A 57,671-nucleotide genomic window follows, 5' to 3' on the forward strand; every position below is an offset into this window, starting at 1 on the left:
CAACTCTATTTTCAGCGAGGTTTCTATGCTCTATCCCTGATGCAGCAAGCTCTCTAGGTACGTTGTCACCCGTTAAGATCGGCATCATACTGGGCAATTTCAGTGCGTCTGGCCGCATCATTGCCGCGTAGCTTTCCCAGGTCGTCGGGTGCGATCGCAGTACCGATAGGTTCAAGCCGATGAAAGATCTCAGGGGCAGCGACGACATAGCCATACCCCGCCAGCCGATCCGCCAGTAGCGTAATGGGCCTGCCTAGCTGGTAGATGTCGGAGTAGAAGAGGATGCCAGGGTACTGCCCTTCGGGTTCTGGGGATGCGACGTACACCCGCATCAGACTGTCATCAACTGTCAATCCAATATTCTGGTGCTTGACTTGCATGGGCTAACTCCTTAGGGGGGGCCACGCAGGCATTATATTACTGGGATTGGGCCTGGATGGCGGTGATCGCCACGGTATTGACAATGTCCTCCACGGTGCAGCCTCGACTGAGGTCGTTGACCGGCTTTTTCAGCCCTTGTAGTACGGGGCCAATGGCGATCGCCCCCGTTTCCCGCTGCACCGCCTTATAGGTATTGTTGCCCGTGTTCAAATCCGGAAAAATCAGCACTGTGGCCTGGCCCGCCACCACTGATCCCTGCATCTTCTGAGCCCCCACCTCTAAATCTACGGCAGCGTCATATTGGATCGGCCCTTCGATGGGCAGGTCAGGGCGGCGATCGCGGGCCAACTGCGTTGCTGCTCGCACCTTCTCCACCTCGGCCCCCTGGCCAGAATCCCCAGAAGAGTAAGACAACAGCGCCACCTTCGGTTCTAGGCCAAAGGTGCGGGCCGTATCGGCGGAGGCAATGGCAATTTCTGCCAGCTGTGCGGCGGTGGGGTTGGGGTTAATGGCACAGTCACCGTACACCAGCACCCGATGGTCAAGACACATAAAAAATACCGACGACACCACCGAAAACCCCGGTTTAGTTTTGACAAACTGTAGAGCGGGGCGGATGGTGTGCTGGGTGGTATGTACGGCCCCAGAGACCATGCCGTCGGCATCTCCTAAATACACCATCATGGTGCCGAAATAGGACATATCCATCATCACATCCAGAGCATTGTCTAGGGTGACCCCCTTGGACTGGCGCAGCTCAAAAAAGGTCTGGGCATAGGACTGGAGGCGATTGCTGTGGGCTGGGTCCACAATCGTCAGCCGGTCTAGATCCAGGGCAATGCTGTGTTTGTTCAACACCTGTTGGATGTCGGGGCGGTTGCCCAGCAGGGTGAGATCGACAATGTCTCGGTTGAGTAGGATGGTGGCAGCTCGCAGAATGCGGGGGTCATAGGCCTCGGGTAGCACAATCTGCTGACGTTTGGCCTTGGCCTGGTCTAACAGGTTGTGGATAAACAGTTTGGGGGTAATGCCCCGCACCCGCACGGTGCTAATCCGCTGCTCCAGAATGTCGAGGTCCACATGGGTGTCAAAGGCCTGGATGCACAGGTTAATTTTTTCGCTGTCATCGGCCCACAGAGCGCTGTGCACCTCATTCACCTGGGCGGCGGTAGTGAAGGTGTCAGTCTTGACCGACAGGATGGGCAAGGGATCGGGGATTCCCTCAATTAGCTTGGCGATCGCGGGATCCGGCTTTAAACCGGTCGATAGCAGCAGCCCTGCCAGGGGCGGGTAGCTACTGGACTGGTGGGCTTGCAACATACCGGCAATGATGTCGCCGCGATCGCCGGGGGTAATCACCAAACAGTTGGGCTGGATAAAGTGCAGGCTGTTTTGCAGTTGCATCGCCGCCACAATCCGGTTGGTGGCCAGATTTTTCAGGCGGCGATGACCATACAGCACCTCTGCCCCCAACTGGGTGGCGATGTCCCGCATCCGAGGACTGCCCAGGCGCGGCAGGTGGGGCATCACCGCCAGCAGCCAGTCATGATGGCCAAACTGCTGGTGTAGCTCGGCCTTGAGGTCGGCCACCTGGTCAGCGGCGGCCTGGTTAATGATGATGCCAACGATGTCGCAACTGTCGCTCCGGTAAGCTTCTACCGCCTGTTGCACCGGGCTGAGGGTATCTTCGATGGAGCGATCGCGGGCGTTGGCCAGGATTAAGATCGGGGCACCGAGGTTCTTGGCAATTTCCTGGTTAAAGTTAAACTCAAAGGCCGAGCTTTCCCCCAGATAATCCGAACCTTCGCACAGTAAAAAGTCGCCGCGCGCCTCTAGAATCTTGAACTTGCTGATAATAATATCAATGGCGTCGTCGAGGCGGTGCTGACTAATCAGGTCGTTAGCTTGGCGCGATCGCAACCCATAGGACTCTGCATAGGTCTGGTTTAGGTTAAAGTGGCGCAGCATCAAATCAATGTCTTCATCCCCTTGGGGGCCCAGGGGCAATATGTCCCCTTTGCTTGGGGGCTGGTGCTCGGGACTGCGCACCAGGGGCCGGAAAAAGTGTACTTTCGTCGTGCGGCGCAGTAGCAACTCAAGAATTCCTAAAGACACCAGAGCCTTGCCGCTGCCTGACTCGGTAGTGCTAATAAAGATGGAATGGGTCATGGCATCGCCTGTCGGTCTACACCCAGGTAACCCACCCATCTGCTGAGGATGGGCACCATACAGGACTTTAGTACACCTGGGTCCGATCGGTCTGTGTCCCTGGCAGCAACCACTAGAGCAGCGCCACCTAAGATAGCACCGACACCGTAGTTAAGCTTAGCCCGATGGCAATGACCACAGCGGCGCTAACCACTGACAGCCGTTGTACCAGGCCGTCGGCCACAGTGAGCCGATCGAGCCAGCGACTGGCATAAACAGCCATCAACCCCAATCCGGTTAGCACCGAGGCCAACCCCAGGCTAAAGCCACTGACCAGCACTAACCCGAAAGCAATGTGGTGTAGCGCAATGGCGCTGAGCAGCAGCACCAGGGCCGATGGACAAGGCACTAACCCCCCAGAAACGCCCAGGGCAATCAGGGCCGGTAAATCTCGTTGGGGCTGCGGCGAATGGTGATGGCCGTGGCTGTGCCCGTGCCCGTGGCTATGCCCGTGGCTGTGATCGTGGCCATGGCCCTGCCCCAGGCGACTATAGAGTAGCCTGGCCCCCACCCCACACACCGCTAACCCACTGATCAACTCCAACACTGGATACAGCTGATCGAGATCCACATACTGAGCCGCAAACAGGGCCACAAGCCCCAATACGAAAACCCCCAGGGTATGGGTGACGGTGGTGGTGATGCCCAATAGCAGGGCTTGCTGGGGGGTACCCTTCGCCCCCACCAGATAGGCCCCCACCAGGGTTTTGCCATGGCCAGGGGAGAGTGCATGGAAGGCGCCCAACCCAAAGGCGATCGCCACCCCAGCCAGAACCGCCCCCAGATTGAGCGGAGTGTTTAACAGCTCTAATAACTGCGGTGCCGGTTCCAAATGGGCCAGTACTTGGGTCGTTGCCATGGCCTTTAGTCCTCCTTCCTGTACTAGCCCCAATGCTGGATGGTAATGGCATGGGAGCTGACATTGGTGTCCATAATGTATCCAATTTTGGCGGCAGTGTACCCCTGGTGGCACAAACGTTCAAGACAGGCCTCGGCGGTAGCCGCTGGCACCGCCGCCAGTAACCCCCCTGCCGTTTGCGGATCAAACAGCAGGGGATAGTCGGGATGCTGAGCATGGCGGGCCGCATCCGCTAAGGCTCTGGCGGCCGCCAAGTTTTGGGCATATAAGGAACTGACGAATTCCTGGGCTAAGGTTTCCCTGGCCCCCGGCAAAATGGGCAGGGTATCCAATTCCAGAGCCACGGCCACCCCAGCGGCTTGCGCCATTTCCAGCAGGTGGCCCAACAGCCCAAAGCCAGTGATATCAGTACAGGCGGTGGCCTGGTAAGTCCGAAAGGTGTCCGCTGCCCCCTGGTTGGGCGTCAGCATGGCTGCGATCGCCGCCTCTATCCACCGTCCCTTGGCCCGGTACTGCATGTCAGCAGCAAACAGGGTACCGGTACCCAAAGGTTGGGTGAGAATCAGCACATCTCCCGGTTGCATGCCCCCTTTGCGCCAGAGCCTGGCCGGATCGGCCAGCCCATTACAGGCAAACCCTAGGGCTAACTGAGGGCCGACAATGGTGTGCCCTCCGGCCAACGTCGCCCCCGTGGCCAGCAGCCCTGTTTGTATCCCTGCCAGTAGGGGATACAGGGTGTCAGCTTGTTTGGTGGCCGTGGCATAGGGAATTTGGACAATGGCCAACACCGTTTGTGGCTTGGCCCCCATGGCATAGAGATCCCCCAGGCAGTGCTTCAGGCAGATCTGGGCAAACACAAATTGGTCATTGATCAGGGCCGGGAAAAAGTCCACCGTGTGCACCATGGCCACCCCTGGCGGTACCGTCACCACCGCCGCATCATCGGCAGGATCCAGCCCAATCAGCAAATTGTTATCAGGGGTTTGTCGTTCAGGAAAGTCCTGCTTGACCTGCTGCAGGGCTGCGGTCAGGGCATCGCTGCCGACCTTGGAGCCGCAACCAGCACAGGGGGGAGTGGGGGAGTGGGGGAGGGGGCTTGTAGTGAGCGAAGTCGAACTAGGAGTGGGGGCGGAGGACATGGGGCCTGCTGGCGGCAAATCGCGAAATTTGTCCATAAAAGACTGATCGATCCGGTCTTTCCACCAGCGGGCAAGGCGGGTTTCGACGGCGAAAGGGCCCCGGCAGGCGATGGTTTTGCCGTAGCCCACATCGATCAAGGTTAAGAACTCCCGTTGGGGGTAAAAGGGCTTTAGGGGTTCCCCGCGCAAATGGCGTAGCAGGTTGCGGCAGAGGGGCTTGGCCTGGCGCACGGCAAACACCCCGGCTTTGGGGCGAGGATGGTTGACCATGGTGGCCACATCCCCAGCCGCAAACACATTGGGGTGGGATAGGGTTTGCAGGGTATCCCCCACTTGAATGAAACCCTGGTCATCCAGGGAGAGGCCAGATCCCTGGAGCCATTCAGGGGCAGTGGCGCTGGTTACCCAAAACACGCGATCGCCCCTGACGCTGAGTCCCGATTCCCCCCGTATCACTCGCTGCCCCGTTTCAGGGTCTTGGGTAATGGCCGTCACCGCTTCATTCAGATGCAGTTGAATGCCCCGTTCTGCCATAATCTGCCCCAGGCGGCGGCGGGTCCAGCGGTTGCGCCCGGGGGCCAGGGCGGCGCCGCGATGAAACAGGTGAATCGTCAGATTCTCAGCTGCCACCCCCAGTTGCTGGAGCAGCCGATGCAGCCGTTCCTCCATCGCCAGGGTAAGCTCTACGCCGCCCACACCACCGCCGACCACTGCCAAAGTGATGGGAGTGGTCGGCGACTGCCGTACCTGGTCCAGCACCTGTTGCCAGTGACGCAATAGGTGCGGCACTGGCTTGGCCGCAATCGCATACTCCGCCGCCCCTGGTACCGCCACAGTCTTGGGTGTACTGCCCGTATCGATAGACAGCAGATCAAAGCTTACCGGTGGATGGTGACCGCACAGCACCCGCTGATTGGCCATATCTAGCCCCACTGCCCGATCGATCAGCAAACGACAGCGGGCGAACTGGGTCAGGGGGCGCAAATCAATATGGGATTCATCGAAACCGTAGCGCCCCGACACATGACAGGGCAGCATACCTGAGTAAGGGGTATCCACCAGGTCGGTAATCAGGGTCAGTCGCACCCCTGGCAGAGGTACCATGGCTAACTGACGCAGCACCAGGGCATGGGTATGACCGCCCCCCACCAGCACCACATCGGTTGAAATGGGAACTTCAGCCTGCATCATTGGTACGATTTATCTGATTAATCCTAACGGAGACACCCTATGACAACCGAAACGTCTAGTCACCAACTGACGATTATCTTCAATGATGGTACGGTGCAAACCTATGCCCTGATGGCAACCCAGGGAGATGGCACCCAAATGGTCAGCCGACTTAAGAGCATCATGGACTCCACCCTTTTGACCCTAGAGGTGGAGAATCGACTGATGATGTTCCCCATCGCCAATATTCGATCGCTTGAATTGACCCCCTCTCTTCCCAAGCTGCCTGACACCGTGATCAGACATGTGCAGCTTGTGCCCTGATTGGGCGGCAGGTCGAAACCTTTACTTTAGGCTAACCATTCTTTCACCCGGGCCAGGCTTTTCCAGTCAGGCTTACGGGTCAGGCCATCGTCGATGTTTTGCATTACTTCGGTGCGCAGGTCTTCGGCTACCCCCATCACCTGGCTGGCCACTTCCACATGCTGACGCACCCCTGGTTTACCAGCATCTAGCATGGCTACGGCCAAATTGACCCGCCCCTGGGGGTCTTGGGGGTTCAGCTTCACGGCTTTCTGGGCCGCTTTGACGGCCGGGGCAGGTTTGTCACTTAGCAGATAGAGCCACGCTAAACAGGCCCAGGCGGCACTGCTTTTGGGGGCGCGATCGCAAATGTCCTTAAACACAGGGATCAGCTCTGCCGGCTCTTCCCCGGCCTTATAGCGTTCTATGCCTTGATCAAAAAGTGCTTCAACCGTCTGAGTCATGACAGGTAGGTCTTACAATCAACCCTACAACAATAGGCCAAAAGCAACGCAGCAGACCAGGTGATGGGCTCACTCCAATCTGCTGCTCGAAAAGCGCTTTACAGTAAGCTGGCCCAAAGGACCAACTGGCTATGGTCAGAAACCCGATTACGCAGACAGTCGCCCAACCGCATAACCAGCTTTCTGACCTAGAAACCGGGTTGCGAAGCCAGCAGCCTAAACGCTGACCTCGCTCAGTTCCCGGGTGATGTAATCAAAGGGTGCATCTACCACAGCTGGGTCAGTCCCAGCCTCTTGGACCTTGGCTTTGACGATGGCCTTCATAATTTGTACCCCAGCTACGGTGGGGGCAATGGGCACTCCCAAAGAATTGTAAGTTTCCCGTAACCCCGTCAACACCCGTTCGTCCAACACGTCAGAATTACCTGCAACCAAAGCATAGCTGCTATAGCGCAGGTAATAGTCCATGTCTCGCAAGCAGGCGGCATAGCGACGGGTGGTGTAGGCATTGCCCCCGGGCCGAATTAGCTCGGGCACTTGCTCAAACAACTTAGATCCGGCTTCTTTGACGATGCCCGAGGCGTTAGCGCTAATCACCGTCGCCGCCTTAATGCGGTCCACACCGCTATCAAAGTAGGACTTAATAGAATCAAGGGCGCTCTGATCCAGGTAACGTCCAGTGTTGTCGTAGGTCCTGATCAGCGTTGTCACAGCATCCCGCATGAATGGTATCTCCCAACTCTCAATTGGCCAACAGCAAATGGGTGATTCAGTCTGGCCCTTTCCCCGGCATTCCGGCAAACTCAGGGCACAGACCAGCCTGATTCTCGTGAAAGTTTACCATGCAGGTTGATCCCTATGCCCCCTAGCAGCGGCTTCCCCCCAATCTTTATGAGTGAATCTTTACAAAAGATCATGGTCTGACATGTTCAGATACCATCTCGCTGTCATTACTGGGGAATCGTCATCTTCCCGGCGTTTTGTCGTCAAACCCTGACAAAAAGTAGTAACTGATACAAAACAAGCGAACCCCTGTTCCTAGGATTAATCAGATGAGCCGGTGCCTGTGAAACGGTCTTCAACGTTTGAACGCTATAGAGGTTTAAGGAGTAGTTCATGGCAACCCCAGCAGACATCCTGAAAAAAATTGAGGATGAAGGCATTGAGTTAATTGACCTGAAATTTATTGATTTGCCCGGCATCTGGCAACACCTGACGGTGCACAAAAGCCAGATTGATGAGAGCAGCTTTAGCGACGGGGTGGCCTTTGACGGCTCCAGTATCCGGGGCTGGAAGGCCATTAACGAGTCGGATATGATGATGGTTCCGGATCCCAATACCGCCTGGGTTGATCCCTTCATGAAAGAGCCGACCTTAAGCATGGTCTGTACCATTAAGGAACCTCGGACTGGGGAACTTTATGCCCGCTGTCCCCGGGCCATTGCCACTAAAGCTGTAGACTATCTGAGATCCACTGGCCTAGGCGATACCGCTTACTTTGGCCCTGAAGCAGAATTCTTCATCTTCGACGATGTTCGTTTTGATCAAAATGAGCATTCAGCCTATTACTACGTGGATAGTGTTGAAGGCCGTTGGAACACTGGCAAGGAGTATCCCGATGGCAACTTGGGGTATAAGCCCCGCTACAAAGAGGGCTACTTCCCCGTATCTCCCACCGATACTTCCCAGGACATGCGCAGCGAAATGCTATTGACCATGGCCAGCCTGGGCGTTCCCATCGAAAAGCACCACCACGAGGTCGCCACGGGCGGCCAGTGTGAGCTAGGCTTCCGCTTTGGGGAACTGGTACAAGCCGCCGACTGGCTGATGATCTATAAGTATTGCATCAAGAACGTCGCCAAAAAGTACGGTAAGACCGTTACCTTCATGCCCAAGCCTCTGTTTAACGACAATGGCTCAGGGATGCATACCCACCAATCCATCTGGAGCGGCGGTCAGCCTACCTTTGCCGGCGATAAGTACGCGGGGCTGAGCCAAACCGCCCTGTGGTACATCGGTGGTATTCTGAAGCACGCTCCAGCCCTGCTGGCTTTCACCAACCCCACCACCAACTCCTACAAACGCTTGGTGCCTGGGTTTGAAGCACCGGTAAACCTGGCTTACTCCCAGGGTAACCGCTCCGCTTCGGTGCGGATTCCCTTGTCTGGGGATAGCCCCAAGGCCAAGCGTCTGGAGTTCCGCTGCCCCGATGCCACCTCTAACCCCTACCTGGCCTTTGCGGCGATGCTCTGCGCCGGTATTGACGGTATCAAGAACCAGATTGACCCCGGTGATCCTCTGGATGTGGACATCTATGACCTCAGCCCTGAGGAGCTGGCGAAGATCCCCTCTACCCCTGGCTCTCTGCTGGATGCCCTGAAGGCTCTGGAAGCGGATCAGGCGTTCCTCACCTCCACTGGGGTATTTACTGAAGACTTCATCAGCAACTGGATCGAGTACAAGCTGGATAACGAAGTTAACCCGATGCGGCTGCGGCCCCACCCCTACGAGTTAGCCCTGTACTACGATTGCTAAACGCGATCGCCTGGGCTGCTTAGGCCGGCAATAGCCACCATAAAGGTCAGGGCTCAGAACCCTGGCCTTTATGCTTGGTGAGGAGGCAGCAGTCATATAGGACTAGACCAGTCGGCCCTGTCAAGGTGGTTTGAAAGGGTTGATTTTTGCGTCGTTGAAGCGCTGAAAGCTTAATTATGCGTAGGGTGTGTTCCCGGCCTCAGGTCAACCTAAATGGTGGCGTAAAACCCTTTGTCCTGGCCGGGCCTCTCGCTTGCGTCAAGCGAGAGGCCCGGTATCTTAAGCGGTGCATTGCGGCCTAAAGGCAGGTTTACCCCCGCCGACGAATAACGAATACCGGCTAGGCATGTGTAAAGCCCACCCACACTGGCCTAACCACTGTCGCGCTAATTGTTAGCCGTTGCCTATCTCCGAGTCGTACCGCTTTACCGGATTCCCCTTTAACTCCTGGGACAGCACAACCAAAGTGGCGATAGATGAGACCCCTAGCATTAGCAGGGCGGCCTGGGCGGCGTCGGCAAAGGCGGCATCTTCGGCGGTGGCTTGCCAAATTTGGGTAGCCAGGGTGCGAAAGCCAATGGGAGCTAGCAGTAGGGTTGCTGGGAGTTCTTTAATGGCGGTCAGGAAAATCAGCATAGTGCCACTAATGATGCCGGGACGTACCAAGGGGATAGTGACCTGGCGCATTACCTGCCAGGGGGTGCGCCCTAGGGAGCGAGCCGCCTCCTCCAGGGATGGATTAACCTGCAACAGGGAGCCCCGGACCGCCCCTACCGCTAGCGGCAAAAACAAAATTAGGTAGGCAAACACCAGCATGGGTAGCCTCTGGTAGATAAAGGGGACATAGTTGGCCCCAAAATAGACTAGAGACAGGGCCGCGACAATGCCAGGGGTACCAAATCCGACGTAGGAACAGCGCTCTAGCAAGGTCGTCAAACGGCTGGGAAACCGCACCGACAAAATAGCCACAGGCAGAGAAAACAGGACTGATACCAGGGCCGCCAGCCCAGCGGCATAGAAAGAGTTAAAAGCTACGGTCCAAATTGATACGGCGCGATAGGCCGTATAGCCTACCCCGCCAAACAGGGTGCTGCGGAACATCCAAAACAGCGTCACCCCAATCGGCATCACCAGGCTAACGAGAAAAATAAGGCTACAGAATATTAGTGCTGGCCACTTCCAAGGTCCTAGGGGAATCAGATTAGGCGTACGATTGACCGCTGATCCCCGAGTGTAGTAAGCAACTCGGGCCTGACGAAACCGGTATTCTAGCCACAGGAAAAACATCACCATGGCGACCAAAATCAGCGACAGGGCAGCCGCCAGGTGGCGATTAAAGCTACTGCGGTACTGGGTAAAAATCACCCGGGTAAAGGTGTCAAACTGCATCAGGGCCGGGGTGCCAAAGTCTTGAATGGTGTAAAGAAACACCAGTAATGCCCCCGCCGCGATCGCGGGTCGCAGTTGAGATAAAGTCACCCGAAAAAAGGTCTGCCGCTGGTTGCAGCCCAGGCTGCGGGCTGCTTCCTCCAGAGCTGGGTCCATTCCCTGTAAACCAGCTCGTATACTCAGTAATAGATACGGGTAACTAAACAGAGTCGTCGCCACAACCGCCCCAAACAGCCCATAAATTGAGGGCAGACGATTTACCCCTAGGGGAGCCAACAGCAACTGCAAAATACTGCCCCGGGGGCCAAACGCTGCAATCAGAGTAAAACTACCCACATAGGTGGGAATGGCCAGGGGGAGTGCTGTCACCACCGTCCAAAATCGTCGTCCTGGTAGATCAGTACGAATGGTCAAAAAAGCCAGGGGGATAGCAATTAGCGCCGAGAAGAAAACCACTAAGGCCCCCATGCTCAGGGTATTGAGTATCACCTCTAAAGTGCGAGGCCGGGTGACAATCGCCCACAGCTCTGGCACTCCGGCCCCCGCTGCCCGCACCACAAGGTAAGCCAGGGGTAGCACCATGGCCACAGCAGTAATCGCCGCCATGATGACTAAAAACCAGGGGGGACGCGCCAGACGGTTATCACCGCCAGCCCAGCCTAACCACGTATGGAGAGGACGCTTGTGAATGGAACGACGGGATACAGAGTCAGCCACAATAATATATAGACAAAATAATCAGCACGGGGCAGGGGGAGGGGGCGTGGTGTATGGTGCAAGCTGCTAAATCACAGGTCTAACGGCTGAAGGACCAGCGACACCTTACGAACCGCCAAACCACAAGTATCGCCTGGGAACAGTTACCCAGCCCTACGGCCTCTATACCCTGCCCCCTCTAGACTCTAGACTTAAAGCACTCCTGCTGATTCTAGCAAGGCTAAGGTGCCTTCCAAATCGGCTAGGTCACTGAGATCAATCCGTGGTGGGTTAATCTCGTCGATAGAGAGCTGCTCTGCGGGGGCATCCATACCGGAGATCAACGGATATTCTTTCGTTTCCTCGGCAAAAAACGCCTGGGACTCAGGCCGCAGCAAGTACTCCACAAACCGCTCAGCGTCAGAGAGTTGATCCGTGGTATCGACGATCGCCACCCCGGCCACATTGATCATCGAAGCAACATCACCACGGGTATAGTGGTGCGCCACTGGGAAATTAGGATCTTCTGCCAGGAAGCGGTAGAGGTAGTAGTTGTTGACCAGGCCCGCATCAATTTCACCCCGGCCCACAGCCTCCACAATGGTGGTGTTGTTGCGGTAGACCTGAGCATCGTTAGCTTTCATGGCTTCCAGCCATTCTTGGGTCCGTTCATCCCCTTCCACTAGGCGCATGGCGGTGATAAAAGACTGGAACGAGCCGTTGGTGGGCGCCCAAGCCACCCGCCCCCGCCACTGGGGTTCCGTTAGTTCCCACACGGAATCGGGAAGTTCAGCCGCAGTGACCATATCGGTGTTGTAGGCCAGTACCCGAGCCCGACCGGTAATGCCCACCCACTGCCCCTCCGGAGAACGGAAGCGCTCGTCCACCTGGGACAATAGGCTTTCTGGGATAGTGTTTGTGCGCCCAGCTTTCGCCAGGGCACCCAAGGCACCAGCATCTTGGCCAAAGTAGATATCAGCCGGACTGTTATTTCCTTCTTCAAGAATGGCGATCGCCAGTTCTGCCGTATCGCCATAGCGCACTTCAATGTCTAGCCCCAGATCGGTCTGGGCTTGCTCAATTAAGGGACCAATCAGCGACTCGCCCCGACCCGAATAAATGGTCAGGGTTGAATCTTGAGCCAAGCTGGGCTGACCGATACCACCACTTAACGTCGCCAGGCCCAAGCTCAGGGCCAGAGTAGACAGACCAGTCAGTACATGTCTGCGTTTAACCATTGCAAAACCTCTTGTATTACGAGCGGACGCAGTTAGGTATGCTTGTCAAGAACAATTCTCAACATTACAGTAAAAAACTATAACATTGATGGGAGGCACAATCTACAATCGGTCTCAACAATAAAATATACTTATGGCTTAAATCCCTTTTTAGGTCAGTGTTTTTTTACCAAAATGGGAGAGATTCTGGTTAATGATCCACCTTGAATAGGGTCAATCAGGTCCTTCCCAATGAGATAAATTTTCAGTTGCTAGTTCCCTAGTCCTTTAGATTTTGCCCGTGCTGCCGTCGCCCCTGATGCCCAAACCCCATCCCCAGTCCGCGCCGCTTCCCTTAGATAGGCTAGCCGCTGATACCAATCCAGTCGCCCAGAGCGACTCCCTTGAGACTGTTGCGGCTAGGTCTCGTCCAGGGCGTCGCCTGTGGCAGGGGGGAGGCCTCCTGTTGCTATTGTCCTTAGGTTTCCATGGGGTGCTGCTGGGTTTGCCAGTGCCCCAACCTGAACATGACCGGGACGGTGATGCCGCCACCAGCGACCCACTTGATTCAGAGGCTATTGTCACGATTTCAGCTTTACCTTCCTCAGAAGACGCCGCTGCTCCAGCAGATTCCCCTACCCCACCCGCACCAGAGTCAGCGCCGCCCATACCCCCTGCGGCAGTCCCCTCTTCACCCCCTGCGGTACCAGTCCCCACGGTTACCCCAGAGGCCGCTACTACGTCGCCAACCTCCGCCAAAACTGACAATACACCTGCCTTCACACCGACGGAGACGGCTACCAATTCCTCGGCTACAGAGACAGAGGCGCAGGAACCAGCGGCAACTAATTTGTTTGGTGTGCCTGCACCCCCCGGTAGTCAGCCGATTGCCGATCCTACTGATTGGTTGCCAGGGGATCGCTTAGCCCTGCACCAGCAGGATGGAGCCCTGCACGCCGATATTGTCGGGCAGTTCGTGGTGGAGGTAGCGCCGGGTGAGGATGCTGAAGCCTGGTTTAGACGCCACTACCAACCGTTGTTGCAAGAACACTATGGTGTGCGCGGGGAAGGGGCCTTCGTCAGGGCCCCCAAATACAGCCTCAGCGGAGATAACCGCCAACGGGCGGCATTCATTACCCTAGAGGCACTCCCCCATACCCCCCACATGTTGATTACGGTATGGCGCCGCAACCCTACCTAGTACTGGCTGGTAGAACCCCAATACCCCGTACTCTATCAAGTTAAAGATGATGGGCTGACAGGGTTTACGGTTCACGGTTTACGGTCTGCGGTTCAAGGCTAGCCGTAGACCGTCAACCCCAGGTCGCAGATCCCGTCATGATCTGATTGACTGAGCACTAACTGAGGGTTTCAGGTTCTAGAGTATCGGTACAGGATGTCAAGAGCCCAGGGGTCTTGGGTTTATTAGCCAGTAACTTTGGGGTATCCCCCAGGGTTCTGCCCTGGGGTTTGTACCGGCGTTCTAGGTGTCAGGAAGATTTGACTGGCTAGTGCCCAACTGTATTAGGCGGTGTCAACCCATCGGGCCAGCCAAAATGACTTTGGCCAGGGCGTTGATCACGGCCTCGGGGGATTCCTGTTTTAGGTCTTCGTACCACTGTTGAGTGACCTCCGGGTGATAGCCATAGATGGTGCTCGTCCGCTTACGGGCCTTTAGCACCAGCTTTGAGGTGCGCTCTTTACGAATGGCTTCGTAACGCTTTAGGGCATCTTCAACGCTAAGGTTGGTGGTTACCAAATAGCGGGTTAGCACCTCAGCATCTTCTATCGCCTGGCAGCCCCCCTGTCCTAGGGTAGGGGTGGTGGCGTGGGCCGAGTCTCCTAGCAGGGCAATCCTGCCGCGCACCAGCCGTTCTAGGGGATCTAGATCACCAATTTCTAAACGATTCGTGTCTTCTGGATCTAGGGTCTGAATCAGCTGTTGCACCGGTTCTGGCCAACCCTGAAAGATTTTTTCCAATTCACCTTGGCGATGGCTGGGGGCTACCTGGGTGCCTGCTTCCATGGGGGCACCGAAGAAGTAGTAAAAGCGATCGCCCCCTACAGGCATCATCGAAGCCCGCTTGTTGTCCCCCACATAGATCACCCACAGGTCGTTACGGCAGAGAGCGGGATCGGCTTTGACCAGACCGTTCCAGTTGACATAATTGGCGTAGCGCCGCTCGACCCTGTGATTCAGCACATGGGCTCGCACGGCAGAGTGAATGCCATCGGCACCGACCACTAAGTCTGCCGTTTTGCGATCGCCGTTTTCAAAGATAGCCGTAGCACTGTGTTGATCTTGCTCGGCGGCGACACAACACATGCCTAGATGTACCTTTTCTGGCCCAAAGGCTTCCAGCAACATGGTCTGCAGGTCAGTGCGAGAGACCGGGTAAGGCCGTTGTCCAACCCGTTCAAACAGAGGCTTTAAATCGACATAGCTGAGCCTTTCGTCAGTATGACTGCGATATTCCATCGCGTTCATCTCGCCGCCAATGGCCGCTAACTTTTCCCCTAACCCCAGACGGTTCAGCACCTTCACCCCATTTGACCAGAGGGAGATCCCCGCCCCCGCCGGGCGTAGTTCTGTGGCGCGATCATAAATTTCCACCTGGTAACCGGCTTGCTGCATGGCAATGCCCGTGGTTAGCCCACCAATACCAGCCCCAATAATCACCACTTTTAGGTTGTACATCCGCCTCTCCTAACCATTGCGTCCTAGCCGTTGCCTATGATTGGGGCGCACCTGAGCTCTCCAGTATCGGTGCCTGTATTTCCCCCTCATCTACTTATTATCCCAGGATAAATCCTCTGGTGAAGCTCACCGATGCCTTGGGGTGTCAGGTGGACGGGTAAACAGGTTAACGTCAGCCCCAAGTCGCTAGGCGGGCGCAGTAAGTAGGTGGGCAAAAATAAAGGGCTTAACGTGGCTGGTTTCGACTCCGCTCAACCAGCGACGAGGCCTGAGCGGAGTTGAAGGCCGAATCAAGGATTAGTCAGTCATGGTGTCCATGGACTTATTTTGCCAATCTTTAACGGCCAACAAGCTTATTTATCGAATCATCATGAACTTGCTGGTTGATATGTCTGGATTCTGAGTCGCTTCCTAGAAAAAGGGACTGTCTAACCTAACTGAGATCATCGGGCAATGCTCCGCGTTAGAGCCCCCTTGGTATCTGAGTTCGGGAGACGTGTTCCATTCAAGGTCTATGATCCATGCTATATCGACTTTCTTTGGTGCTGACCATCGCTATGGCCAGCGCTATATCCGGTTTTGCCTTTCTGCCTGGGCACAGCAACTCAGTGGCTACCCCTGCAACCCAGGAGACCATAGAAGCTGAGCTCATCAGCCGAACTGGCACCTTTGTTCGTAGCACCCAACGATCAGGAGGAGGACGGCGCGGTACGCGGGGCTAAATCTGATCGGAATCGAGCTGCCGTAGTTTTTGCAGTTGATACTGGGCATCGTCGAAACACCCTGTCCGGCTGACGTCGAGACAGACCCTAGCACCAATTTCTAGATCGGCGATCGCCTGGTCAATCTCACCCATTTCGGCGTAGAGTAACCCACGGTCATAGTAGGCAAAGGGATGATCAGGATTGAGGTTAATGGCCTGGGTAAAGTCATCCATAGCCCCCAAAAAGTCCCCTAAATCTTGCCGAGCTAGTCCACGATTGTAGTACGGCTCAGCACTACTGGAACTCATTTGAATCGCAATCGTAAAGTCCTGAATTGCCCCTTGATAGTCATTCAGGCGACGTTTCACTAACCCACGATTTTCATAGGCCAGACTATTATTGGGGCGCAAGTTTACCGCTGCCACACAATCGTCTAGGGCGGCTTTATGATCGCCCAAATTAGATTTGGATAGACAGCGGTTGAGATAGGCATCGGCCTGTACCTCAGCTTCTTGGGTGGTACCTAAGGCAGCGGTATAGTCCTGAATCGCTCCAGCCTCATCGCCTAATTCGGCCCGGGCATTACCCCGGTTGATGTAGGCATCACTGTAGGTTTCATCAAGCTCCAGGGCGTGGGTGTAATCGGCGATCGCCCCTTGGAAATCCCCTATCCGCAGTCGTAGATTCCCCCGTTGATAATGCCATAAGGGCACATTGGGATTGGCTTCAATGGCATTGGTCAGATCTTGCAACGCTTTATCCGACTGACCATTTTCCAGAAATAGAGAAGACCGACGGGCTAGAGCTTCTCCATGGTTAGGAGAACGTTGCAATAGCTGGTCAAGATGACTAATGGCGTCAGCGGTACGGCCAGCTTGGTAAGCTTGCTCCGCCTGGGCCAACTGCCGCCGAGTAGCTAGCCGCTGGGGGAGTCCCAATCCCCAAATTCCCACCCCTAACAACGCCAGGGCTAACCCCAGACCAATCCCCAGCTTAGGGGTTAACCATCGGGGGGATAGTGACTGGGCCAAAGGATGCGGTGCTGTTAGATCATGGGTTGCTGTCCCAGAAACATCCTTGTCTAGGGAATGGTCTGGATGGGTAACGGTCCCCGCAGCCGCAGGGGCAGGGAGATCTACCAACCCAGATAACGCCGCTACAATATCCTTGGCTTGCTGGAACTGCATCGCTGGATTGGGGGAAACCATCTTCAGCAATATAGTTTTTAGGCCTTCGCCCAGGGTAGAACATTCATCGAGCTGCAACTTGACTTGGGCTAAAAAATCAGCTTGATGGAGTTGGGGCAATGCTTCTGTCGATAGTCCTGTAGCTAACTTTAAAGCCATTATTCCCAGGGCGAAGTGATCTGCTGCGAACCGTGGATAGTCTCGGCTTTGAAGTTGAGGTAAATAGGCGGCGGAGTCTTCTAAGGTGGGGCTGCTGCCGTTAGCCCCGTCAATGGGTTTAGGGGTTTCAGTTTCATGGATAAGCGAGAAATCTACTATGACTAAATGTCCCCCACCTTTGTGACGAATCAAGTTGCTGGGGTGAAGATTTTGGTGAACAACCCCATGTTTCTGGATCAGAGTTAAGATGCCCAAGGTTTCCGCTAGAAAAGCTTGTACTGCCACTTCTGGCCTAGGCTTATCCTCAGCAAGTTCTGCCTGAAGCGAATGCCCTGGAATAAAGTCGCGCACCCAATAGAAGTCATTATCTTCTTGAATAACTGCTATATTTTTGGCGATCGCCCCGTGATCCCCCATACGCTTTAGCAATTTAACCCGCTTACCCAACAAATCATTCAAAAACTTTAGGGTGATCGGGTTATCTACCGGTAGCTGCAAATGTTTGACAATACATTTTGGCTTATCAGGATGACCATGATCTGTCATCAGGTAAGTTTTACTGTAGCTCTTAGTACTTAAGACGCGATTGAACTGAAATCGTCCATCGATCAACCGTTTTACAGCCATAGTATTGCCCGCGGTAAATGCCCCTAGTTAGGCTGTAGGCTGAGCTACCTCCTAACCACTCGAATTCTAAGCTAGACTCAAGCGAGGAAATCTGTTTTTTCGTTAACGTTTGAGCCATGTAGCGATCCTGCATGAATCGTAAAAATGCACAGGGCAGGCGTTTCACCTGCACGGGCACGATACCAGTCCTACTACCATGAATCAATTTAGATTGCGATAGAGCTGCACCGACTGGCTCAATCGAGGCCTTGGGAAGGCAGGCTAAGCCCACTGATTGCCCTTGGCCACAGTCAGTACTAGGGTGGGATCTCAGGAACTCTACCCAGTCCAGCTCAGGAGCTGAAGTTGCCCATGGGCAAAGCTTCAGGTCTGGACTTGAGTCTGGTTGAGTACAGTAATAACCTCAGGTTGTTTATCCTGAAAGCTAGATTAAAAGTAGTTTCTCGGTAGCCATCCTACTATGTACTGCGTCATTTATGACGGCAACTGTAACCTGTGTACTAACCTGGTGCGTTCCCTCGAGGCATTAGATCAGGGCCGTCAGTTTCATTATGTGCCCATGCAAGATCAAGAAACTCTGACTCACTACGGGATTACCCCTACAGATTGCGAAGCGGGCATGATTTTACTAGATCTCGATCACCCCAAGCGGCGTTGGCAAGGCAGTGATGCCGCAGAAGAAATTGGCCGCCTGCTACCGATGGGCCAACCCCTGGTGCAGGCCTATCGAGGGCTGCCGGGTGCCAAACAGCTGGGGGACCAGATCTATGCCTATGTGCGCGATCGTCGTTACGAGCTGTTTGGCAAGCGTACCCAGACCTATACCTCTGCTTACCCCCATTGTTCTGACCAGTCTTGCCAATCCTACGGTGACATCTCTAGCCCATAGAGGTCACAACCGGTACATTCACAGATGACGCCACCCGGCGATCGCCAGATAGATTAGGGATCCCAGCCATTGTCATACCTAACCATCGTGACTATGGCTGTAGTTCTCGTTTTCTAGCTAAGGACGGTCCTATGAAACTATCTTCCTATCTGGCTCGGGTGATGCTCGGGGCGTTGGTGCTCAGTACCCTGGTGATGGCCAGTGCTGAGGCCCGCCCGGGTGGTGGGCGCGGTCAGCGGCCCCAGGGGCGAGCACCCCGGCCCGAGGTCATGCCTGAAGTCGTGGTGGATGCCGAGACCCCTGACACCTCGGAGGCGACTGGGCCCGAGGGGGAACCTGACACGGCGGCGGTGGTGGTAGATCCGGCAGAACCAACATCTGAGGCCCAGGGGCTACCCCCAGGTCTGCAACGGCGAGTTGATAGCGGCCGTGGCTTACCCCCAGGTCTGCAACGGCGAGTTGAAAGTGGCCGTGGTTTACCCCCGGGTCTGCAACGCTAACAGCAATCCAGCAAGGACTGGCCTCAAGCATTGGTTTAGGCTGTCAAGTTCCCAGGGTTCTGCCCTGGGATGGCCCAATCTACATGACCCATCAGCCCAAGAACCCTGGGAGCTGTACCGGCGTTCTAATACCGAATCCGATCTGCATAGCCCCGATTCCCAAGCGGCCAATCCGTAGGGGCGAACCCAAGTGTTCGCCCGATCAAATCGGGGGTAGTCCAGCAGGATTTAGTCTAAGGGGGCTATCAACCAACCAACCAACCATCCCAGATGCCTGACACCCAAAGCCTGACACCCTCTGTACAGGTAGTTATATGTCTGTTGATCGATACAAATGTACTTTGTCCTGATCAGTCAGGTGATGCCGCCAGCACCGGTACCCGAGCAAACTTGAGACCACTCACCCCCTGCAGGGGTTCTACAGCACCATGTTCAATCGGGTTAGAGACAAGTCCTTCTCGATGTAAATAGCGAAAATAGCGCTGGTACTCTTGCCATTCCTCTACGGTGGAGTACACCACCGTTAGCTTGCCAGGTTGGGTAATGCGATCGCCGGTTTCAGCATCACAGGCCTTATCGATCCGTTTTTTGACAATTTCATAACGGGTATCCCGGGTACCGCGCACATCAAACAGGCGTTCAGTGGTTTCATCGTGGCAGATATCTACCGTAAAGCCCTGGACCAGCACCAGGTGAGTAATGTCCATCGTGGTGTGGTAAGTGGCCTTCAGGTCAAATCCTTTTCGGGCACAGTCACACACCGCCCGTAGCTGTTCATAGCGCAAGGATTTCAACTGAAATTCTGTAAAGCCGGGATCAATCGAACGACCCGCATAGATCATGTGATCGATCCCATCGGTGGCTTCCACATCGCAATAGTGGGGGGTAATGGCCTGCATGGTCTGTTGCCACTGGTTCCAGGTGTCTCGCAAGCAGCCGTTGATCTGGTTGATGGTCTGGTCATACATCGCTCGGGCTCTGTAGACACAGGCATGATCGGGGTCGATGGCCGCCTGGTATGTGTCAATGGCCTGGTGGATCGCCGGACTCAGGTCCGCAAAGTAAGCAAAGTGGCGCTCCACCTCCGCCTGTAAGTAGCGGAGTAGACTCACTTCTGAGTCAACACTGATCCCTTCTTCCAGGTTGGTCAGGTGGTCAGCCAAGTCCAGGCTAAGTTGCTGAATTAGGGCGTTGTTGAGCACCTGCTGCACCGTTTTAACCACAGCTAGGGCCAGATTAAACTGGGTCAACAAATCCTGCTGAATGGCGCGGTTCCGCTCATCTGACGAACCCCGAATATCGGAAATGCCGTACAACGGGTAAACATTTTCAAACACAATTGGAGCGGGGGGCAGCCCCAAGCTAAGCCGTTCGGCCTCCTGCTCAAACCGCCACCGCACAGAGGGATGAATGTTGGTGAAGCGCTCTCGCACACTATGGCGCATGGTAGCTGTTAGGGCTGGAATCAGAGTGGTGGCATTACTACAGTCAGCGGTATCGAAAGCATAGGGCTGAGTACTAGTTAGCCCCACTAAGCCAATCATCTGGGTGGGGCTGTTGCCCAATAGGCCTGAGCGCATTGCTAAGGGAATCAACAGCAGCGATCGCGCCCCGGTTTTTAACACATCTTGCTCACAGGGAGTAGCGCAGTGCAAGCTTAAATCAGGTACATTTAGGACGTCTCCCCGCTGGGTCGCCCGGAAGAACACAGAGGCTTGCAGATCATCAACGGCATAGGACTTGGTGGTCCATTCCGGTTGGTCGAGGTCTAAAAACAACTGGGCCTGACTGTGCTCAGCACTTAACAACAGGCTGTCGTCAGCTTTAAACAAGTGTTTTAGGAGCTGATTCGCCCGACCAAACTGATCGGAGCCCAATACTGGCTCACGCCCAACCAGCAGATGGGTTAACGCCTTAGAGGTTTCCCGCTGGGTGACATCGACCCCTTCCACCAACACATAGCCTTCAGCGCTGTAATTACTTGGGTTTAACCCCCTTAGAATCAAACTTAGATCTGAGTCCTGGGTAAGAAGTTGGGCTGTCACCTGGTCATGGCTAGGGGGTGTCGACCAGCAGGCGGTCAACCGATCCCTGAGAATCGGCGCGATATCGGTGACCCTCAGGCCAGACGTTGTGGTGCGCAGGTGCAGCTCAATCTGGCGAGCTTCCCCATGACTATCTCCCACTGATACCACCAGAGGTGCGTGGCAGAGGCGGGGGGCCACCAGGTTAGCGACCCCATAGTGATAGTGCAATAGAGCATTTAAGACGTGACGCCGAAATCGCTGCCGCAGGCGAGCCTGATCGGTGGGACTCAAAGCCGCAAGCAGTTCCCCCTGGGCGAGCGATTTTGGTTGCCCTGGCGGTGATAGGTGCCGTTGGGTCAGTTGGCAAAAGGACTGATTGGCAAATAAAAGTTGTTGGGCCGTGGTGCTCACCCCCAAAGTAGTTTGGAGATGGATCACCGCGATCGCCACATGGCTGTCGCGCCGAATCAGATCTAACCAGTCAGCTGCTCCAGGACTGGCTGGCCTGATGTCGAAATAAGGGGTGTCACCCCCCTGCCCCGCAGTTGGGCGATCATCCACACTAGAATTATCCGGATTGGGCGCTAAGTCTTGATGCGGCATAGCTGCGATCGCCGTTTCTTGACCATCTATTTCTTGATTTAGCAGATGCGACGTGTTGTTAGCCATAGTGGTTGGTGTTTGCCCTTCAAAACTTCATACACCTAAACCTGATGGCATTCCGTAAACGTTAGCTTACTTCATTAATACTAACGCTCTGAATCAGGTTACTAGTCAACTCTGGGGAGAAAGGCCTTCACCCTTTAGAATAGAAGTCCTGCCGACTGTCTGGCAGGTTAACGTTATCTTTCTAGCCTAGCTATGTTTGAAGCCCTGTCTGAGCGTTTTGAGTCTGCCTGGAAAAGCCTGCGCGGTCAGGACAAAATTAGCGAGTCTAACGTCAACGATGCTCTGCGGGAAGTCCGCCGGGCACTTCTAGAAGCCGACGTTAACTTGCAGGTGATCAAAAGCTTTATCGCCCAAGTCAAAGAAGCGGCCCTAGGCGCTGAAGTGGTCAAAGGGGTCAGCCCCGATCAGCAATTCATCAAAATTGTCCACGATGAGCTGATTAAACTGATGGGGGAGACTAACGCCCCCTTGGCCAATCAGGCCGAAAAGCCGACTGTGGTGCTGATGGCTGGGCTGCAAGGGACCGGTAAAACCACCGCTACCGCCAAGCTGGCCCTGCACCTGCGCAAAGAAAACCGCAGCACCATGCTGGTCGCCACCGATGTTTACCGCCCAGCGGCGGTGGATCAGTTGATCACTCTGGGTAAGCAGATTGATGTCCCTGTGTTTGAACTCGGCACAGACGCCAACCCGGTGGACATTGCTCGTCAGGGGGTAGCACAAGCCCGAGCCGACGGCATCGACACAGTGATTGTCGACACGGCAGGGCGCTTACAAATTGACCCCAAAATGATGGCCGAATTGGCCGATATCAAGACCGCCATACAGCCCGATGAAGTGCTGCTGGTGGTGGATGCCATGACTGGCCAAGAAGCCGCCAACCTAACCCGCACCTTCCACGAGCAAATCGGGATTACTGGAGCCATTCTGACCAAAATGGATGGTGACGCCCGGGGGGGGGCAGCCCTATCGGTACGACAAATTTCAAGCCAACCGATCAAGTTTGTCGGGGTGGGCGAAAAGGTGGAGGCCTTGCAGCCTTTCTATCCCGATCGCATGGCCTCCCGTATTTTGGGCATGGGGGATGTACTCACCCTAGTGGAAAAGGCCCAGGAAGCGGTTGATATTGCCGATGCCGAAAAGCTGCAAAAGAAAATTCTGGAAGCCGAATTCGACTTCGATGACTTCCTGAAACAGATGCGGATCATGAAAAACATGGGGTCCCTGGGGGGGATCATGAAGCTAATCCCTGGGTTGGGTAAGCAAATTACCGGGGATATGCTGGAACAGGGGGAAGTGCAGCTTAAACGCTGCGAGGCCATGATCAATTCCATGACCCGGCAGGAACGCAAACAACCTAACTTGCTAGCCGGATCCCCCAGTCGACGGCGACGAATTGCCGCTGGCTCAGGTCATAAAGAAAAAGATGTGGGTAAGTTGGTGAGTGACTTCACCAAAATGCGATCGATGATGCAGCAGATGGGACAAGGAGGTGGCTTTCCTGGCATGGGCGGCGGTATGCCCGGCATGGGCGGCGGCTTGCCCGGTATGGGGGGTGGTATGCCAGGACTCCCCGGTATGGGGGGCGGTGCCCCTCCTGGATTTCGAGCCCCTAGCCAGAAAAAGCAGAAAAAGCAAAAGAAGAAAAAAGGCTTTGGCGATCTTTAGGCGATAGTCCTAAGAAACAGCGCTCCACTAACTCCTTGGGGTAAGTACACCCTAGAAGAAGCGCCTCGAGGGCCTGGTATTCACCGGGCCTGTAGCTTTCAGTGCACCAGCTTTGCCTCCGTTCTACCGAATCCAGTCAGTGGTGGTCATCAGATTGCAGTACCATTAAGCCCGTTGTATCGCGTCTATCCATGAACGAGGGCGATTACCAACGCCGCATTAGCTATCGCCTGCTGCTAACCACCCTATGGGCCACGTTGCTATTACTGGCGGTAGAAGCCATTGGTGGCTGGGCCTGTCACTCACTCACCCTGATGGCTGAGTCTCTGCATACCCTGGTAGATGGGTTTAGCACCGTGCTGAGCTTAGTGGCGGTCACCTCTCCCCAACGACAAATGGGCCGAGAGGTGTGGGGCCATGGACGAGCTGAGGTGGCAGCTACCCTGGTACTCTGTGCGTTTTTGGGGTTTACAGGGATAAGCTTAGGGCTGATTGCCCTAGGGCAAGTGGGCCAGGCCCTGACCGGTGCTTCAGATGCCTTTCGGGTGGTGATGGATCCTCAGGTGCTGCGATTTACGGCAGCGATGGTGATTATCAATATCGCCTTGGGCATTTACTCCGGCTATCAAGCCCGCAGCCTGCGCAGCTTGACCCTAAAACTGAATACTCAACACTTCTTAACCGATGCCTGGCTGACCATTTTAATGGTGGTGGTGCTGCTAGCCATCTGGCAAAACCAACGCTGGCTAGACCCCGCTTTTGCCCTGGTGCTGCTGCCCTTGGTGGCGCGCAGTCTGTGGCGAGTGCTAAATGAGCAATTACCCATGCTGATTAAACCTACCGCCATTGCCCCCGAGGCGATCGCCCATGTGGTGAACCAGGTAGAAGGGGTGACCCGTTGTACCCGGATTCGCTCCCGAGGGATGGTGGGTCGCCAGGTGTGGATTGAAATTTACCTGACCCTACATCCAGAATTTATCGAGGCCGCAGAGGCGATCGGCGAGCAGATCGACGCCCTGCTGCGGCAGCAGTACGGTCCCCTGCGTACCCAAATTTGGTACGAGTCCGCCCGCACCCATCAGGATACATTTTCTGATCCTGATATCACCTCGTATCCTCCGCCCTCCGGTGGACCTGATTGGCACTGAGTTAGTCTTTCCCTAACGATTGGGTCCCCCCTGCATTGGCCCCAAGTACCGCGTCAGGTACGGAGAAAACACCTCGTAGATCAACGTCAGCGGCTTGCCTCGGTGCCAAAACAGATAATGGCGTCCCCAAAAAGGTCCCTGCTGGTCGAATGCCTGCTCTAGGGCAGCAGATTCTCCATAGTACAGCCCTTGAATATCCCGATAAAGCTCTGTGCGTAGCTGGGCCAGACTAGCCCAAATCGGCAAAGATTTGTTCTTTAAATAGTCATCCACATGGCTGGCTTCCCACCAGGAGGTGGCATAGGCTAACCGCTGCCCTGAGGCGGTACGCAGCCACACTTGCCGACGCAGACGCGGACCGGGCACTACCTGAATAATATCCGGGGCACCATCTGGATTCATGCCAACCGGCGCCATATCAATCACGTCTACTTCGGTGCGATCGCGCGTCAGCAGCTGTAAATGGCGGGTGGGAGACCCATCCCCTAGCAATAAAATTTGCCAGGCGGGAGCCAGCTGTTCATGAGGCAAACCGGCCTGTACAGTAGGCTGCTCAGCTTGCCAGAGAGGTCGCAGAGCATGCCAGCCGTAAGGCACAGCCGGATTTTGTATGGGCTGGGTTACGGAGGTCAAAGCACGTTACAAAAGTTCATCTAGTTCCTATAGTATCGTGCTTTCCAGAACAGCGCCGACACCCATCAGGTTGAGGCCAGAAACAAATCCGCTACCCTCAAGGCATCAGCAATAGCCGTCAGGGTAGGATTGGCATAGCCAACGCTGTTGGGAAATACTGAGCAGCCAATCAGGGTGAGGTTTTCAACCCCATGGACTCGGTTTTCGGCGTTGACTACCCCCTCCGCAGGATCCTGACTTTGACGAGTGCCCCCCATGTGGTGGAAGCCACTACCAGCCCTTGGTATTTCTCCTTGGCCCAGGTCACGCATTGACACAAAGGGAGCCACACCGGCCTTATCAAAGGCTTCAGCCATTAATTCCCTTGAACGATTGATCGCATCCACCTCCTTACGGCTCCAAGACCACTGGAGAACGGGTCGTGGTAGACCCAGGCGATTGCGCTGTTTACTCAAACGAATTCGATTATCCGGGGATGGGCGTTGCTCAAACATCGCCTCGACCGCCAGGATTTCAACCCCGTGTTGACGGGTTGATGGGTCACTCCACCCGCCCAGGTGAGTACCATGCACCGATGTCTTCCAGACTAGATGGGCCAGTCTCAGGGTACGCATTGGGGATGAGGCCAGCCCCGGGACCGATGCAAGTAACGTCTTAAAATCCTTTTGCTTCAGAGCATCTATGGCCTTAGTACAGGCGATGCCGCTCCTTGAGCAATAGTCCCCGGGTCGACCCACCAAGTCAACGGAAAACCTCAACATCTCCCGATCTCGGGCTGCTGCAGGGGTCAGTTCATGCCCCCGCAATACAGGCACGCCCTGAACATCTTGGAAGTCGTACCAGGCCGCTGCCCTAGCTAGAGCATCATCCCCTGCCCCAGTTAGGTAACCCAGCCGAACATGGGGGTGATCGCAAAACCAACGACCAAATACATCATGGGGATCTGCCAAAGCCCCCTCATCTTTGGCTATTAACAGTTGCCGAGCATTTTTGATGCCGCCCAGGGCCAAGACATAGTGTTTGGCTGCGAGGCGCACTTCATTACCCTGTCGATCGCAAGCAATCAAAGCCGTTACCCGCTCTTGTTTATCAGTCTCGATGCGGAGTAGGTGTAAACCAGAACGGACATCAATCCCTGGATGGTTAAGTACGTCTTGCAGGCGCTGGTGGCGAATGACGTCAGCCCGGGCAAAGTGAAATAGCTTTGTGGGCAAAAGCTGGCTGGGCAGAGGAAAAGGATCTAAAGCATCCTGGTAATCCGCAATTTTAAAGGTCTGACTACCTAGGCCCAAAAATGTCAATGCGTCTGGATAGCGATCGTATATGTCAGTCGCTGATGCGGCCCAGCCAGGGATATCCAGTTCAGGACGTGCTTCAAAATCAGCCAGGGCGCCAGGCACAATGCGCACATGTTGCTGGGCGGTAGGACGCGATCGCACCCCCCACCGCCAGGCACTCCCCCCCGATCCCAGATAACGGGAAAACGACAAATAGTCATGATTTAAATACTGTTGAATGATGCCGTCCTCTAGCAAAGTTGGGTCAGATCTGTCTTTGGCTTTAGCAGCGCCAACCACAGTGCCAAAGTTCAATTCATGGCCTTGATCACGCTCTGCAAATTTGCCGCTATCGATTAAGGTTACAGACTGTCCACCATTCGCTAAACGCAAGGCAAAGGCTAGACCAATAGGTCCACTACCTACTATACAGATTGATGTTGGATCAATCGCCCGCTCAGCTTTACTTGTAGGTTCTTCGGGTGTTTTCATAACGAAAACCTCCATAATCAGTAGTGCAACAAATGTTTCAAGTAGGCATTAACTACAATTCACTCCGAATAATTCACTCCGAATAATTCGCTCCGAATATCTGGTTCCGAATATCTAATACAGTTATGAACAAAATTAGGTGAATTCGATGTTCATTTTGATCACTGTAACTTAGCCCAAGTATATATGGTTGCCAGGACCTCAGGAAAAGGTGAACTTTATCCAGGTATCCTAGCGATTTGCTCCTCCCCAAGCTCCTTGAATATTTAAGAGTCCAGATAAGGTGCCAAACCCTTTACACATATACATCAAGGCATTAGCCCGATGATAGCCCCCTTTCAATAAGCTAATAGGAAGTGTAGACAGGCCAATTGCGATCAACGCAATGCCCTTGAGTAAGCGTACCGCCTGTAAGCTTAGAGAAGGAAATATCTTTTTCTCTAGTAAGCTATGAGAGCTCCAACCATAATAACTTCTAGCTAGCAACCACCTTAACGTAGTTCGTTCAGGCGGTATTATCTCATGAACGACAGCATCGCTAGCCCACACAATTTTAGCCCCTGCCTTGTGCAGCCTCATAAATAGGTGAACATCTTCAGAGCCTTTGAATGCAAAATCATTGTCAAAAAGTGTATCCAGCTTACTAAGGCACTCTCGCTTAATCAACACATTATGGGTATAAGCTATATGAATACAGTCTCCATTTTTACGGTTAGGAGGATTGAAAAACCCACCGTTTTTAACCCAATCAGGGGTTTCTTGCTGTGCTTCGAAAATAGGATAAACTGGACCTGTGACAATATCGGCCTGATAGCTTTCCTGCATATGTAGTAAGGAATCTAACCAGAGCCTGTCTGGAACCTCATCATCGTCAATAAAAGCGATAAAATCTGTATCGGAGGAGGTATTTTGAATGGCTCTATTTCTGGCAAAGGTTACCCCTTGCTGTGGCTCAATGTGGTAAGAAATAGGCCACTTTGATTGACTGGTCATCTGTTCACAATACTGCCGAGCTGAACCAGAGGCATCGTTATCAACCACCACCACCTCAATGACTGGCAGCTCTACATTTTTAAATTCCAGTTGAGCAATTCCTGCCAAGAGGGTAGCTAAACCTTCAGGCCTCTTGTAAGTTGCTATACATATTGATACAGAAGCAGCCATAGTTAGTTAGGGTGCACGGTGGGGTATACTGCGTGACTATCAGTAAGCCAGTCAAAGCCAATATAAACAATAAAATTATCGAATGCTAGAGTAATAACTGCCATTCCTTGGCAATATCTTGTATGTCTACTAGACTTCTTGATTAAGTTGGGCGTAAATTTTTTGCCTGTGGGCTTCTCCTGAACCAGTTAAGCCTTCAAGAGTTCGTTTAAAGCCCCAATCCATAAGATGAGCAAAACACTGAGCTCGCTCCCCCCCTGGCATCGAGTATTTCAGCAAAGATGAAAAATATTCCCTGAATCGAATAGCCGATGTCTGAACCCCGGACATGTTAACACCTGAAGCATGAGCTTCCTGACGTTGGGAAAAATTGTGCTCAACCTTGGACTCTAAATGCATGGCTGTTAAAGAACCGGCATGGTCACGACGAGCAAATAAGGCTTGGTCTAAATAGCCAATATTACCTTGTAGTAGAACTTCTGCTAAAATGTTGCGCTCAGAACCAAAATAGCTACCTGCTAGCTTAGTTTTGGCCACGCATTGCGATCGCATCACCCCATATATTTCGTATATGTTGACTGTCCATAGCACTCGCCAGAAGCGCTCGTTAATGTGTTCGCTGGCTAAGCCTATATCCTGATAAGTACCTACCTCATTACTTTGATCATCAATACATAGGGTTGGACAATGGGCCATCGCTAAACTTGAATCATTATCAAGCCAATCTATACATCGCCTCAAATAATTGGGCTTAATAATATCGTCGTGGGCGGCCCATTTAAAGTAAGGTGTCTCTCCTGGAGAGAAAACATAGTTGAAATTAGGCGCCATGCCAAGATTCTGAGGCTGCCGATAATAGTTTACTCGGGAATCTTGTTGAGCATAGGAGCGGCAAATTTCTTCGGTATTGTCAGTTGAAGCATTATCACTAATGAGCAAGCGAAAGTCGCCGAAGGTTTGACCCAAAATTGACTCTATGGTTTCCCCTATGTGTTTGTCACCATTGTACACAGGCATACCAATCAAAATGCGAGCATTTTTTTCTAGCATAGTCAAATTCATCCTAACTAAAAAACGATAAGCTATCTAACTTTAGTCTATATATCGCCTGCAACAAACTTAGATAGTAGCTTGATATAGCTGCTTTGATAAGCAATAGAAGGCTCAGTAATTTCCCACATCCTTAAATCACCTCCCTGATTACTATCCAGATAAGCTTTCATAGGGGGATATTCAGCTAGAGGAGCCGAACCAGTGTAGTTCCTATTAGGTCCACCAGTCAGGTAGCCGGGCGCTGGACCACTGGGTGAAGTTAGCGCGTTACTATAAATACCTCGACCAAACCACTCGTGGTACATCTCATTGGCAGAAAAAGTTACCCCATAGTCATACATATTAGTCAAATAGACCATGCCAAAAGGATTCACTCCATGTAGGTAATGAATCATACTAAGGGCAGCAGCGCTATATGATTCGGGAGAGCTGTTTTCACTATCGTTGTGAACTATCAAGTTATAGAACTCGTTACCAAAATTAGCCTTAATATTGTTGCTGCCCCAGTGATACTGGGCGTCCGGCATATAAGCTCGGTACGGATCAAGTTCCTCCAGGTTAGCTTGATCGGCTAAAAGCGGCTCAAGGGAGTTGACAAATGCTTGAAGTATATCATCTTGAGTTTCTGGACGACCAGACTCTAGCTGCGTATAGGCCAGCAAAGCGTCTCCCACATGAGATTCATAGATAGCCCAGCCAAAGCTTTCAAACGGGCGGGTATCTTGGAAGTACTGGACAATGTAACTGTCATAGATAGGATTTTCAGTCAGTGCAAATAGATAAACAGCGGCACTGACAGCTAACCCAATTTGTTCTGCTTCAGATCGATCAGCATCACCAGCTTTAATTTCCTGGGTGTCACAGTCAGTTTGTATTGGATGAGTCATAAACCAATCCCAGGCCAAAATAGCCTTGTCTTGCAACGTTTTAGCACTGAATTCTAAGGCAGGAATATCCCTGAAAACTAGGGCAGCATGGGCAAACATACCCGCATTGGCAATGGACGACGATGAGCACTTAGGTCCATAGAAGCGAGGGCGACGATCAAGACTGGGCTTTTCTGCCCGATCAAAATCAAGCGTCCCAAGTTTGATAAAGACACCCCCGTCATCATCCTGCATCCGCTCCAACCAGTCCAACTCGAATTGGAGTTCATCTAAAAGATCAGGAATACCATTGCCTGACTCAGGAATATTGAAATCGTCAGTCCAGACCTCTGGATTTTGAACATAAGCGTCTAAGAATTTGTGTACTGCCGACACTGCAAATGTTACATATTTATTAGTATCGCCAGCATCAAACCAACCCCCACGCATATCCCGTTCCAGTGCTGAATTGTCCTTGTCATCGACAAAGCGAGCTTCTGTGTCTTGTCCAGGGCCGAGAAATGCAGCGTCATCGACCCAGCGTTCATCAGCAAAAGGAGGGTGTTTTTCAAAACCACTGCGCTGATAAAAGAACATCCGAGTTGCCGCTACTAAGATATCTCTATAAACCGATTTAGAAATCTCAAATTCTGCTGATTTTTCACCAGTTCTAGAATTTTGAATGACATACTGCCCAGGAGTATGAACTGAGGATAGATCAAACCAAGCAGCACGATCGCCCGACTGAGAATGAACTTCTCCTTGGTTCCAAATAGAAGTTTTTGCTTCATAAACAGACGAGCCCGTTGCGAGGGAAATGACTTGATAAGTGTCTGACAGATAATCTGCAATAGCAGGGAATTCAGTATCTGTGTCTAGACTTGAGTCTTCGCTATCCGGTTCAGGATTTACCGACTGAATAATTACCGCAACTTTTTGATCGTCTGGGCGATAGCCAAACTGATCAACTAAAATAGTCAAATTCTTATTCACCGAAGAACGATAAGAAAGTGCAGAGTTTGTCATCCCACAGCTTATTAGGATAATCGATGAAAAAGTTATAATTGCTGCTAAGGATAGGCCAATTATTTTGGCAAGCCACTTACTCTGAACTAACATTATATATATGCCACTAAATTACCTACAATCGTGTCAATAGGGTTGAAATTTGCCAGCTAAATCGTCATTCACATGGATCTCCATAAAGCCATTTGACCCCAAAATAGTCATTTAGCCCGAGACTACTACACTAATGTTCCTGCTCCATTCTCTAACACCTGGCTAATATTGCCTTGTTTTTTTTTGCTCCAGAAATCAGGCTTGCTGAGGGTCTTATCTAATGTCCACTGATATATCTCTAAATTCTTTTTCGCTTTTGCTTCCCAAGAATAGTGGGCGATCGCATGGCAGTAAGCTTCATCTCCCAACTTTCGGACTCTATCTGGTTCAGTAACCAGTGCCTCTAGTTCTCTTTGAAATGACTCAATCAATTCATTTCTATCAGTCATCGGTACTTTTACACCACGATCTGGTTCGATTAAGCCACCACATCCGCCATAGTCAACCACTACGCAGGCTAAACCACAAGCCATAGCCTCAACCACTGCCCCTGCTCCCAACTCTCGGATAGAAGGAAAAGCAAAAATGTCTGATTCCCGCATTAGACGGCCGACTTCATCGTGGGGAACCTGCCCAAGTAACTGAATACAATGTTCCAAAGACTTGGATTTTACAATTCCTTCTAGTCTGGCTCTTTCAGCCCCATCTCCAACCATAATCAGTTGGTGTTCTTGCAGAAATGAACTGCGAGCAAACGCCTGAATGACGACCTCGGGCATTTTATAGGGAACTAATCGGCCCACATAAAGCACAGTTAGTTTTTCCTTTCTCTCTTTTTCGTCTAATTTAAATAATTCGGGATCAATTCCAACTTCTGGAAAGTTGATTACTTTGTCTTGGCACGAAGCTGGTAAATCAGCTATAGTATGTTTAAATGCAGCTAATATTGAACTTGATTTTTTGTAAGTTAGCTTCTGATAGGGTAGCAACTTATAAGTATCGCGCAATGAACTTAACCATTCTCTTTCTCGGCGTTGCTCTCCACTAAACTGCTTAGGCCACTTTAAACCTCCATTCAGCGGACCCAGAACGAATGGTACTTTGCTCCAGGCTGCTAGGGGACTGGGCAAAGTAGGAGTCATTGGTGTTAAGCGATGGATGATATCAAAGTAGCCATCATTTAATTCAGATTTGAAACGTTGCCAAGCTATCCACTCGAAATATAGATAGCTGGGATACATTAAAGCTCTATAAATTGTCCAGCCAACGTTCTTCTGATGGCCACCCATTAAAAAGAAAGCTGTTTTCTCAAATGGTTCAACTATTTTTTTGACATCCAGGAAAACGACTTTTGCGTTGCCAATCCCCCCGTGCTTATCTATATTCGGTTGGTTCTGGGTCTGCGTGACAACAACTAACTCATCTACATGGTTAGCCAAAGCCTTTGCATAGTTATAAGCCACAGCTGGCAGCGAGTACCATTCTGGATTACATTCAAAAGCAAGTAATAAGACACGCATAACGACTACCCCAGATATTTTTTCTAATCTCAAACAATAATGCTTAAAAGTATTATCATGCCAAGTTTAACTCAGGATCTGGAGTTTTTCCACAGGTATAACTTCAGGTCTGGGCTGGGAGTTGGCTCAATACAAGCTGTAGGGCCTGTTAGTCTCCTTTATAATTATTAGAATAGTCCTTAGATTGTTGCTTATAAATAGGAACAATAATTATCCAGAGGAGAACTGTTTTCAGGCTTTCAGAGATTAGTGTGGCCCAAATTGCTCCTCTCCATGAGTAAATGGGAATCAGATAAAGATTAAGACCAACATTCAAAAATGCTGCTGCTACCTGCACATAACTTCTAGTTCCCTGAAAGCCAGCCCCGGTCAACGAATCAGAGGCTAGGTACTCCAGGCCATACAATAGGTGTATAGGTGCTAACCAGATGACAACAGAAGACGCTTCAGCAAATTCCTCTCCCAGTAATCTTGGTACAAAGGGTGAAAGCAAGAGCAATGCAATGAGCGCTACCCCACTGTAAGCAAGAATAAGAGGCAGTAGCTTCTGTGCAAAACTTACTGTCCCCTTAATACCTGACTCGCCATACTTGAAAAATCTTGCGTAGCTAGCCCCCTGAATCGAAAAGATCGGTATCTTGCTCATATCAATGAAGCGATAACCAGCGCTGTATATCCCTGCTGCGACTGGATTCGCTAGGCCTATCAGCATTGTTCTATCTAGCTGAGCACTGACGCCAGAGGCAGAGCTAGATAGAGAAAAGAAAAAGCCTTGCTTAATATTATTAATCGAGATAGAACTTAGTCTAAATTCAGGCTTGCCGAATTTTTTTTGAACTAGAGCAAGTATTACTACTGCTGGTACAATCGAACCCACACAATAGAGAATTCCCCACCCAAGTAAGCGATAGTCTTCAGGGAAAAATGGTAAACATAGAGCAGCTATCAGCTTTGTAAAGCTGTATATCATTCCATATTGTGCTCCTTTTTTTATTTGATGGTTGGCAACAAAAGCCATTTGACCTAACCCGCATAGCTTAAGGCCAACGATGTCTGCCAGCAAAATTAGTAAAATAAATAAGGGTGGGACTGTCGGTAGGATGATGGTGATTAGGGGAAAAACAGTAATTAAGGCAATGCCGATTGTTATCCAAAAGACTAATAGGGTGCCGCCCCAATATTTAGAAAATTCAGATGAGTCTCTTGAGACATTTTGGATCAGAATATCCCCCATGCCAACACTAATGAATGGAAAAACAATAGCCCAGATTGCTTTAGTCCCTTCAAATAGGCCATAGTCTTCTGATCCTAAAAACCGAGCTACCGCAACAAAATAAACTATTTGGACAGCCATGGTTATTGCTTTAGTTGAAAATGTCCAAAAGCTGTCTTGGAAAAAAGCCCTACTTTTCAGATTTGAGGCTTTGGTGAAAATATTGCTTAAGAGTCTATTCATTGATTATTTGACATGGAAAATATAGCACCTGGTGCAGTGAGGCAGAAGCAAACAAGAAAATCCTACTCTAAGTCAAAATATTTATTAGTAGAAGTAGATGTTATTAGTAGAAGTAGATGAATAATTTCCGTCGTAGATCACTGGATAGGACTTTTAATCTATATTGCGCAGTTACATCATAAGGTGCTAGTTCTAGTCGCAAAAACAAAGACTAAACATTCCAATAAAAGATTAGTGATCACTTGCTCAGTAAGCACATTTGGCTTTTACATTTATGTCGACTAAAACTAACGATATATATGATGAACATATGAAAACTGCTTGGACTGCGTCTCAAGTATTAGGCTAAGCCTTTAATTTGCTTTGCCAGTTCTTCCGGCTGAGAAATCAAGTTCTTGAATTCGGTGGAAACCGATATCACTGCACTTGAAAGCAGGATCCAGAAAAAACTGTTTTGGGCCAGCAAGGTTGACTCAGAAAAATTGACTATGAATGCATAGGATAGTAAAACAACTGGCCACAGGTATTCTGGGCAAAATCGCATTTTAACTAAGGCAACTGATTTGATTAGAGTTAACCAGATTACCAAAGCAAAGACTACAGAGCCCACTAAGCCAAGCTGTAAAGCTAAGTCCAGAAAACCATTATGGGAGTCTGGTACTCTCCAACGCAATGTACGAATTACATCAGCAGATTCCCCTTGAGTACCATGCCAAAAACCACTGAATCCATATCCCAACCAAGGCCTTTCCTGAATCTTTTGGATGACTGCAGGCCAAATGTCTGTACGCCCTGTCAATGTCAAATCTCGCTCAAAGAGGTCTAAGACTGGTGTTGCAATCTCAGTAAACCAAACGATAACACTTAGCGCCAAGAGTATCGACAGTAAAAATACAGAAACGAAAAATGGCAACCTCAGTCTAAATACCTGACTAGATAAAAGTACAATTACGGTCAGCATCACACCGTTTAATAACGCTCCCGCTGAGGCCGAGGCGATGATCAACCCCGCACTAGCAGCTATCCCCAACCAAGGAATCAACTTTTTGGAGCCGGGGCTAGTGACTAAGAGCAAAAAGGCCATTAGGCTGAGAACCATAAATTTCCCAAGACCGTTCTTGTGGGTGAACACACCTCTGGGAGCACCAGCATGGACTCCCCCCATGATTCCATATTGGGGTAAAGCCACAATAAAGAGGATGCTGAGAACAACAACTATTCCAAAAGCCCAGGCAACTAGCTTAAGCTGCTCCTTAAGGGTAAAACGACTAGCAATATAAAGACCAAACATGGTCGTGCCAATCATACCAATAGACCCGGTCAGCGTTCTGTCAGGGGCTGCTGACCAAGCAAATGAGAGGGGCACTATCAACATAAATCCGAGAAACAGTAAGTTTTGGGAGATAAAGTGCAAAACTTTCTGCCACCTTAGGAATAGAAGGCTAAAAACAACTAGATAGTTGAGGACAAACAATAGGTTGAGAATTGAAAAGTCAAAGGTGGTAATGTCTACGCCATCCCCTTCACTGGCGCCCTGAATAATTAACAGCGGTATAACTGCATTTGTATATAGAACTAAGGACGCCACAGTGAATATTTGCTCTGCCTTGCTCAGTAAAAGCAGAGCATTATTACTTATGTATTGGCTGACTTTGAGCATGAGTTTGCCAGAATACTACTGATTATGGTGCTGCTACTCATCTTTGGCTGAAGTGGCAGATTCTAAACTTTCGATACTACTAGCGGATGTCATACCTTGAAGAGAGCGGGTAACTGCCTTAGATCGCATGAGTTCTGAAATCAGGATGATAGCGATCGCAAGCAGGGTGCCGGCCATCACACCAATAGCTACAATTCGGAGTTTAGCTCCTGAATCAGGGTCTGTAGGTGGTGTTGCGGGTTGAATTATCCTTGTGTTGTAGGTGGTTTCATTTTCTTGAACTTCCAGCTCTTGAAGCCGAGTTAGTAGAGCGCTATAGGTTTCTTCAGCGACCTCAATACGCCGCTCTAGGGCCCTTTGCTCTGCACTCAACGAAGGAACATTTGATAGCCTGTTTTGATATTCTGTCTCATAGTTTCTGAGCACAGACAATTGTTGCTGCAAGCCCGAGTATTCTAGCTCTGTATCGAGAAAGTTCTGAATTAAAGCTTGGGTGATACTTTGCCCGTTTGTCGACCCCTGAACTAATCTGTTAGGGGCTGAGGCGGAACCACCGACTAAATTAATTTGTTCAGCAAGAAATGCTTGTAGTGACTCTTGCTGAGACCTGAGCTGCCTGACGACAGGGCTATCAGCACTAAACCGGGCTTGTTGAGCAGCCAGGTCACGTTCCACCTCTTGCAGGGAAAGGATAGCTTCCTGTACGCCAGGATTCTGACTCAGGATGCCAACTTGTAACGCATCCTGGGGATTAAGTTGTAACTTACCCTGAAGCGCTGAAACTTGAGTTCCAGCAGACTCTAAGCTAGATTGAACAGTTGCTATTTGATTTGACAATACTTCTAGACGAGCCACTAGAGATCGAGCTTCTTCATCCAAAACCCCAATCTGATTTTGCTCGAGGAAGCTTCGAAGTTCTAGCTCAGCCTGGCGAACGACAGCCTCAGATTGGGGTAACTGGGCCAGTAAGAATTCTCTGGCTTGTCTGGCTTCCGCCCGGTTCGTTTCAATGGCAACTTCTCGATACTTGTCTACCAGAGTATTGACCACCGATGCCGCAATTTCGGGGTCAGGGTTGGTGTATAAGACCTCAACAACATCGGTGCCGCCAATAATGCTAACATCAAGAGATCTATCGAGGTCCCTTGGGGTGAGAGGTTCTCCACCTTCGTTCTCAAGATTCAGAACATCAATGGTCTCTTGAAGCAGAGGTCGAGAGCGGATCACCTCTATTTGAGTTGTCAGCGGCGTTTGATCACCCAGCAGCGACTGCAGCTGTCTTTCATCTCCTCCAAACCCAGTTAGAACAGCTGTTCGATCCACCTTCGTAAATAAAAGCCTGGAATCAGCTGTATACTCGGGCGTCACCTGGGTTGCAGCGAGGGCAGCCAAAGCGACACAGCCGGCAAAGGCTCCAGCTGCCAGTAAACCAGACTCTCTGATAGACCTGTCGACCTGGTGAAGATTCAAATCGATGGACTCTCTATTGTTCATATCAATACTGCTACTTCTGGGCGACTAGCGGAACATGGCGTTAGGGAAATGCACACTGAATATCTCGTAATTATATTAGCTGTATCAGCTTTGATGCTTGTCTTAGCTTCGTCATTCGCCACTCATTTACGGGTAAAACTTAGCAAGATTTAATCTTTAAGATTCAAAGGATAAAATCAGGATAACTCAAACATGACGACAATACAGTGTTTTCCTCAAGGACTGAGGAGCAAAGATAGAAGATAAGTTAATCAATAGATATACAGTAAACAATAGTTTCAGGACAATTACTTGTAGGTCTTGTGAAGTTAACTTAAATATTCGAGAAATTAAACTTGATGAAACAGACAGATGGAATCATTAAGCTTAACCATAGCTAGCATAGGCCTTGTGATGGGCTTGTTCAGGGGAGAGATCAGTGATATTGCCGAAAAGTTTATATTCACGCATAGAATATAAAGCTTTTACGAATGGGGCGTTATCCATCGCATTGAAGCAGGGGGGACTGGGCTACACCAAGTTCAACCCTGGAGTTTTGCCTGTGGGAGCCCTCCAACCCCCGAGCTGGGTTTGGCATAGAATCACTTTAGGATTAAATGTATCGTGAGTCGATATTTATTTTGCTGTCTGTGGTTGCACTGGTGTGGTGCTGGTTTAGTGGGGCTGTGGGCTGTGGTATTGCCGGAGTTGGCGATCGCCCAAGTACCAGCAACCCAAGATCGTTCCTCTATCTTGCGCTTTGACCCTTGCCAGGGACTTAATCAAGGGGGACAGAGCCGCCTATCTATGCCTGAGGGAGATGCTCTGGATCAGGGAGGAGCAATCGTGGCAGACCCTATGGAGGAGTGTGATTTCCCGAGCTATCGCCTAGGGCCTGGGGATAGTATTTTTGTTGGGGTGCAGCGGTTTCCTGATCTTAGCTTTGAGGCTACTCTGGATTTGCGCGGCAATGTGGTTATGCCTCTGGGGGGATCCATCAACCTGGTGGGGTTAACCCCTGAGCAAGCTGAGCGTCGCATCTACGATCGCTATAACCAATATGTAGTGAATCCTGACATAGCTGTGATTTTGACGGGGCAGCGCCCTGTGGAGGTAACCGTCGTGGGGGAAGTCCCACGTCCAGGGTTTCATCCCCTAACAGCGCCCCAGTTGTCGACCGCCCTGTTATCTGCAGGAGGAACGACGACGGAGGCCGATTTACGGCGTGTGAGGATAGAGCGCAGCCACCCCTCTGGCCGCTCGATCCATCAAACCATCGACTTGTTTAAGCCGTTACAACAGGGGCGAGCCCTACCGCAAGTCAGGCTGCAAGACGGGGATGTGGTCACGGTACCCCGTTTGACCCATGACAATGATGATGATTACGATCGCGCCCTAGTCGCCAGATCAACGCTGGCCAGGCCAGAGATTGTGGTGCGTGTTTTGAACCGGGCCGGGGGTGGCCGAGGCATTGAGGCTCGGTTTGGGGCGGTGACCCTACCCAATGGTAGTCGGTTCCTAGATGCGTTGGCCCTAGCTCAGGTGAATCCTGACTTAGCCGCCTACGATCGGATCGCGGTTATCCGGTTTAATCCTGAAACCGAATCGGCCGATACAATCATGGTCGATGCGGCAGCGGCGATCGCAGGGGACATGGGCCAAAATATTGCGTTACAAGACAACGATGTGCTGGTCGTAGATCGCAATCTGTTGGCTCGGGTGACCTATGGGTTAAACGTGTTTACCCAGCCCTTTCGCGATGTCTTGGGCTTCTTATTATTTTTTGACTCGTTGGCCAATGCGGCTGATTCACTCTTTAGACCTTAGGAGTAAAACCCAGCTATGGCCTCTACAGCGCTGAAACGGTATTGGCTCGCTCTGGATCGCCATCGATGGGCCAGTTTAGCTAGCTTGTTGGGGGTACTGGGGCTATCTACGGTGATGGCGCTGCGACCGCCCCGGCCTCCTCTGTATCGAGCTGAAGGCAGCCTGATACCCAATAGTCCTGTGGTGGCTTTGACGGCGACAGGTAGCGAGGTGCAACAGCGGGGCCAGGGGATTATTTCAGAAGATTTTCTGTTGGCGGAGGTTTTGCTGCAGCGGGTTTCGGCAGAGCTCAGGGATCAGGGGGTTGATCTAGAGCCTGAGACCATCCGCGATCGCACTCAATTACACCTGGATGGGGATGACGACGAGGTGTTGAGGGTGAGGGTGACCTTTGACCACCCGAATTCAGATTGGGCCCAGGCCGGGCTGACCTTACTGTTTGAAGGCATGGTTGAACTCAGTCGGGTGGCGAACCGGGCCCAGTTGCAGGAAATTTTAACCGCTCTAGATGAGCGATTGCCCGCCATTGAAGCCGACTTACGCACTGCCGAAGCAGCACTGGAGGCTTACGATCGCGAGGAGGGACCCGCCATTCAAGCCGCCTTAGATGGCAGTTTGCTAGGGGCGATTTCAGGGGGGCAACAACAACAACGGCAGAACCAACTAGCCCTCGCCAGTCTAAACTCCCAAATTCAGAGCTTGCAACAGCAGCTGGGCCTGTCTCCAGAAGAAGCATTGACTGCCGCTGCCCTGAGTGCGGACCCAATGATTGCCCAACTGCGATCGCAAATTTTAGATGCCGAAGCCCAGCTGGCGCTGCTGGCCGACAGTTTGCGGGAGGCCCATCCCACCATCCAGGACCTGCGCCAAAACCTGGACGCCTACAATGCCCTCTTGCAAGACCGGGCCACGGAAGTGATGGGAGTGATGGGGGGAGGACCAGCCCCACAGCCCTCCCTCAGCCAGGTGCGGCGCAGCAGTACACTGGATCCAGCTCGAATTAATTTGGCGAATCAGCTGGTGGCCCTAACCACGGAGCGGGAAGCCCTACAGCAGCAGCAGCAGGTGCTAGCCCAGACGGATGGTCAGCTGCGCCAGCAGTACGCCGGGTTACCGAATAAGCAGCTAGAGCGCGATCGCTTGGCTCAGCAGGTGGCCTTGAACCAGGCTCTGTACGACCAAATTCAAGCTAAGCGGATCGATGCCGAGGCGGCTGCCGCTGAAACCGTCAGCAGTTTAACAGTGGCCCAATGGCCTACCACAGCGCTACTCGAACGACTAAGCCTGCCGCCTCTAGCGATCATGGCCCTAGGCGGCGGCTTGGGGCTCGGCCTAGCTATCGCCGTCGCCAGCCTGCTGGATCAAGTCGATGGTACGTTACACACCCACGACGACTTGCAGGACCTACTACAAGTGCTTGAGGTACCCCTGTTGGGCCTGATGCCAACTCTGACTGTCGCCTCAGGGTCGCCCCTGGTGCTATCGGCCCAGCCAGCTTTACTGGCAGACTATGAGCGCCTGCGCAGCAATCTACAGCTGATCCACAGGGGATCTGCTCAGGAAGATTCAGCGGTTACCCCCACCTGTATCCTGCTAACCAGCATCCACCCACAGGCGGGCAAAACAACCACAGCGATTAACTTGGGCATTGCTGCCGCCCAGGCCGGTCGTCGTACCCTGATTATCGAAATGAACGTGGGTCAAGCCTCTTGCTGCACTTGGTTAGGGATATCGAGGCCATCAGTTCTAGAACCCCTCCACTATTACGCTGGACGCTATCAGAATCCGATTCAAATGGTGCCAGACATAGAAAATCTGTACATCGCCCCCAGTCCTCAGACACCGCTTCAGGCCGCCGTCTTAGAGTCTGATGAAATGCAGCAGTTTTTAGCCACCGCCCGAGCTCGCTTTGACCTAGTGCTGCTGGATGCCCCAGCCCTAAATCAAAGCAATCATGCCCTGGTGTTAGCCACCGCCACTGATGGTTTAGTTGTCGTCACCCGCCCTGGTTACACCGCTAAAGCCCCATTAGTAACCTGGTTGGAACGACTGCTGAGCCGTTCTGATTTGCGGCTTCTAGGGGTCGCGATCGCAGATGCCGGTGATCCTGATGGCAGCGCTGATTGGACCCTTGGGGAAAGCGCATCTGAGCTACCCACCCCCCTAGCTGGAACGGCAGCGGGAACAACGGCGGATCCAAAACCCTCGGTAACCTATCCAATCGATTTGTAATCCTGGGAAATCCGTTCAAATCAGGGGGATCCATGGGGTAGGATCAAAGGCGGCCTTACTTAAACCTCAGTCATTGCTAGGAGCCACTGGATTGCCTACCCTGGGAGTTAATATCGATCACATTGCTACCCTCCGCCAAGCCCGCCGCACTGTCGAGCCCGATCCTGTGGCCGCCGCTGTGCTAGCGGAGTTGGCCGGGGCTGACGGTATTACCGTTCACCTACGGGAAGACCGTCGCCACATCCAGGACCGTGATGTGCGGTTGCTGCGCCAGACGGTGCGCACCCACCTGAATTTGGAAATGGCTGCCACCGATGAGATGGTGGTCATTGCCCTGGATGTTAAGCCAGATTATGTCACTCTGGTACCGGAACGGCGAGAAGAGGTGACCACTGAAGGTGGGCTAGATGTAGTCGGGCAACTGGAACGGATCACCCATGTGGTGAAAGCCCTGCAAGGGGCGGCTATTCCGGTCAGTCTGTTTATTGATGCCGAAGCCAAACAAATTCAGGCGTCAGCTCAGACCCAGGCGCAGTTTATTGAGTTACACACTGGCCCCTATGCCAATGCTAAAGCTGAGGGCGATCGCCAACAGCAGCTGAGCATTTTAGCCGAAGGTACTCGGCAAGCTCTGGGCCAGGGGCTACGGGTTAATGCGGGTCATGGGCTAACCTACTGGAACACCGTTGAGGTGGCTATGATTCCAGGCATGGAAGAGCTTAACATTGGCCATAGCATTATTAGCCGGGCTGCTTTAGTGGGTCTAGAACGGGCTGTGAGCGAAATGAAACAGATCATTCAAGGGAGATAAAGAGATTGCCATGACCACCTATTACTACGCTGTTGCCAGCGAGAAATTTTTGATTGATGAAGAGCCCTTAGAGGAGGTGCTGAAGGAGCGTCACCGTTACTACCAGGAACAAGAGCAACCAGTGGACTTTTGGCTGGTACGCTCCCCTGCCTTTTTAGAAGCACCCGAATTAGCCGCCGTCAAAGCCAGTTGCCCTCAGCCAGCAGCGGCCCTGGTTTCCACCAGCAAAACCTTTATTACCTGGGCCAAGCTGCGGTTTGAATATGTGGCCACTGGCGAATTTCAAGCCCCCTCTGACAGTATTCCCGACCCATTAGCTTCCCTGAGCTCAGTCGCCTCCTAGATTCAGGATAGGGGGGAAACATCCTTGGGAATTTATTAATCTGCCCCCGAAACCAAACGGTTTGGGCTAAAATCGCTGGCAGGTTGTGGTAACAAAGGAAACAATGAACAAGGTGTTTGGGCGGCAGCAGAGAATTAGCTTGGTGGCGGTTGGCCGCAGCTGGATGGGGACATTGGGGGGGCTTGCCGTCGCTTGGCTCGCCCCTGTGCCCGCTGCGGTGGCTGAATTCCCCCCCTGCCCTCCCCCCTCAGCTAATGAATATTTGTTGCTCGTGCGCGGCAGTACCGAGGCCGAACGCAACCGAGTTCAGGAAACCCTACCGTCCAACAGTACGGTGATGATCTGCGACTACCTGAGTGATACGGTGGTGCGGGCCGGTGGCTTTTCCAATTTAGAAAATGCCAATGCCTGGGCTCAGTACATGACCGAAGTAGAAGGGCTTCAAGCCTTTGTGGCCCGACCGGCAACCACGACGACCCAACAACCGTCTCCTGCCCCCGAGACTACCCCTCCAGAGACCACTACCCCTAACCAGGAGACGCCCCCAGCTCCTGACCAGGAAAGCCAGCCCACTCCGGCCCCCCAGCAGCCAACGGAGGCCACTTTTGCGCCCCAACCCCTGGGAGAGGGCTTTGCGGTGCTGTTTGACTATCAATATCAACCGGAAACCGCGATCGCGATTCAGCAGCAGATTGGCCAGGCCGTGGGGTTATCTGTGTATCGGCAACGGTCCTATCTGTTGATTGCCTATAGCCCCGATGTGGAAGGAGCCGCCTCTACCCTGTCGGTGCTGTCGGGCTATGGGATTCCAGCATTCATTGTGAATAGCCAGGAAGTGGTGATGCTGACCCCAGCGGTGGCGCTTCAACCTTAGGGATCTGTCAAAGCTAAAAATTAGGGTAAGCGCTTGGCAAAAGCCTTGTATCTTCAGGGAGGTTGCTTCAACACAGTAAGACTTACCGTGCACCGGTAGACAGGCAATGTCAGTAAGCTGGGCTAGCTAAATACGAAATCACCACCCCCAAGGCTGACCCCACAATCACTTGAAAGGGGGTGTGGCCGAGTAGCTCCTTTAGACGATCTTCGCTGAACTCGGGCTTCTCTTGAAACAGCTCATCAATAATTTGGTTCAATACCTTGGCCTGCTTACCTGCGGCTTGGCGCACCCCAGCAGCGTCATACATGACAATAATTGAGAAGACGAGGGTGGCGGCAAACGTAGGACTGGCCCAGCCCAGGGTCTGACCAATGCCGCAGGTTAGGGCCGTCACCAGGGCAGAATGGGCACTAGGCATCCCCCCCGTACCTACCAGCACCCGTAAATTTAGCTTGCGATGCCAGATCACTTCAATTATGGCCTTGATGATCTGGGCCGTAAAACAGGCAATTAGGGCCACCAACAGTACATGGTTGTCCAGAATATCGCTAAAATTTTCCATCAGCTTACCCTAAGCCTTAGTAGGTGCGGTTGATAATGTAATCGGCGATGGCCAGCAGGGGTTGGCGTAGCTCCCCAAAGCCATCGAGAGCCGCCTTAGCTGAGGCAATTAACGTTTGGGCCTGATGGCGAGACTCTTCCAGTCCCCATAGGCTGGGATACGTGGCCTTTTGGGCGGCCACATCTTTACCCGCCGACTTGCCCAGGGTTTCAGAAGTGGCCGTAATATCTAGAATGTCATCCACGATTTGGAAGGCTAACCCAATCCGCTGGGCGTACTGCCTTAGTTGCTCAACGTCTGTATCAGTGGCCCCGGCTAGAATGGCTCCCGAGGTGACAGAAACCTCTAGCAGAGCCGCCGTCTTATGATTATGGATATAGGTCAAAGTATCTAAGGTAATGTCGGGATTACCCTCGCTGGCTAAATCCACAATTTGGCCGCCCACGAGTCCCTCGCCGCCCACGGCTCTAGCCAAGTTTGCAATCACCCTTAACACCCTTTCCGGGTCGGCGTCCTGGGTTTGGGCAGCCACATGTTCAAAGGCATAGGTGAGGAGGGCATCGCCAGCCAAAATCGCCACATCTTCCCCATAGACTTTATGGTTAGTGAGTCGCCCCCGCCGATAGTCATCGTTGTCCATGGCTGGTAAGTCGTCATGAATCAGCGACATGGTGTGGATCATTTCCAGCGCACAGGCCGTCGGCATGGCCGTGGTTATCGTTCCGCCAGCCAACTCACAGCTGGCTAGACAAAGGATAGGCCGCAACCGCTTTCCCCCGGCCAGCATGGAATAGCGCATGGCCTCGTAGAGGGTTTCGGGATATTGGATAGCTAGGGCTTGATCGATGGCCGCTTCGACTTGCTGACGGCGATCGCTCAGGTAAGCTGACAAATCAAAGGCTGAAGTTTTGGGATCAAGGGAATCGGTTTGCACCATGGCAGCAATGCGGGTTTTAACAGACGAACAACGATAAATCTTAAACCTTTAAGCCAAATGTTCAGCTAGGCCAGATAGTAACATCTGGACGGAAAACCGCAGAAAATCTAGCTTAGACCTGAATCCGACTACGATAGCTCATGACGGTATTTTCAAGCAGCATGGCCACCGTCATGGGGCCCACCCCGCCGGGCACCGGGGTAATCCCCTGAACCACGGAGGCCACTGATTCAAAATCAATGTCGCCCACCAGTCGAGAGGCCCCGTCAGGGGTCTCCACGCGGTTAATACCCACGTCAATCACGATCCCTCTGGGTTTGACGTCAGTGGCCTTGATCATGCCAGGGCGACCCACCGCCGCCACTAGAATATCAGCTTGGCGGGTCAGGGCGGCCAAGTCAGGGGTCCGGGAGTGGGCAATGGTCACCGTAGCATTGGCTTCTAGCAGCATCAGGGCCATGGGCTTACCGACCAAAATACTGCGACCCACAACCACGACATTGGCCCCACTGGGGTCGATATCATAGGCATTGAGCAGCCGCATCACCCCATAGGGGGTGCAGCTGCGTAGGCCCGGTTCGCCCCGCACCAGCCGCCCTAGGTTAATTGGGTGTAAGCCGTCCACATCCTTGTTGGGGTCAATGGCATGTAGCAGGGCTACTGCATCTAGATGGTGGGGTAACGGCAGCTGCACCAAGATGCCATCCACATCGGGGTTCCCGTTCAACTGCTGAATCAGCGCCAGCACCTCAGCTTGGGTGACCGTGGTGGGCAAGTGCTGACCATAGGAGGCAATGCCAACCCGGGTACAGGCTCTTTCTTTGTTGCGCACATAGGCGGCACTGGCAGGGTTATCGCCGACCATAATCACCGCCAGCCCCGGCGGCCGCCGGCCAGTACTGGTTAGGGACTGGATCGTTGTAGCGAGTTCGTCTTGAAGCCGGGTAGCCAGGGCCTTACCGTCAAGCAGTTGAATCATAGGATGGGCCGTCATAACCAGGATTTCAAACAACAGTGTCTCAGATTTTGGGCGTATTCCTTGAATTGCTGCCTGGGGAAATAGTCCCTAAGATTGTTGTTTGTAACTGTGGACTGGAGCCAGTGATGCAACGTCTGACGCGCTATGGATTTGTGGGCCTAGGGCTGGTGGCGCTAGCCAGTTGTGGTGCCAGCCTGGAGGATACGACAGCTCTGGTGCTGCGCGATCGCCTCAGTCAAGTACCGGGGCTCAATTGGCTGGCTACATCAACCCCGATCGCCGCCATTAACCAGCATCGGGAAGGCACCGTGCACCTATCAGGGCAGGTGGATCAGCATTTACCGCTGGTGGGGCAGAACCTCTACCAACTGACGGATGACTCTGGCTCGGTGTGGGTGCTGACCCCGAATCCACTGCCTCCGGTGGGGGAATCCCTAAAAATTGAGGCCACTGTTCGCTATGAAGTGATTATGTTGCAAGGGCAAGATATTGGCGAATATTATGTCGAGGAGCTAAGTCGTTACTAGCGATCGAAGCTAGCTATCCGACGGGCCGCCCCAATGCTCTGTTCTGCTGGACCATAGGTGAGCTCTAGGGCCTGCTGCTCGGCATAGGCCCTAGCGGCCTCTCGGTAAACACTACGGCCAGTGGGCAGGGTGCGTCGCCGCCCATCATGGTCAAAGGTGATGGCGTATTGGACGTCTTTTCTGATCAGGGGGTCAGTGCGCCGCTCAATGGTTTCCCGCTTACGATTCTCCAGTTCATCCGCCGTGGGGCGAGGGGGCAGCGCTGGCCACCACAGCCCCTGGTCATCGGGGCCAGTAACGGCCCCCTGGGGCTGAACCCCGTTGCGGTTGACTAAACTCGTGGATGCAAACTGCTCCTGACGAATGGTTTGACGGCGGTCAAAACGGCGGGCATACTCCACCTGCCAGGTGTAGGTGACGGTGGCGGTGGCTTCATAGGTGCCGGTGGTAATGGTGTTGCCAGTGGCTGGGTAGTTTTCGCAGCCAGCGATCGCCCCTAGGGCTAACACGCTCACACTTAGCCAACTGAGGTTTAGCGGGCGGAGAAACGAAGCAAGCATGGGCAGCGAAATCATCCAATGGCAAGGGGATATTCGTAATCTTAATGTCATGGATGCCAAAATCAGCCTTGGGGTTCCGCCCAGGTTGATGTATCAAGCCGACGTTAACTTACTTATGAGGTTGATCAAACCTGACCACATGACGCCTTAGGATAGTGGCGAGCCTGATGCTTTTCCCCCTGACTGACGCTGTATTTGGACCCATCCTTTTGCTTATCTAAGGCCCGTCCATGTCCCAGACGCCCGTATCAATTCAGCAGAGCTTTCAGACGCTGCCGCCCTTTGATCTGCTACCAGAGGCGGCGTTGCAGCAGCTCTTGCAACTGGCTCAACCGTTGCGCTATCGCCTCGGTCAGCCGTTGCTACGACGAGGAGCACTGACCCAGCAGGTGATTGTGCTGCTGGAGGGGCAGGTACGACTGCTGGGGTATGATCCCCGCAACCAGCAGCCGACGACCCTCAGCCGTCTGGGGCGGGGAGACCTGCTGGGGGTGATCAGCCTGATTCGTGACGTTCCCTGTGAGACCGCGATCGCCTCTACGGAAGTCCTGGCCCTGACCCTCCCGTCCTATACTTTTTTGCAGCTGGTTAAGGACGAGCCTAAGTTTGGCCAGGCTATTCGCGATCAGGTGTATCTGATCGAAGCCTTTGACCTCCTCAGTCAGCATGTTAAAGACCATGCCCTGGATCCAGGGGATCTGAAGGCCAAGGCTGAGCGGGTCTGCGATCGCGCCTCCCTGGCTACCCTGCCCCACGGCATCAGCTCCCTCGACCATCTGGATCCAGCACTCACCTGGCTGATCAGTGGCGGCAACGTGCTGAATCTATCGGTTGGATCCACCCTAGACTTAGCCCAGCAGCAGACCATAGAGGTGTTGAGTCCCCAGGGGGCAAGATTGCTGGGGCTGACCCCAGAGGTGCTGGCTGAGACCTTCGAGGTCCCTGCTGTACCTGACTCCCCTGCCGATCCTCCGTTGGATAGGGCCACTATTCCCTATGCGACTGAGGCCCAGATGCTGGGATCGAGTGAGGCAGAAGGCCAGGGGCAACCAGGCGACCCTAAGCGCGATCGCGCCTTTCCCCTGGCCCGGGGGCGGGGGGATGTAGAAGGGGCGTTAGCCTGCTTCGACATGTTAAGCCAGTACTTTACGATGCCTTTTCGGCGGGATGTGATTCGGCGGGTTTTAGCCAACCAGCACGAGCGCATGGGTCAGCTGTCATTACCCGTCTGCGGCTCCATTAGCGAAATGATGGGCCTGAAAACCCAACTGGTGCGGGTACCCGTCGCCGCCTTTAGCCGTCTCAACACCCCATGCCTAGTCCGCTGGCAAGAGAGCTTTGCGGTGCTCTACGAGACTTCAGAGCAGGCCTACATTTTAGGCGACCCGGCGGTAGGCTTGATTCGCCGCACCCCCCAAAGCTTTGCCGAAACCTGGGGCGAGAGCGGCGAGGTGCTGCTGCTGGAACCCACCCGCGAAACCCCTCAGCAGCGGTTTGGCTTGCAGTGGTTTTGGCCCTCGATTCAGAAATATCGCTGGGTTCTGCTGGAGGTGTTCGTCGCCTCGTTTTTTGTGCAGCTGTTCGGTCTAGCCAATCCACTGATTGTCCAAATCATCATCGACCGGGTGATTGTCCAAAATAGTATCGAGACCCTACAGGTACTTGGGATTTTTCTGGTGATTATGGCGGTGTTTGAAGCCTTACTCACCAGTCTGCGCACCTACCTGTTTGTGGATACCACCAACCGCATCGACATGACCCTGGGGTCAGAAATTATTGATCACCTGTTTCGCCTGCCCCTGCGCTATTTCGATCGCCGCCCGGTGGGGGAACTGTCCAGTCGGATCAACGAACTCGAGAATATCCGCCAGTTTTTGACCGGCACCGCCCTCACCGTCGTATTGGATGCGGTGTTTTCGGTGGTGTACATCGTAGTCATGCTAATTTACAGCTGGCTCCTCACCTTAGTCGCCCTGGTGACGATCCCGCTGTTTGTGCTGGTGACCATGCTAGCCGCGCCGATCGTTCGGCGCCAGTTGCGTACCAAGGCCGAACGCAATGCCTCCACTCAGGCCCTGCTGGTGGAATCCCTCTCGGGCATTCAGACGGTGAAGGCCCAAAACATTGAACTCCGCACCCGCTGGCAGTGGCAAGAACGCTATGCCGAATATGTCAGCGCCGGGTTTAAAACTGTGCTGACTTCCACCACAGCCAATTCCGCCAGTACCTTTTTGAACAAATTGTCGGCCCTGTTAGTGTTGTGGGTCGGGGCATACCTGGTCTTGCAAGGGCAACTGACCCTGGGCCAACTGATCGCCTTTCGGATTATTTCCGGCTATGTGACTGCACCGATTTTACGCCTGGCCCAGTTGTGGCAGAACTTCCAAGAAACCGCCCTTTCCCTGGAACGGCTGTCGGACATCATCGACCATCCCCAGGAAACCGATGCCGATGATATCAACCAAATTCCGATGCCAGAGATTAGCGGCCAGGTCACCTTTGAACAGGTGGCCTTTCGCTTTGCTGCCGCAGGCCCCATGCAATTGATGAATATCAACCTGGAGTTTCCCGCAGGAGCGTTTATTGGCATTGTCGGCCAAAGCGGTTCCGGTAAAAGCACCCTGATGAAGCTGCTGCCCCGCCTCTACGAAGTGGAATCAGGCCGCATCTTAATCGACCAGTACGACATCAGCAAGGTAGAACTGTACTCCCTACGGCGACAAATCGGCATTGTGCCCCAGGATAGTCTGCTGTTTGAGGGCACCATTCAAGACAACATTGCCCTCACCATTCCCGACGCCGACGCCAGTGCCATTATCACAGCCGCTAAAACTGCCTGCTGCCACGACTTCATTATGGAGCTGCCCCTGGGCTACAACACCCGCGTCGGAGAACGAGGGGCCAATCTATCGGGGGGGCAACGGCAACGGATCGCGATCGCCCGCACCATCCTCCAAAATCCCCGTTTGCTGATTTTAGACGAAGCCACCAGTGCCCTGGACTACGACACCGAGCATCAGGTGTCCATTAACCTCAAAGCCTGGGCCGAAGGCCGTACCGTCTTCTTCATCACCCACCGGCTCAATACCATCATGCAAGCCGACCAGATTCTGGTGATGGACCAGGGCTCTGCCGTCGAACTCGGCACCCACGAGGAACTGATGGCGCTTCAGGGGCGTTATTACACGTTGTATCAGCAGCAGTCCAGTATGGGGTGAGGAGAGGGGGAGGTGGGGAGGTGAGGAGGTGAGGAGTTGGGAAGATGGGGAAGGTTTTGGATTTTGGATTTTGGATTTTAGATTTTGGATTTTGGATTGAAATCGTAGGGTGCATTAGCGGTCGGGGACTGAATATTGGTGGGCAACCTGGGGCCGCAATGCTGAACACTTCCCAGTTAGATCACCCTGCCTTTTACCCGACCTTCAAAACCCTGAACCCTTTCAGAAATCTAAACCCGCACTTCATAAAACTCCTCCCTCCACACTCTTAACACCTCCCCATCCCCCCCATCTCCCCCACCTTCCCCATCTTCTTCACCCCATCCCCCCATCACCCCACCTCCCCCATCCCCCCATCCCCCCATCCCCCCCCTACCATGCAAACCAACGGCACCTCCCCCAACCAAAACGGTAACCAAAACGGCGAGACCATCCTCTCGACCCAGCCGTCGCGTCAGCTGGACAGCTTCGATAAGCCTGTGATTCTGCGCCAGTCGCCGCGCTGGTCCCGGGCGGTGATCTGGAGCATTGTGGGGGTTACGGCAATCACCATTGGCTGGTCTTTTCTGGCCAGGTTTGAAGAAGCGATTCCGGCCCAGGGTAAGTTAGAGCCCCAAGGCTCGGTGCAGCCGGTGCAAGCGCCGGTGGGGGGGGTGGTGCAGACGATTTTGGTCACCGAAGGGCAGACTGTCGAGGCCGGTGATCCGCTAGTGCGGTTCGACCCAGACAGCACCCAGGCTCAGCTCAAGGCTTTGGTCGCCATTCGCGACCAGCTACAGGCAGAAAATGCCTACTACCGGTCCCAATTGGCTAACCAGGCAGACACCGACGCCCCCGCCGATCTTGACCCCAGCTTGGCCCAGCTCACCAGCAATCGGGCGGCCCTGGTGGCAGAAAACGCCCTGTACCAGGCCCAACTTGCTGGGGATTTAGCCGGTGATAGCCTGCCCCCAGCCCAGCGCCAGCGGCTGCGTACGGCCACCGCCGAAGTCGAGTCAAGGCTGCGCATCGCTACCCTGGAGGTGGATCAACTACGCCGCCAGCTCACCCAAACCCAGGCTCAATTGGCTAATGCTCGGGAGGCTCTACGGCTGAACCAGCAAATTTTAAGCGACATCGAAATATTAGCCGAGGCAGGAGGAATTGGCCGTATTCAGTTCCAACAACAGGGTCAGGAGGTCAACAACCGCCAAACTGAAGTGGACCGCTTGGTCGAAGAAGAACAGCGCCTGGAACTCGCCATTGTGCAAGCCCAGGAACAGCTGCGCAATACTCAGGTTGGTTCCCAGGATGACTTGCAGCAGCGGATTGCGGCCAACAGTAACCAAATTGCCACCATTGACAGTCAACTCAGCAAAACATTGTTAGACAACGAAAATCGCCTGCAAGAGCTCGAAAGTCAGATAGCGGAGCTCCAAAAAACGCTGGATTATCAGGAGCTGCGGGCTCCGGTGGGGGGAACGGTGTTTAATCTCAGGACCAATCAGCCAGGGTTTGTGGCCAACTCGACTGAACCCTTGCTAGAGATTGTTCCCACAGATGCCCTGGTGGCGCGGGTGTTCATTACCAACCGCGACATTGGTTTTGTGCGAGAAGGGATGGCGGTTGACGTGCGAATCGATTCGTTCCCTTACAGTGAGTTTGGTGATGTCAAAGGCACCCTAACCCACATTGGTTCTGATGCCTTGCCGCCGGATCAATTCGACCCGACCTATCGGTTCCCGGCAGACATTGCCCTGGAGACACAATCGATTGTGATCAACGGTCAGCCGGTGCAGCTGCAATCGGGTATGTCCCTGAGTGCCAATATCAAAACCCGGCCTAAGCGGGTGATTATGATCTTTGCCGACCTATTTACCCGCAAGGTCGACACCCTCCGCACGGGCCGCTAGGTTCTGCCGATCTAATGCCTTCAGCTGGTGATACAGCATCTCGATACGAGGTACTGCTATCCCCGCCGCCTGGGCCGTCCGCAGGGGATTGCCAAAAATGGCTTCCACTTCTAAGGGGCGGGCCTGGTCATAGTCGATCTTCATACTGGTCCGGTAGGGGGCCATGCGCTCAGTATTGGCCAGCATGGTGACAATCAAGTCATCCGGGAGGTGGCGCCCTTGCCCTGGAGAGAGGCGATCGCCGTCCTGACGGGCCGCCGCTACAACCTCTTCCATGAGCTGCCCCGCTAATAGACGAATATCGGGATCGGCCATCATCCCCTCCGTCGTGGCATCCATCACCACCGACAGCCCATTAAACGGAATATTCCAAACCAGCTTGTGCCAGCGGGCCAAGCGCAAATCTGGGGTCGTATCCACAGCAATCTGGGCGGCTTTGAAGTCAGCCGCTATCCCAGCTAGCACAGGGCTTAAGGGTCTGGGTTTTTGGTCGGGGTAGTGCTGTCCTAGGAGCACATGGCCATAGTCCAAATGGTGAATCTGACCTGGCCCCACCTTGTTAGAGCAAATAAAACAGAGTCCGCCCCAAATGGGGCGATCGCCCGCCCAAGCCTGTAATTCATCTTCAATGGCAAACCCATTTTGCAGCGTCAGCAAAGCCGTATCCGGTGCCAGTAACGGCTTAACCAGCTCTGGCAATATATGGTTTTGGGTGGTTTTCAAGGCAATAATCACCACATCCACCGCTGGCATCGCCGTGGTGCGGTTATAGGCGTTAACCTGAGGCAGCGTAAAATCCCCCGCGATCGATCGCACAGCTAGCCCATGGCGCGCTACCGCCTCATAGTCCCGATGCAGTAAGTAATGCACCTCAGCCCCGCCCCGCTGCAGACAAGCCCCGTAGTAGCCGCCAATCGCTCCCGTGCCGATGATGGCGTAGCGTCCCATAGTCGCGTCCTCTCCTGGCTAAAGCTAAAGTGTCTCTAAAGGTTGACTCCGAATCCAGCCCCACTTCTTACCATAGGGAAGGTTCATAGAGTATTCCATCTAACAAACCATCCATCCATAGTCAGGATACTGAACTCAGCCGACCAGGTCGGTCTGGCCAACCTTGTGGATAGAGGATTAGCTGGGATACCCTGAGGGTGATTGTCACCTCGATAGCTACTGCCGTTACCGCAAAAGGACATGCCAGCGATGGCCGATTATCAGCCTGCCGACACCGCCTTTGCTGTCGATCGCGACTGCAAAACATTAGCGCGTCACGTACTTGAGCAACTCCAGAGTTTTGGTTCAGAAGCCCAAGACATCAGTGCCCTGATGAACCGTTTGGCCCTAGCTGGCAAGCTCATCGCCCGCCACCTAAGCCGAGCTGGGCTAGTGGAAGAAGCTCTTGGCTTTACTGGCGAAACGAATGTGCAGGGCGAAGCGGTCAAGCGCATGGATATCTATGCCAACGACGTGTTTATCTCCGTATTCAAGCAAAGTGGCCTGGTGTGTCGCCTGGCTTCCGAAGAAATGGATAAGCCCTACTACATTCCTGAAAATTGCCCCATCGGTCGCTATACCCTGCTCTATGACCCAATTGATGGTTCATCTAATGTTGATATTGACTTAAGCGTTGGCTCCATCTTTTCCATCCGCCGCCAGCAGGGGGATGACCTCGACCAAGACGCCAAAGACCTGCTCCAGGACGGTCGTCAGCAGCTCGTAGCTGGCTACATCCTCTATGGCCCCAGCACTATATTGGTGTACTCCATTGGTCGGGGGGTTCATGCCTTCACCCTGGACCCCAGCCTAGGGGAATTTATTCTGTCCGCCGAAAATATCACAGTCCCCCCCCACGGCCCCACCTACAGCGTTAACGAAGGTAACTTCTGGCAGTGGGAAGACGCCATCCGCGACTTTACCCGCTACGTTCATCGCCATGAGGGATATTCCGCCCGCTATACCGGCGCCTTAGTCGCCGACTTTCACCGCATTCTGATGCAGGGAGGCGTCTTTCTCTATCCAGGCACGGTTAAAAAGCCAGAGGGTAAGCTCAGACTGCTATACGAAACCGCCCCCCTAGCCTTTCTGATTGATCAGGCGGGCGGGCGAGCCAGCACTGGCACCCAAGACATTTTGGATGTCATCCCCACAGAACTCCATCAAAGAACCCCATTTATTATCGGCAGTACCGAAGATATTGCCCTGGTGGAGTCATTCATTCAAGACCATAGCCGTCGGCTGCAAAATACCATGACCCCCAATTAGCACTCTGTTGTTAGCGTCCAGGGAAAATGTATCTTGCACTACTCTTGGCTCCGGGTTGCTTAAGAGGGTCTGTAGTATCCATAGATTTCTGTTAAGTGCTGGCAAGATAAAGCTACATTTGCATTGATGGTTCTCCAAAGCCTATGGTTACCCTGCTTGAAAATCCCTTGCGCGTCGGTCTGCAGCAAGACCGCATTCCCGAGCCTCAGATTCTAGTCATTTTTGGGGCGTCTGGAGACCTGACCCAGCGTAAGATTGTTCCTGCCATCTACCAAATGCGGCGGGAACGAAGACTCCCCCCAGAATTAACCATTGTCGGGGTGGCCCGCCGCCAGTGGAGCCACGAGTTCTTTCGCGAGCACTTGCGCGAAGGTATCGAAGAATTTGGTAATGGCATTGGGTATGAGGCCATTTGGGACGACTTTGCCAAAGGCTTGTTTTACAGCCCTGGGGACATTGACGACCCCGCGTTTTACCAATCCCTGAAATCATTTCTGGCCGAACTGGATGATAAGCGAGGTACCAAAGGTAACCGGGTGTTTTACTTGTCGGTGGCACCGCGCTTTTTTGGCGAAGCCACCCAACAATTGGGAGGGGCTGGCATGCTGGCAGAGCCCAGTAAGCAACGGCTGATCATTGAAAAGCCCTTTGGTAAAGATCTCGCCTCTGCCCAAGTGCTAAACCGGGTGGTGCAGGAGGTGTGCAAGGAAGAACAAATCTACCGGATCGACCACTATCTGGGTAAAGAAACCGTTCAAAACCTGATGGTGTTTCGATTTGCTAACGCCATTTTTGAACCCCTATGGAATCGCCAGTTTGTCGACCATGTGCAAATCACGGTGGCGGAAACCGTTGGTTTGGAAGGGCGGGCAGGCTATTACGAAACCGCCGGTGCGTTGCGAGATATGGTGCAAAACCACTTGATGCAGCTATTCTGCCTGACGGCTATGGAGGCCCCCAACTCCCTAGATGCCGACAGCATTCGTAACGAGAAAACCAAGGTGTTACAAGCTACCCGCCTCAGTGACATCGACGATCTGAGCCAATGTGCGGTGCGGGGTCAATATTCCCCCGGCTGGATGAAGGGACAATCGGTTCCAGGCTACCGGGAAGAGGATGGCGCTAACCCTGAATCCACCGTACAGACCTTTAGTGCTCTGAAACTAGAAATTGACAACTGGCGCTGGAAAGGGGTGCCTTTCTATATGCGCACCGGCAAGCGGATGCCCAAAAAAGTGAGTGAAATTTCTATTCACTTTAACGAAGTCCCCCACCTGATGTTTCAGTCTGCGGCCCAACAGATGAACCACAATGTTTTAGCCCTGCGGATTCAGCCGGATGAGGGCATCTCCATGCGGTTTGAGGTCAAGACCCCCGGCAACTCCCTGCGCACCCGTTCCGTCGATATGGACTTTCGCTACGATGCCGCCTTTGGCCAAGCCAATACCGACGCCTATGCTCGATTAATCATTGACTGTATGCTGGCGGACCAAACCCTCTTTACCCGAGGGGACGAGGTGGAGGCGTCCTGGCGGCTGCTGACCCCGCTGCTACAAGCCTGGGATGCCCCCACCGACCCCAGTGCTATTCCCTTTTATGAAGCGGGTACCTGGGGACCTGTTGAAGCAGAGTTTTTACTGAATAAAGATAGGCGGCGGTGGCGACGATTGTAACGATCTCTGGTGACAATGCTCGCTACCTTAAAGGAAACTGCCTCCCCTTGACCATTACCCCCTATGGCCTATGACTAGCACCCCTACCGTTGCCCTACAAAAACCCAAAGACATTTCCCTGGACGAAATCGAGTCAGAACTACGCAATATCTGGCGACAACAAGACTCTGGCGCTGCTGCCCCCGTCGCCGCCCGAGCTAGCACCTTCACGATGGTAATCTATGAACCAGAAGAAGTGCAGCAGGTTTTAGCCGCCTTGGGCTTTTATGACGGCCCCATTGACAGCAACCATGGTCCTCTAACCCGAGAGGGCATTCGCCAAGCCCAGGTGGCCTATGGTCTGAGGGTGACTGGGCGCATTGACCCGCCGACCCTGGCCCGTGTGCGCCAGGAATATGCCCAACTCTCAGCGGCCCAAAAAGCCTTCAGAAATCCTGACCTGCGAGGCTTTGGCCTGAGTGAGTCGATTTCAGCCCATAACCCCTGTCGGGTGATTAGCCTCTGCCCCACGTTTGGGGAAGACACTGGCGTGACGGCCCAAGTATCGGCTTACTGCCCGGTGCAAAAGAAAAGCTCAGGTAACTTAATTTGCTGCGAATACATTACCCTGCGTGGCACCAAGCCGGCCCTGGAACGGGGCAGTGACCTGGTAGCATCGTTGATTTTGCCAGAGCTACCTAAGTTTGTTTGGTGGAAGGCCACCCCCAGCCCCGAGCAGCTAATTTTCCAGAACTTAGCTAAGTCCAGCAATTGTATCATCGTCGATTCCAGCTACTTTAGCGATGCCGAGGCAGAACTGCACAAAATGCAGGAGCTGATTGAGTCAGGTACCTATATTGCTGATTTGAACTGGCACCGTCTGGCCCCCTGGCAAGAACTGACGGCCGCCGCCTTTGATCCGCCGGAACGACGCGAAGCTCTGCAAGAGGTGGACCGCATTAGCATTGACTACGAACAGGGGAATGCGGCCCAGGCGCTGATGTACCTGGGCTGGTTCGCCAGTCGCTTGCAGTGGGAGCCTGTCGGCTATGTGGAAGAAGGGGGCATTTACAACATCAAAAAAGTCCATTTCAAAGGGGACAATGGGCTCCCTATTGAAGCAGAATTGGCCGGTATTCCCGTCGCTGACTCTGGGGAGGTGATTGGTGACTTGACTGGTCTGCGGCTGATGTCCACCAATTTACAGGCCAACTGTTGTACCATCCTCTGCTCTGAAACGACCGGCTGTATGCGTATGGAAGCGGGGGGAGGGGCCCAGTCATGCCAGGTGGAACAGGTGACGGCCCTGTCGGATCAAAAGGCGGACTTTATGTTGGGCCAACAGCTCCAGCGTTGGGGCGAGGATATGCTCTATGAGGAAAGTTTGGCCATGGTAGCCCGAATTATGGCGCTACTGTAGCCAGGGCAATCAATCCCTTTGATCAATCTTACGGGGATACTGGGATACAACAATCCAGAATCTAAAGGGTGATTTCCTGGCGATCCTCGTTAGTATGAAGAATGTCCTGCATTTTTTTGAGACCCTATGTCTACCGCTGCACCTGCCATTCCATCCCCAGCTATGGATGACACTAAACACGGCCTGCCCGTTACCATCATCACCGGCTTTTTGGGTAGCGGTAAGACCACCCTGTTGAATCATATCCTCGCCAACCAGGAGGGGCTGAAAACCGCTGTGCTGGTGAAT

Annotated in this window: 44 protein-coding genes and 1 pseudogene (1 of these 45 running past the window's edge); 20 read left to right on the forward strand and 25 right to left on the reverse strand. The window is 53.1% G+C overall.

Annotated features, from left to right (window positions below):
* Positions 1 to 77: 77 nt before the first annotated feature.
* From E1H13_RS04100 to selD, 4 genes and pseudogenes are all read right to left on the reverse strand, one after another.
* A pseudogene (locus E1H13_RS04100) lies at positions 78 to 380 on the reverse strand (dienelactone hydrolase family protein); the annotation flags it as partial.
* Between the two features lie 37 nt (positions 381 to 417).
* Positions 418 to 2,550 carry a phosphate acetyltransferase gene (gene pta / locus E1H13_RS04105; RefSeq protein WP_169612136.1) on the reverse strand — a complete coding sequence of 711 codons (2,133 nt, stop codon included), beginning with the start codon at positions 2,548 to 2,550 and terminating at the stop codon, positions 418 to 420.
* 127 nt (positions 2,551 to 2,677) lie between these two features.
* Positions 2,678 to 3,448, reverse strand: coding sequence for a sulfite exporter TauE/SafE family protein (locus tag E1H13_RS04110; RefSeq protein ID WP_169612137.1), 771 nt, complete (start codon positions 3,446 to 3,448; stop codon positions 2,678 to 2,680).
* A gap of 23 nt (positions 3,449 to 3,471) precedes the next feature.
* Complete coding sequence (gene selD / locus E1H13_RS04115) at positions 3,472 to 5,778, reverse strand: selenide, water dikinase SelD (RefSeq protein ID WP_169612138.1); 2,307 nt, start codon at positions 5,776 to 5,778, stop codon at positions 3,472 to 3,474.
* 39 nt (positions 5,779 to 5,817) lie between these two features.
* Between selD and E1H13_RS04120 the strand changes: the two genes are divergently transcribed.
* Positions 5,818 to 6,081: a hypothetical protein gene (locus tag E1H13_RS04120; RefSeq protein WP_169612139.1), complete on the forward strand. Its 264-nt coding sequence runs from the start codon at positions 5,818 to 5,820 to the stop codon at positions 6,079 to 6,081.
* 26 nt (positions 6,082 to 6,107) lie between these two features.
* Here E1H13_RS04120 and E1H13_RS04125 read toward each other — a convergent pair whose 3' ends face one another.
* Both E1H13_RS04125 and apcB read right to left on the reverse strand, forming a co-directional pair.
* Complete coding sequence (locus tag E1H13_RS04125; protein ID WP_169612140.1) at positions 6,108 to 6,524, reverse strand: tetratricopeptide repeat protein; 417 nt, start codon at positions 6,522 to 6,524, stop codon at positions 6,108 to 6,110.
* 216 nt (positions 6,525 to 6,740) lie between these two features.
* Positions 6,741 to 7,247 (reverse strand): allophycocyanin subunit beta, encoded by a 507-nt coding sequence (gene apcB / locus E1H13_RS04130; protein ID WP_169612141.1) that lies wholly within the window; start codon positions 7,245 to 7,247, stop codon positions 6,741 to 6,743.
* A 393-nt stretch (positions 7,248 to 7,640) separates the two neighbouring features.
* Here apcB and glnA point away from each other — a divergent pair, with 393 nt between their 5' ends.
* Positions 7,641 to 9,059, forward strand: coding sequence for a type I glutamate--ammonia ligase (gene glnA / locus E1H13_RS04135; RefSeq protein ID WP_169612142.1), 1,419 nt, complete (start codon positions 7,641 to 7,643; stop codon positions 9,057 to 9,059).
* Positions 9,060 to 9,452: 393 nt separating this feature from the next.
* Here the strand turns inward: glnA and E1H13_RS04140 are convergent, their stop codons facing one another.
* Entirely contained in the window at positions 9,453 to 11,054 is a 1,602-nt protein-coding gene (locus E1H13_RS04140; RefSeq protein ID WP_169612243.1) for an iron ABC transporter permease, read from the reverse strand.
* 302 nt (positions 11,055 to 11,356) lie between these two features.
* Positions 11,357 to 12,382, reverse strand: a complete 1,026-nt coding sequence (locus tag E1H13_RS04145) for an iron ABC transporter substrate-binding protein (protein WP_169612143.1) — start codon at positions 12,380 to 12,382, stop codon at positions 11,357 to 11,359.
* Positions 12,383 to 12,662: 280 nt separating this feature from the next.
* Between E1H13_RS04145 and E1H13_RS04150 the strand changes: the two genes are divergently transcribed.
* On the forward strand, positions 12,663 to 13,562 hold the full coding sequence (locus E1H13_RS04150) for a hypothetical protein (protein ID WP_169612144.1): 900 nt from the start codon (positions 12,663 to 12,665) through the stop codon (positions 13,560 to 13,562).
* 333 nt (positions 13,563 to 13,895) lie between these two features.
* On the opposite strand, the gene hpxO is transcribed toward E1H13_RS04150, so the two are convergent.
* A complete protein-coding gene (hpxO, locus tag E1H13_RS04155) occupies positions 13,896 to 15,059 on the reverse strand; it encodes an FAD-dependent urate hydroxylase HpxO (protein ID WP_169612145.1) in 1,164 nt (387 codons plus the stop codon).
* Between the two features lie 521 nt (positions 15,060 to 15,580).
* Here hpxO and E1H13_RS04160 point away from each other — a divergent pair.
* Entirely contained in the window at positions 15,581 to 15,781 is a 201-nt protein-coding gene (locus tag E1H13_RS04160; RefSeq protein WP_169612146.1) for a hypothetical protein, read from the forward strand.
* Here the strand turns inward: E1H13_RS04160 and E1H13_RS04165 are convergent.
* Positions 15,778 to 17,736 (reverse strand): tetratricopeptide repeat protein, encoded by a 1,959-nt coding sequence (locus tag E1H13_RS04165; RefSeq protein WP_169612147.1) that lies wholly within the window; start codon positions 17,734 to 17,736, stop codon positions 15,778 to 15,780. The genes E1H13_RS04160 and E1H13_RS04165 overlap by 4 nt on opposite strands.
* 460 nt (positions 17,737 to 18,196) lie before the next feature.
* Here E1H13_RS04165 and E1H13_RS04170 point away from each other — a divergent pair, with 460 nt between their 5' ends.
* A complete protein-coding gene (locus tag E1H13_RS04170; protein WP_169612148.1) occupies positions 18,197 to 18,625 on the forward strand; it encodes a DCC1-like thiol-disulfide oxidoreductase family protein in 429 nt (142 codons plus the stop codon).
* Positions 18,626 to 18,756: 131 nt separating this feature from the next.
* Positions 18,757 to 19,125: a hypothetical protein gene (locus tag E1H13_RS04175; RefSeq protein ID WP_169612149.1), complete on the forward strand. Its 369-nt coding sequence runs from the start codon at positions 18,757 to 18,759 to the stop codon at positions 19,123 to 19,125.
* Between the two features lie 350 nt (positions 19,126 to 19,475).
* Here the strand turns inward: E1H13_RS04175 and E1H13_RS04180 are convergent, their stop codons facing one another.
* The gene (locus E1H13_RS04180) at positions 19,476 to 21,821 is read right to left on the reverse strand and encodes a GAF domain-containing protein (protein WP_169612150.1); all 2,346 of its coding nucleotides are present in this window, start codon (positions 21,819 to 21,821) and stop codon (positions 19,476 to 19,478) included.
* Between the two features lie 192 nt (positions 21,822 to 22,013).
* Between E1H13_RS04180 and ffh the strand changes: the two genes are divergently transcribed.
* Complete coding sequence (ffh, locus tag E1H13_RS04185; protein ID WP_169612151.1) at positions 22,014 to 23,489, forward strand: signal recognition particle protein; 1,476 nt, start codon at positions 22,014 to 22,016, stop codon at positions 23,487 to 23,489.
* A 191-nt stretch (positions 23,490 to 23,680) separates the two neighbouring features.
* Entirely contained in the window at positions 23,681 to 24,637 is a 957-nt protein-coding gene (locus tag E1H13_RS04190) for a cation diffusion facilitator family transporter (RefSeq protein WP_169612152.1), read from the forward strand.
* Between the two features lie 12 nt (positions 24,638 to 24,649).
* Here the strand turns inward: E1H13_RS04190 and E1H13_RS04195 are convergent, their stop codons facing one another.
* The 9 genes from E1H13_RS04195 to E1H13_RS04235 all read right to left on the reverse strand — a co-directional run bounded on the left by E1H13_RS04195 (position 24,650) and on the right by E1H13_RS04235 (position 37,311).
* Positions 24,650 to 25,270, reverse strand: coding sequence for a chorismate lyase (locus E1H13_RS04195; RefSeq protein WP_169612153.1), 621 nt, complete (start codon positions 25,268 to 25,270; stop codon positions 24,650 to 24,652).
* A 65-nt stretch (positions 25,271 to 25,335) separates the two neighbouring features.
* A complete protein-coding gene (locus tag E1H13_RS04200) occupies positions 25,336 to 27,039 on the reverse strand; it encodes a GMC oxidoreductase (RefSeq protein ID WP_169612154.1) in 1,704 nt (567 codons plus the stop codon).
* Between the two features lie 231 nt (positions 27,040 to 27,270).
* Positions 27,271 to 28,203: a glycosyltransferase family 2 protein gene (locus E1H13_RS04205; RefSeq protein ID WP_169612155.1), complete on the reverse strand. Its 933-nt coding sequence runs from the start codon at positions 28,201 to 28,203 to the stop codon at positions 27,271 to 27,273.
* Between the two features lie 129 nt (positions 28,204 to 28,332).
* Positions 28,333 to 29,253, reverse strand: a complete 921-nt coding sequence (locus tag E1H13_RS04210; RefSeq protein WP_169612156.1) for a glycosyltransferase family A protein — start codon at positions 29,251 to 29,253, stop codon at positions 28,333 to 28,335.
* Positions 29,254 to 29,300: 47 nt separating this feature from the next.
* Positions 29,301 to 31,148: a glycoside hydrolase family 9 protein gene (locus tag E1H13_RS04215; RefSeq protein WP_206070022.1), complete on the reverse strand. Its 1,848-nt coding sequence runs from the start codon at positions 31,146 to 31,148 to the stop codon at positions 29,301 to 29,303.
* Positions 31,149 to 31,366: 218 nt separating this feature from the next.
* Complete coding sequence (locus E1H13_RS04220) at positions 31,367 to 32,701, reverse strand: glycosyltransferase family 4 protein (RefSeq protein ID WP_169612158.1); 1,335 nt, start codon at positions 32,699 to 32,701, stop codon at positions 31,367 to 31,369.
* A 148-nt stretch (positions 32,702 to 32,849) separates the two neighbouring features.
* On the reverse strand, positions 32,850 to 34,157 hold the full coding sequence (locus E1H13_RS04225; protein ID WP_256378487.1) for an oligosaccharide flippase family protein: 1,308 nt from the start codon (positions 34,155 to 34,157) through the stop codon (positions 32,850 to 32,852).
* Between the two features lie 340 nt (positions 34,158 to 34,497).
* The gene (locus E1H13_RS04230; protein ID WP_169612160.1) at positions 34,498 to 35,817 is read right to left on the reverse strand and encodes an O-antigen ligase; all 1,320 of its coding nucleotides are present in this window, start codon (positions 35,815 to 35,817) and stop codon (positions 34,498 to 34,500) included.
* Between the two features lie 33 nt (positions 35,818 to 35,850).
* Positions 35,851 to 37,311 (reverse strand): GumC family protein, encoded by a 1,461-nt coding sequence (locus E1H13_RS04235; RefSeq protein ID WP_169612161.1) that lies wholly within the window; start codon positions 37,309 to 37,311, stop codon positions 35,851 to 35,853.
* Between the two features lie 603 nt (positions 37,312 to 37,914).
* On the opposite strand from E1H13_RS04235, the gene E1H13_RS04240 reads away from it, so the two are divergent.
* The 5 genes from E1H13_RS04240 (at position 37,915) to E1H13_RS04260 (ending at position 43,377) form a co-directional block, all read left to right on the forward strand.
* On the forward strand, positions 37,915 to 39,117 hold the full coding sequence (locus tag E1H13_RS04240) for a polysaccharide biosynthesis/export family protein (protein WP_347404118.1): 1,203 nt from the start codon (positions 37,915 to 37,917) through the stop codon (positions 39,115 to 39,117).
* A 15-nt stretch (positions 39,118 to 39,132) separates the two neighbouring features.
* Positions 39,133 to 41,349 carry an AAA family ATPase gene (locus tag E1H13_RS04245; RefSeq protein ID WP_169612162.1) on the forward strand — a complete coding sequence of 739 codons (2,217 nt, stop codon included), beginning with the start codon at positions 39,133 to 39,135 and terminating at the stop codon, positions 41,347 to 41,349.
* Between the two features lie 91 nt (positions 41,350 to 41,440).
* Complete coding sequence (locus tag E1H13_RS04250) at positions 41,441 to 42,160, forward strand: pyridoxine 5'-phosphate synthase (protein WP_169612163.1); 720 nt, start codon at positions 41,441 to 41,443, stop codon at positions 42,158 to 42,160.
* A gap of 10 nt (positions 42,161 to 42,170) precedes the next feature.
* Positions 42,171 to 42,503, forward strand: a complete 333-nt coding sequence (locus E1H13_RS04255) for an MgPME-cyclase complex family protein (RefSeq protein WP_169612164.1) — start codon at positions 42,171 to 42,173, stop codon at positions 42,501 to 42,503.
* 103 nt (positions 42,504 to 42,606) lie between these two features.
* Positions 42,607 to 43,377, forward strand: coding sequence for a hypothetical protein (locus tag E1H13_RS04260; RefSeq protein ID WP_169612165.1), 771 nt, complete (start codon positions 42,607 to 42,609; stop codon positions 43,375 to 43,377).
* 109 nt (positions 43,378 to 43,486) lie between these two features.
* Here E1H13_RS04260 and E1H13_RS04265 read toward each other — a convergent pair whose 3' ends face one another.
* The 3 genes from E1H13_RS04265 to folD all read right to left on the reverse strand — a co-directional run bounded on the left by E1H13_RS04265 (position 43,487) and on the right by folD (position 45,873).
* Positions 43,487 to 43,942, reverse strand: a complete 456-nt coding sequence (locus tag E1H13_RS04265) for a divergent PAP2 family protein (protein WP_169612166.1) — start codon at positions 43,940 to 43,942, stop codon at positions 43,487 to 43,489.
* A 16-nt stretch (positions 43,943 to 43,958) separates the two neighbouring features.
* On the reverse strand, positions 43,959 to 44,879 hold the full coding sequence (crtE, locus tag E1H13_RS04270; RefSeq protein ID WP_169612167.1) for a geranylgeranyl diphosphate synthase CrtE: 921 nt from the start codon (positions 44,877 to 44,879) through the stop codon (positions 43,959 to 43,961).
* 112 nt (positions 44,880 to 44,991) lie between these two features.
* Positions 44,992 to 45,873, reverse strand: coding sequence for a bifunctional methylenetetrahydrofolate dehydrogenase/methenyltetrahydrofolate cyclohydrolase FolD (gene folD, locus E1H13_RS04275; RefSeq protein WP_240966446.1), 882 nt, complete (start codon positions 45,871 to 45,873; stop codon positions 44,992 to 44,994).
* 110 nt (positions 45,874 to 45,983) lie between these two features.
* Between folD and E1H13_RS04280 the strand changes: the two genes are divergently transcribed.
* Positions 45,984 to 46,385, forward strand: a complete 402-nt coding sequence (locus E1H13_RS04280; protein ID WP_169612168.1) for a hypothetical protein — start codon at positions 45,984 to 45,986, stop codon at positions 46,383 to 46,385.
* Here E1H13_RS04280 and E1H13_RS04285 read toward each other — a convergent pair.
* Positions 46,382 to 46,945: a hypothetical protein gene (locus E1H13_RS04285; protein WP_169612169.1), complete on the reverse strand. Its 564-nt coding sequence runs from the start codon at positions 46,943 to 46,945 to the stop codon at positions 46,382 to 46,384. The two genes, E1H13_RS04280 and E1H13_RS04285, sit on opposite strands and share 4 nt — an antisense overlap.
* Positions 46,946 to 47,175: 230 nt before the next feature.
* On the opposite strand from E1H13_RS04285, the gene E1H13_RS04290 reads away from it, so the two are divergent.
* Both E1H13_RS04290 and E1H13_RS04295 read left to right on the forward strand, forming a co-directional pair.
* Positions 47,176 to 50,163: a type I secretion system permease/ATPase gene (locus E1H13_RS04290; protein WP_169612170.1), complete on the forward strand. Its 2,988-nt coding sequence runs from the start codon at positions 47,176 to 47,178 to the stop codon at positions 50,161 to 50,163.
* Between the two features lie 377 nt (positions 50,164 to 50,540).
* On the forward strand, positions 50,541 to 52,055 hold the full coding sequence (locus E1H13_RS04295; RefSeq protein WP_169612171.1) for an HlyD family efflux transporter periplasmic adaptor subunit: 1,515 nt from the start codon (positions 50,541 to 50,543) through the stop codon (positions 52,053 to 52,055).
* Here the strand turns inward: E1H13_RS04295 and E1H13_RS04300 are convergent.
* Complete coding sequence (locus tag E1H13_RS04300) at positions 52,014 to 53,003, reverse strand: putative 2-dehydropantoate 2-reductase (protein ID WP_169612172.1); 990 nt, start codon at positions 53,001 to 53,003, stop codon at positions 52,014 to 52,016. The genes E1H13_RS04295 and E1H13_RS04300 overlap by 42 nt on opposite strands.
* Before the next feature lie 249 nt (positions 53,004 to 53,252).
* Here E1H13_RS04300 and fbp point away from each other — a divergent pair, with 249 nt between their 5' ends.
* From fbp to E1H13_RS04320, 4 genes are all read left to right on the forward strand, one after another.
* Positions 53,253 to 54,311, forward strand: coding sequence for a class 1 fructose-bisphosphatase (gene fbp / locus E1H13_RS04305; protein ID WP_169612173.1), 1,059 nt, complete (start codon positions 53,253 to 53,255; stop codon positions 54,309 to 54,311).
* A gap of 143 nt (positions 54,312 to 54,454) precedes the next feature.
* Entirely contained in the window at positions 54,455 to 55,984 is a 1,530-nt protein-coding gene (gene zwf / locus E1H13_RS04310) for a glucose-6-phosphate dehydrogenase (protein ID WP_169612174.1), read from the forward strand.
* Between the two features lie 70 nt (positions 55,985 to 56,054).
* The gene (gene opcA / locus E1H13_RS04315) at positions 56,055 to 57,383 is read left to right on the forward strand and encodes a glucose-6-phosphate dehydrogenase assembly protein OpcA (RefSeq protein ID WP_169612175.1); all 1,329 of its coding nucleotides are present in this window, start codon (positions 56,055 to 56,057) and stop codon (positions 57,381 to 57,383) included.
* A gap of 126 nt (positions 57,384 to 57,509) precedes the next feature.
* Positions 57,510 to 57,671, forward strand: partial view of a GTP-binding protein gene (locus tag E1H13_RS04320; protein WP_169612176.1) — the start only. It continues 1,005 nt past the right edge of the window; the window shows 162 of its 1,167 coding nt (coding positions 1-162); the start codon lies at positions 57,510 to 57,512; its stop codon lies off the right edge, out of view.

Source organism: Nodosilinea sp. P-1105, from assembly GCF_012911975.1.
Lineage (GTDB): Bacteria > Cyanobacteriota > Cyanobacteriia > Phormidesmidales > Phormidesmidaceae > Nodosilinea.

What these genes read in the sequence shown, in the direction of transcription:
- pta (WP_169612136.1), bottom strand. Translation starts at nt 2,550, where the DNA reads ATGACCCATTCCATCTTTATTAGCACTACCGAGTCAGGCAGCGGCAAG.
- E1H13_RS04110 (WP_169612137.1), bottom strand. Translation starts at nt 3,448, where the DNA reads ATGGCAACGACCCAAGTACTGGCCCATTTGGAACCGGCACCGCAGTTA.
- selD (WP_169612138.1), bottom strand. Translation starts at nt 5,778, where the DNA reads ATGATGCAGGCTGAAGTTCCCATTTCAACCGATGTGGTGCTGGTGGGG.
- E1H13_RS04120 (WP_169612139.1), top strand. Translation starts at nt 5,818, where the DNA reads ATGACAACCGAAACGTCTAGTCACCAACTGACGATTATCTTCAATGAT.
- E1H13_RS04125 (WP_169612140.1), bottom strand. Translation starts at nt 6,524, where the DNA reads ATGACTCAGACGGTTGAAGCACTTTTTGATCAAGGCATAGAACGCTAT.
- apcB (WP_169612141.1), bottom strand. Translation starts at nt 7,247, where the DNA reads ATGCGGGATGCTGTGACAACGCTGATCAGGACCTACGACAACACTGGA.
- glnA (WP_169612142.1), top strand. Translation starts at nt 7,641, where the DNA reads ATGGCAACCCCAGCAGACATCCTGAAAAAAATTGAGGATGAAGGCATT.
- E1H13_RS04140 (WP_169612243.1), bottom strand. Translation starts at nt 11,054, where the DNA reads ATGGCGGCGATTACTGCTGTGGCCATGGTGCTACCCCTGGCTTACCTT.
- E1H13_RS04145 (WP_169612143.1), bottom strand. Translation starts at nt 12,382, where the DNA reads ATGGTTAAACGCAGACATGTACTGACTGGTCTGTCTACTCTGGCCCTG.
- hpxO (WP_169612145.1), bottom strand. Translation starts at nt 15,059, where the DNA reads ATGTACAACCTAAAAGTGGTGATTATTGGGGCTGGTATTGGTGGGCTA.
- E1H13_RS04160 (WP_169612146.1), top strand. Translation starts at nt 15,581, where the DNA reads ATGCTATATCGACTTTCTTTGGTGCTGACCATCGCTATGGCCAGCGCT.
- E1H13_RS04165 (WP_169612147.1), bottom strand. Translation starts at nt 17,736, where the DNA reads ATGGCTGTAAAACGGTTGATCGATGGACGATTTCAGTTCAATCGCGTC.
- E1H13_RS04170 (WP_169612148.1), top strand. Translation starts at nt 18,197, where the DNA reads ATGTACTGCGTCATTTATGACGGCAACTGTAACCTGTGTACTAACCTG.
- E1H13_RS04175 (WP_169612149.1), top strand. Translation starts at nt 18,757, where the DNA reads ATGAAACTATCTTCCTATCTGGCTCGGGTGATGCTCGGGGCGTTGGTG.
- E1H13_RS04180 (WP_169612150.1), bottom strand. Translation starts at nt 21,821, where the DNA reads ATGGCTAACAACACGTCGCATCTGCTAAATCAAGAAATAGATGGTCAA.
- ffh (WP_169612151.1), top strand. Translation starts at nt 22,014, where the DNA reads ATGTTTGAAGCCCTGTCTGAGCGTTTTGAGTCTGCCTGGAAAAGCCTG.
- E1H13_RS04190 (WP_169612152.1), top strand. Translation starts at nt 23,681, where the DNA reads ATGAACGAGGGCGATTACCAACGCCGCATTAGCTATCGCCTGCTGCTA.
- E1H13_RS04200 (WP_169612154.1), bottom strand. Translation starts at nt 27,039, where the DNA reads ATGAAAACACCCGAAGAACCTACAAGTAAAGCTGAGCGGGCGATTGAT.
- E1H13_RS04205 (WP_169612155.1), bottom strand. Translation starts at nt 28,203, where the DNA reads ATGGCTGCTTCTGTATCAATATGTATAGCAACTTACAAGAGGCCTGAA.
- E1H13_RS04210 (WP_169612156.1), bottom strand. Translation starts at nt 29,253, where the DNA reads ATGCTAGAAAAAAATGCTCGCATTTTGATTGGTATGCCTGTGTACAAT.
- E1H13_RS04215 (WP_206070022.1), bottom strand. Translation starts at nt 31,148, where the DNA reads ATGACAAACTCTGCACTTTCTTATCGTTCTTCGGTGAATAAGAATTTG.
- E1H13_RS04220 (WP_169612158.1), bottom strand. Translation starts at nt 32,701, where the DNA reads ATGCGTGTCTTATTACTTGCTTTTGAATGTAATCCAGAATGGTACTCG.
- E1H13_RS04225 (WP_256378487.1), bottom strand. Translation starts at nt 34,157, where the DNA reads ATGAATAGACTCTTAAGCAATATTTTCACCAAAGCCTCAAATCTGAAA.
- E1H13_RS04230 (WP_169612160.1), bottom strand. Translation starts at nt 35,817, where the DNA reads ATGCTCAAAGTCAGCCAATACATAAGTAATAATGCTCTGCTTTTACTG.
- E1H13_RS04235 (WP_169612161.1), bottom strand. Translation starts at nt 37,311, where the DNA reads ATGAACAATAGAGAGTCCATCGATTTGAATCTTCACCAGGTCGACAGG.
- E1H13_RS04245 (WP_169612162.1), top strand. Translation starts at nt 39,133, where the DNA reads ATGGCCTCTACAGCGCTGAAACGGTATTGGCTCGCTCTGGATCGCCAT.
- E1H13_RS04255 (WP_169612164.1), top strand. Translation starts at nt 42,171, where the DNA reads ATGACCACCTATTACTACGCTGTTGCCAGCGAGAAATTTTTGATTGAT.
- E1H13_RS04260 (WP_169612165.1), top strand. Translation starts at nt 42,607, where the DNA reads ATGAACAAGGTGTTTGGGCGGCAGCAGAGAATTAGCTTGGTGGCGGTT.
- E1H13_RS04265 (WP_169612166.1), bottom strand. Translation starts at nt 43,942, where the DNA reads ATGGAAAATTTTAGCGATATTCTGGACAACCATGTACTGTTGGTGGCC.
- crtE (WP_169612167.1), bottom strand. Translation starts at nt 44,879, where the DNA reads ATGGTGCAAACCGATTCCCTTGATCCCAAAACTTCAGCCTTTGATTTG.
- folD (WP_240966446.1), bottom strand. Translation starts at nt 45,873, where the DNA reads ATGACGGCCCATCCTATGATTCAACTGCTTGACGGTAAGGCCCTGGCT.
- E1H13_RS04280 (WP_169612168.1), top strand. Translation starts at nt 45,984, where the DNA reads ATGCAACGTCTGACGCGCTATGGATTTGTGGGCCTAGGGCTGGTGGCG.
- E1H13_RS04285 (WP_169612169.1), bottom strand. Translation starts at nt 46,945, where the DNA reads ATGCTTGCTTCGTTTCTCCGCCCGCTAAACCTCAGTTGGCTAAGTGTG.
- E1H13_RS04290 (WP_169612170.1), top strand. Translation starts at nt 47,176, where the DNA reads ATGTCCCAGACGCCCGTATCAATTCAGCAGAGCTTTCAGACGCTGCCG.
- E1H13_RS04295 (WP_169612171.1), top strand. Translation starts at nt 50,541, where the DNA reads ATGCAAACCAACGGCACCTCCCCCAACCAAAACGGTAACCAAAACGGC.
- E1H13_RS04300 (WP_169612172.1), bottom strand. Translation starts at nt 53,003, where the DNA reads ATGGGACGCTACGCCATCATCGGCACGGGAGCGATTGGCGGCTACTAC.
- fbp (WP_169612173.1), top strand. Translation starts at nt 53,253, where the DNA reads ATGGCCGATTATCAGCCTGCCGACACCGCCTTTGCTGTCGATCGCGAC.
- zwf (WP_169612174.1), top strand. Translation starts at nt 54,455, where the DNA reads ATGGTTACCCTGCTTGAAAATCCCTTGCGCGTCGGTCTGCAGCAAGAC.
- opcA (WP_169612175.1), top strand. Translation starts at nt 56,055, where the DNA reads ATGACTAGCACCCCTACCGTTGCCCTACAAAAACCCAAAGACATTTCC.